Origin of the sequence: Pseudomonas alkylphenolica (genome assembly GCF_004025535.1) — a bacterium.
Lineage (GTDB): Bacteria > Pseudomonadota > Gammaproteobacteria > Pseudomonadales > Pseudomonadaceae > Aquipseudomonas > Aquipseudomonas alkylphenolica_A.
Genome location: NZ_QJRG01000049.1, coordinates 115,344 through 170,740, shown reverse-complemented (window position 1 = coordinate 170,740; position 55,397 = coordinate 115,344). Strand labels below are relative to the sequence as shown.

Here is a 55,397-nt window from a genome sequence, read left to right as displayed (position 1 = left end):
GCCTGAAGGCGCCGGCCTGAAAATTGGCCAGGGTGAGCAGCTGGTGACGGTCATCACTCCGCGCTCGCCGCTGGGGCAGAGTTTGCTCGGCAAGGTTGAAGATGAAGACGTGAGCCTGGTGCTCGGTGGTGTGCGCCAGGAATACCGGGTGGTGCAGGTCTGCTGATGCGCTGTAAAGCTTCGCGGGTAAACCCGCTCCCACAGTTTTGAGACTGCACCTTACCTGTGGGAGCGGGTTTACCCGCGAAGGAGGCCGGCATTGCCGCGCTACTAGCCATCACCAGGTCCTACGACCTATCCTACGCGGTCTGTCGACCTCAGTAGTTTGCCCGGGGAAAGCCTGCACTTTAGGCTCGTTCGTTCACTGGATTTTTCAGTGGGCGGATTTGGCGATCCGGGAAAATGAGACTGACAGAATGGCTCCATTTCTTAATGGCGGCTATGTGCGGGAGGGTTTCGGCCCTGCCGGGTGTCTCCAGTGTCTTCCCGGTTCGCCAACCTGCACATCGCTGCCACCCATTCGTTTGGCGACGATGGTGGTAGCTCCCCTCTCAAGACCTGGAACTGACCATGAAAAAATCGTCCCCGCCCCACCAGAACTCTACTTCGTTCAAACCAGCGAAACTCGAGCAACGGATCTACGTGGATTAGACCCGCTGCATCACACCGCACTGAACCGCTGCGCCAAGCCCTGCCGGGCAAACTGCTCGATGATGAATTCAACGAAGGCCCGCGTTTTGCCCGGCATCAGTTTGTGCTCGGCGTAGTACAGCGAAATGCTGCCGTCATCCACGTACCAGTCCGGCAGCACCCGCACCAGGCTGCCGGCCTGCAAATAGGGAACGGCGAACGGCAGGCTCACCAAGGCCACCCCCAGGCCCTGCTCTGCCGCTGCGCACGCCGCCTCCGAATCGCTCATGGTCATGCGCACCCTCAGGTTCAGCGGGCTTTGCGACTGATCACGGTGGGTCAGCGGCCAGGCACGCACACGCCCGGTCTGTGGCGAACGAATCAAAATCCCGTCCATTTCCTGCAGGTCTGCCGGCGTGCCGATCAGCGGGTGACGCGCCAAAAAACCCGGCGCGGCCACCAGCACCCGGTGCGCCGGGGTAAGTTTGCGCGCCACTACTCCTTGCGGCAGCTCGAAACCGCCTCCGATGGCCGCATCGAAACCCTGGCCAATCAGATCAACCTGGCGGTTATCAAAATGCCAATCCGGAACGATCGCCGGGTAGCGCTGCAGAAACTCGGCCAGTAGCGGCACGATGTAGAGGCGCCCGAACACCGTGCCCATGCTCACCTTCAAGGTGCCGGCCGGCTGCCCCTGGGCACTGGCGAGGTTGGCCAGTGCGTGCTGGATGGTCTGAAAGCTGCCGGCCACCTCATCGAGAAAACGCTGGCCGGCCTCCGTCAGGGTCAGCCGACGGGTGCTACGCTGGAACAGTCTTACGCCCAGCCGCGCCTCCAGGCCGGCGACGTTCTTGCCCACCGCCGCAGGCGTCAGGCTCAGGCGCCGGGCGGCCTCGGCAAAGCTGCCGACTTCGGCACTGCGCACAAAGCATTCGATACTGCTGAAGGTTTCCACAGATCCGATTCCCAACTGCTGGTTTACACAGACTATAGCGATTACCGGCTACTCAGAGGGTAATCGGCCATCGATACTGAGCCTCATCCAGGGCATTCAGCCTTGATCTTTCGGGAGCACATCATGTCGACTCAAACCCGCCTCACCGGCAAAATAGCCTTGGTCCAGGGTGGATCACGCGGTATCGGCGCCGCCATCGTCAAGCGCCTGGCCGCTGAAGGCGCGCAGGTCGCGTTCACTTATGCCAACGCCACCGAGCAGGCCCAGGCGCTGCAGAACAGCATTATCGAAAGCGGCGGCAAAGCCCTGGCGATCAAGGCCGACAGCGCCGATGCCAAGGCAGTACAAGGCGCCGTGCAACGCACCGTCGAGGCCTTTGGCGGCCTGGACATCCTGGTGAACAACGCAGGCGTCCTGGCCGTCGCACCGCTGCTTGAGTTCGACCTCGACGACTTCGACCGTACCCTGGCCGTTAACGTGCGCTCGGTGTTCGTCGCGAGCCAGGCGGCGGCCCGGCACATGGGCCAAGGTGGACGCATCATCAACATCGGCAGCACCAACGCCGAGCGCATGCCCTTCGCCGGTGGCGGCCCGTATGCCATGAGCAAGTCCGCGCTGGTGGGCCTGACCCGCGGCCTGGCGCGAGACCTCGGCCCCTTGGGCATCACCATCAACAATGTGCAGCCGGGCCCGGTGGACACCGAAATGAACCCGGCAAAGGGTGATTTCGCCGAGAGCCTGATGGGCTACATGGCGGTAGGGCGCTATGGCGAAGTGGAAGAAATCGCCGGCTTTGTCGCCTACCTTGCCAGCCCTGAAGCCGCCTATATCACTGGCGCCAGCCTGACCATCGACGGTGGCTTCGCGGCCTGAGGCCCTCAGCTACCGTCCCGGCTGGCCAGGTATTGTTCGATCATGCGAACAAACGCCTTGGCCGCCGGCGTCGGGCTCTTCGACCAGATGACGTAGAGGTGCCGCCGCGGCGCATCACCCAGGGTCGCCGTGGCCACCGCGCTGAAGCTGCCGGCAATACGCGCGGGTACCAGCCCCACTGCCAGCGCGCGCTGGACGAATTTTTCCACCAGGCGGATGTTGCTTACCTCGAACTGTACGCGGTGGCGTACTCCGGCAGCAGCAAAGGCTTCATCGGTTTGACGTCGGGCGCCAGTGCCGGCTGGGAAGTCCACCAACGGCTGGCCTTCCAGATCTGCCAGGGTCAGCCCGTCAACCCGGGTCAGCGGGTGTTCGGGCGGCAATACCGCCACCAGCTCCTCTTCGGCGAGCAAGCGATAGTCGACGCCTGCCAGTTGCTCCCCCGGCCACACACCAATAAAGCCCACGTCCAGCCTTCGCTCCCGCACGTCGGCGATCAGCAGCTCGCTCTTGGCCATCATCCAGCGGATGTCTACCTGCGGATGCTGGCGATGAAACCCGGCCAAAAGATCAACCAGGTCCAGCTCAGTCAGCGAGGTAATTTCGCCGATGGACAATTGACCACGCACCACGCCACAGGCCGCAGCTACATCATCGGCAATACGCCGGGTGGCCTCCAGCGCCGGCACGGCACTCTGCACAAAAGCTTCCCCGGCTGGCGTCAGGCGTACCCGTCGCGAGCTACGCTCGAACAGGCTGGCGCCGAGCGTCTCTTCGAGCTTGGCAATCTGGTGACTCAACGCCGACTGCACCACGTGGCAACGCTCGGCGGCCCGGGTAAAGCTGCCGGTGTCTGCCACGGCCAGGGCGTATTCGATCTGTTTGAGGTTCATGGATTGATCTATTTTCAAGATGGATAAAATGAAAACGATACATTGGCGTCATACTAGCGCATTTCCGATACTGCTACTTCCAACTGCCATTGATCGAGACGGCCCATGAACTCCTCCACTTCACCCTTAAGCCGCGGCCTGATCCTGCTGATGGCCACAGCTACGGGGCTGGCCGTTGCCAGTAACTATTACGCCCAGCCGTTGCTGCACAGCATCGCCGAGCATTTTGGCCTGAGCACCGCCAGCGCCGGGGCCATCGTCATTGCTGCGCAGCTCAGTTACGGCGCCGGGCTGTTGCTGCTGGCGCCGCTGGGCGACCTGTTCGAGCAACGCCGGTTGATCGTCAGCATGATTGGCATCAGCACCCTGGGCCTGTTGATAAGTGCCTTTTCCCCCAGCCTGCATTGGCTGTTACTGGGTACCACCCTGACCGGGCTGTTCTCGGTGGTGGCGCAGATTCTGGTGCCCATGGCCGCCGGCCTGAGCGATCCGGGCCAGCGCGGGCGCGTGGTCGGCACACTGATGAGCGGGCTGCTGCTGGGTATTTTGCTGGCGCGCACCGCCGCCGGTTTCATGGCCGAGCTGGGTGGCTGGCGCAGCATCTATTTGCTGGCGGCCGCGCTGATGGCGGTGTGCGCCATCGCCCTGGCACGCGCCCTGCCAGAGCGTCATCAACATGCAGGACTGCGATATCCAGCGTTGATCGGCTCGGTGTTTCGCCTGTTTGTCGATGAGCCGGTACTGCGCCTGCGTTCGCTGCTCGGCTTGCTGTCGTTCTGTTTGTTCGCCTTGTTCTGGACACCGCTGGCATTCCTTCTAACCGCTGAACCCTACCAGTACTCAGACGCGATCATCGGCCTGTTTGGCCTGGCAGGTGCCGCGGGTGCGCTGTCGGCGAACTGGGCCGGTCGCCTGGCCGACCGCGGCAAAGGCGCCATGGGCACCACCGTCGGCCTGCTGGCGCTGCTGTTGTCCTGGGTGCCGCTGGGCTTTGCCCAGTCGTCGCTGGTGGCACTGTTGATCGGCGTGTTGCTGCTGGATCTGGCCGTGCAACTGGTGCATGTGAGTAACCAGAATGCAGTGATTGCCCTGCGCCCCGAAGCACGCAATCGCCTTAATGCCGGCTACATCACCTGCTACTTCATCGGTGGTGCGCTTGGTTCGTTGCTGGGCACGCAGCTGTTTCAGGCGTATGGCTGGGAGGGGATCGTCATTGCCGGCTTTGCCATCGGCAGCCTGGCCCTGCTGGTCTGGGGACTGGCCGAGCACCAGCGCAGCGTACGTGCGCGCACGGCCTGACCCTCCGTCGCCCGACAATTGACTTGTAACGGTACCTGGCCTTCAGTAGCGGATGGACAACGCCCCTTCAATCTGGATGACGCTATGACAAGACTCACCGTTCAGTCCGGCGATTTTTTGCAAGGTGAAGCCGAGTATCGCAATGGATCGCTTATTCTCAAGACCGCTCGAAGCCCCTCCCCGGGGGAAAAAATCGCCCTGTCGCGCATCAGCGAACTGATTGTCGCCAACCAGGAGTCCTACCGCAGCTTTGGCAGCACGCTGGGCTGGGGCATGGCCGGTGCGTTGGTGGCAGGCCCCGTCGGCCTGATTGCCGGGCTGTGGCTTGGTGGCAAAGAGGAAGAAATCACCTTCCTGGCCACCTTCGAAGATGGACGCAAGCTGATGGCCATCACCGACAGCAGAACCTGGACCAAGCTCAACGGCCACTGGCGCCGCCATGCACCGCCTGCTGCCAATCGCTGAACAGGCACCAGACTGATTCGCGTCACGCATTGAAACCGCACAGGTAGTAACAGGGGCACCGTGAACCGGCCACCCCTGCTACTATGCGCGCCCTCTTGCCTGGCGCAACGCCGGCAAGCTTCCCTCCCGCACTTTACTGGACGACCGCCCCGGACAGCGCCCGGTCGCTGACGGCGTGTCTGCTGCATGCTTTCAAGGAGCTTTTGCATGACCCTGCCCCGCCCGCGCCTTCCCTTGAGCCTGCTTGGCTTGAGCCTGGCCTTGCCCGCTCCGCACAGCCTGGCCGAGAACAGCATCACCTTGGCGCCGGTCACTGTGTCGCAGGTTTATACCGAGGGCTATCAGGTACAGGAGGCGTCTGTGGCAGGGTTTGCGCCTGCGCCTTTGCTGAACACGCCTGCATCGGTGGCGGTGTTCAGCGATCAACTGCTGGCCGACCGGCAGGTGCGCAAGCTCAGCGAGGTACTGCAAAGCGATGCCTCGGTAGGCGAAAGCTACGCCCCCATCGGCTATTACGAAAACTTCAACGTGCGCGGCTTCGAACTCAATGCCGCCAGCAGTTACAAGATCAACGGCCAGACGATTGCCGGCGAGCAGAACGTTGCATTGGAGAACAAGCAGCAGCTCGAACTGCTCAAGGGCCTGTCCGGGTTGCAGAGCGGCGTTGCCGAACCGGGTGGCTTGATCAACTACGTGACCAAACGCCCCGAGGAAGTACGTTCGGTTACGGTTTCGAGCAATGAACAGGGCGAGCGCTACATAGCCACCGACCTCGGGGGCTGGTTCGGCAGCGAGCGCCAGTTCGGTCTGCGCGCCAACCTGGCGCACGAAGACATCCGCTCTTACGTCGACCACGCCGACGGCAAGCGCGACTTCGCCGCCCTGGCCTTCGACTGGCAGATCAACCCCGACGCGGTGCTGCAACTGGATGCCGAATACCAGCAACGCGAGCAGCGCTCGGTACCGGGCTATCAATTGCTTGGCGGCAACAGCCTGCCCCACGGCATCGACCCGCACGACCGCCTGGCTTACCAGCAGTGGGCAAAGCCTGTGACCATCGATTCGCTGAACCTTGGCGGGCGCTTCGAGTACCGCTTCAACGACACCTGGACCGGTACGCTCAGTGCGTCGCGCAGCAAGGTGATCATCGACGACTACAGCGCCTTTGCCTGGGGTTCAAGTGAAGGCGCCTACTTCAGCCAGGCGGGTGACTACGACATCTACGACTACCGCAGCCCCGACGACACCCGCCGTACCGATGAAGCACAGGCCACGCTCAATGGCCGCTTCTATGCGCTGGGCGTGGGCCATGAACTGACCCTGGGCAGCAGTGCGCAGCGGCGCACACTGGATCAGCGCCCTTACTTCAATGAATGGATTGGCAGCGGCAATATCTACCAGCCAACGCCGGGCCTGGAGCCGTCCGACAAAATTGTCGGCCACAGCACCCGCCGCCTTGATAGCCGCCAGTACGGCGTGTTTGCCAGCGACCGCATCAGCTTCAACGAACACTGGCAGACTGTGCTCGGCGCACGCCTGGTGCGCCTGGACGAAAAGACCTTCGATGAACAGGGCACACCCGGCCGCCATACCCGCGACTATCAATTGCTGCCCAACGCCGCCTTGATCTACAAACCGCGTGCGGATATTTCCCTGTACACCAGTTACAGCAAGGGCATCTCGTCGGGCGGTACTGCACCGTGGTTCACCGGCAATGCCGCCGAGATCCTGGCGCCGACGCTCTCCCATCAACTGGAAGTCGGGATCAAGCGCGACTGGCAGCGCCTGAGCCTGAGTGCGGCGCTGTTTCAATTGCGCCAGGCGTATCAGTATTCGCAACCTGACGGTGCAGGCGGCTTTACCTACGTGCAGCAAGGCCAGCAGAAAAACATCGGCCTTGAGTTGGGTGCCAGCGGCTGGCTTACCGAGCGCCTGCAGATCAATGCCAGTGCGGCGGCCATACGCGCGCGGGTGAAGCACAGTGGTACGGCCGACTATGAAGATCATCAGGCGATCAACGTGCCCGACTTTCGTGCAGCCATTCAGGCTGACTACAGCCTGCCGATCGAGGGCCTGGCCCTGCTCGGCGGCGCACGCTACAGCGCGAGCAAATACGCCAATCAGGCCGGCACGGTGGAGGTGGGCAGCTATGCCGTGTTTGACCTGGGCACCCGCTACAGCACAACCATCGGCGGCTACGACACAACGCTGCGGTTGATGGTGGATAACGTCTTCGACAAACGCTACTGGCGTGATGCCGGGGAATACCTGGGCGATGCCTACCTGTTCCAGGGTGCACCGAGGACGGCACGGGTGTCGGCTTCCGTAAGCTTCTAGAAAGCATTCGCGGATAAATCCGCTCCTACAGGTCCTCGGTGCACCTGTAGGAGCGGATTTATCCGCGAAGGTCGAAAGCACAACACCGAACCACCCCGAAGACACCAGCCCGAAAACACAGGGCCTGGAAATGCAAAAAGCCCCTGGTCTTCGCAGACCAGGGGCTTTTCTAAATGTGGCGGTGAAGAAGGGATTCGAACCCTTGATACAGTTTCCTGTATACACACTTTCCAGGCGTGCTCCTTCAGCCACTCGGACACTTCACCGTTTCTCTTCAAGCTGTTCAGCCTGTCGAGGCGCGCTAATGTAGTCGAAACAGGTTCTGATGGCAAAGGTTTTTTTCAGAATTTTCATGCGCTTAAGCCAATCGCGCAAAAAACCCGGCCGCACAGGGCAAAGCCGCCAATCTCTGGAGTGCTTCGGCAGCCCGTAATCACCTCCCCCCACATTGCACGGCAAAGCGGCCAAGGCCTGACTGATCAGTCAGTCACAGTGCTTTACCTCGCTGCCCTGGCTGAGTAACGTCTGCTCCACTCCCCCTTTAGGAACCCTGTCATGAGTGAGCTGATTTCCTACCACCTTGAAGACGGTATCGCGACCCTGACCCTGAACAACGGCAAGGTCAACGCCATCTCCCCAGACGTGATTGCGGCTTTCAATGCCGCGCTCGATCAAGCGGTGCAGGACCGTGCGGTCGTGATCATCACCGGCCAGCCGGGCATCCTTTCCGGTGGCTATGACCTCAAAGTGATGACCGCAGGCCCGAAAGAAGCGGTGAGCCTGGTTACCGCCGGCTCCACCCTGGCCCGGCGCATGCTCTCGCACCCGTTCCCGATCATTGTCGCCTGCCCGGGCCATGCCGTGGCCAAGGGTGCGTTCCTGCTGCTGTCGGCCGATTACCGCATCGGTGTGGAAGGCCCGTTCAGCATCGGCCTGAACGAAGTGCAGATCGGCATGACCATGCACCACGCCGGCATCGAACTGGCCCGTGACCGCCTGCGTCGTTCGGCCTTCCACCGCTCGGTGATCAACGCCGAGATGTTCGACCCGGTCAGCGCCGTGGAAGCCGGTTTCCTCGACAAGGTAGTGCCGGTCGAGCAATTGCAGGAAGCCGCCCTGAGCGCCGCCCGGCAGTTGAAGAAGATCAACATGAACGCGCACAAGCACACCAAACTGAAAGTGCGCAAAGCCCTGCTCGACACCCTCGACGACGCGATCATTCGCGATCAGGAACACCTGGGCTGACCCCTACCAAGGCCTGATTGCGATTATTTACGCAATCAGGCTGTTGCAACTGCATTGAGCGTTTGCCCGCACAAGTGCACACCCGTACACTGCGCCGCGTTTGCCTGGTGTGAGTCGTACGATGCTTTTCCTTATCCGCATGCTCCTGTTGGGGCTGCACTTTGTTGTGGTCGGTGTTCTCGGTGTACTGGTCGGCCTGTGCCGCCCCTTCAACCCCGACAACAGCCGTATTTGTGCGCGTCTGTACGGGCTGCCGGCGACCTGGCTGATGCGTATGGATATCAAGGCCGAGGTCGGCCCGCTGTTCGACCAGCCGCCAGGTTGTGTGATCGTCGCCAACCATCAATCCAACCACGACCTGTTCGTGCTCGGCCACGTGGTGCCGCCGCGCACTGTGTGCATCGGCAAAAAGAGCCTCAAGTGGGTGCCTCTGTTCGGCCAGCTGTTCTGGCTCAGCGGCAACGTGCTGATTGACCGTGGCAACGCCTACCAGGCGCGCCGCGCGATGCAGACCACCACGCGCACCTTGTGCGAAGACGACACCTCGATCTGGGTGTTCCCCGAAGGTACGCGCAATGCCGGCGAGCAGTTGGTGCCGTTCAAGAAAGGCGCCTTTCACATGGCAGTTGAAGCCGGCGTGCCGATCGTGCCGGTGTGTGTCAGCCGTTACACCGGGCGCATGCGCCTGAACAGCTGGCGACGCAGCAAGGTCATCATCCGTTCGCTGCCACCGATTGCCACCAGCGGCCTGACCCAACAGGACGTACCCGCCCTGGCCGCGCAGTGCCAGGCGCAGATGCAGCGCTGCATCGACCTGATGGAGGCGGAACTGCAACAGGCCTGAAGGTTGCCGAATGCTGTGTGGCAGCCCAAGCTGTTGGCACGGTAATCAGAAGAAGCGAACCACCATGGGACGAGTTGTTGCAGCGGCGGTGTACAGCGCCGGCAGAAAAGTCACCAATATCAATATCGATGAAGGCAGCCAGTGGGCCAGTAAACCCGGGCATTTTGTCTGGATCGGCCTGGAAGAACCCAACGCCCAGGAACTGGCCAACCTTCAGCGCCAGTTCAACCTGCACGAACTGGCCATCGAAGACGCCCTGGAAAAGCACAGCCGACCGAAGCTGGAAACCTTCGGCGACGCGCTGTTCATCGTGACTTACTCGCCGGTGCGCCACGAAGGCAAGCTGGAGTTCATCGAAACCCACATCTTTGCCGGCAACGGCTACATCATCACCTGCCGCAATGGCCACTCCAAGTCCTACGCCCTGGTGCGCCAGCGCTGCGAAGCGCGGCCGCTGCTGCTGGAGCACGGCGAAGATTTCGTGCTGTACGCCCTGCTCGACTTCGTCACGGAAAACTACCAGCCCATCGGCGAAGCCATTCATGGCGAGATCGAAGAGCTTGAACAGACAGTGCTGAGCAGCTCGCTCCAGGAAGACGACATCCGCCGCCTGCACAGCCTGCGCCGTGACATTCTGCGTCTGCGCCGCTACGTGGCGCCAATGGTCGAGGTCAGCGAAGAATTGCAGCGCCTGACCTTCCCGTTTATCGACAAGAACATGCGCCCGTACTTTCGTGATGTGCAGATTCACGTGACCCGGCAGATGGAAGACCTGGCCGGGATTCGCGATATCGCCAGCCAGACCATCGAGATCGGCATGCTGCTGGAATCATCCCGGCAAAGCATCGTGCAACGCAAGTTCGCCGCCTGGGCGGCGATTCTGGCGTTTCCCACGGCGATTGCCGGTATCTACGGCATGAACTTTCAGAACATGCCGGAGCTGAGCTGGCATTACGGCTACTTCGCCGTGCTAGGCGGCATTGTGCTCGGCTGCACGGCGCTTTTCGCCAGTTTCAAGCGCTCCGGATGGCTTTAGCTTCGGGTTGCTGCGCGACAAAACGCATCATCCACTCACCGACCATGCCGCCCTGGTGCTCTTCGACCAGGCTGGCCACGGCTTTCTGGTAGACCTCCTGGCCGAGGCTCTGCTGACGCAGCTCCAGCAGCGCCCGGGAATAGTCGTGGACGAACTCGGGGTGGCCCTGGAAGCACAGCACCTGGTCGGCGATGTGATAGGCGGCATACGGGCAAAAATCGCTGGAAGCGATCACCGTGGCGTTTTCGGGCAATGCCGTGACCTGATCCTGATGGCTGATCAACAGGGTCAGCTCGGACACGGTCGGGTCCATCCACGGCGCCTTGGCGGCCAGCTGGTAGCGATGGATGCCCACGCCCCACCCTTGTGACGAACGTTCAGTCTTGCCGCCAAGCACCAGCGCCAGCACCTGATGGCCGAAGCACACACCCAGCAACTTGTCGCCACGGTTGTAGCGATCGAGCAAAAACGCCTTGAGCGTCTCGATCCACGGATCGGTGCCAAAAGAGTCGGCTTTGCTGCCGGTTACGAGGTAGGCGTCGAATTTTTTGCCATCATCGGGGTACTCGCCATTCATCACGTTGTACACGTCGAATTGCGCGGCGATGGGTTGACTGGCGAACAGCTGCTCGAACATCCGTCCGTAGCCCTGATACTGCCCGATCAGCTCGGGTCGCAGGACGTCGGTTTCCAGGATGCAGATGCGTAACGACATAAAAATAGTCCTGAACGACAAAGGCGGGATTGCCCCCTAGAGCCTGCCCCGAATAAGGCTTGCAAGCAAGTAGGATGCACTGACGAACGGTCAATGGCACAACTGCCTTCATCAACGGGTGCACAGGTGTCTAGCAAGGGAAAAATTTAGCTGATGGCACAAGGCCTCATAGCGAAAAAACACATTTTGTAATATCCAAAGATGAAAGCGTTCTAAAACAACGCTGACATTGACCCTAAGGTTAGCTGTATATCAATTCGTAAAGGTTCACGTCTGGACGTCAAACCGCGTTACCCATGTTTGCCGGATCGACGACAAGGAAGCCATAAGGCACTCAGGAATAACAACAAGAAGGCGGTCAGCCATGTTCAAACAATCCAAAGTACGTCAAGCCGGGCTCATTCTCTTTGCCACGACACTGCTGTTGATCCTGCCGAATCTGTCACGGCTGTTCGGCTAGCGGCTGTTTGCCTGAATAACCCTATGGTCCGATTCAGTCCTGCGCAGGTAATCTGCCAGCCTTGAACTGCTGGAGATTGCCTGTGCGCCCTTACCTCGTCCTGCTGTTATCGCTGCTGTGTCCGTCGCTGCACGCGGCGCAATTGACCCTGGAGCTGGGAAACACCAGCCGGAATTGGCAAAGCGCCGAACTGCTCAGCCATCCGGCAGCGCAGGATATCCGCATTGACGACGATGTCTCCTACAAGAAAACCATGCAGTACCGGGCGGTGCCGTTGGCCGCACTGCTGGCCGGGGTTAAGCCCGATGATCACCTCCAGGCGGTCGCCGAAGATGGTTTTGCAGCCGAAATGCCGGCCGCGCCGCTGCTCGCCAGCGGCCCCGCAAAGGCCTGGCTGGCCATCGAGGACCCAAATAAGCCCTGGCCACCCCTGAGTAACGGCAAACCCAGCGCAGGCCCGTTCTATCTGGTCTGGACAAACCCACAGGCCGGACGCATCAGACCGGAGCAATGGCCGTTCCAGGTGGCCAGCATCCGCCGCTTGCCCCCGGTTGCCGAGCGTTTCCCGGCGCTGCTGCCGGCCGCGACACTGCCCAGCGATGACCCGGCCAGGCTGGGCTTTGCCCTGTTCCAGAAAAACTGCCTGGCCTGTCACCGGCTCAATGGTGCGGGCGATGCGCAGTTCGGCCCTGACCTGAACCTGCCGTACAACCCCACCGAGTACTTCCAGCCCGCCTTTCTGCGCCGCTTGATCCGTGACCCGCAAAGCCTGCGGCAATGGCCACAGGCGAAAATGCCCGGGTTCAGCAGTGCAGTGCTCAGCGATCCGGAGCTTGATGCCCTGCTCGCCTACCTCGGGCACATGGCCACGCGCAAACACCCCTGAGCCTCATTGTTGCTGGGCGGTGACGCTCGGCAATACCAGGACTTTGGCATGCATCTGTTCGAAACCGCCGCCACGGCGCATGCCCCGCACCGGGCATGCATCCAGGTAGTCCAGGCCCACCGCCAGCTTGAGATGGCGCTCGGGCCGGGCCAGTTGATTGGTCACATCGAAGCTGTACCAGGCATCGTCGAGCCAGGCTTCAGCCCAGGCATGGCTGGCCATCTGCTGGCTTTGATTGTCGAACAGGTACCCTGACACATAGCGCGCCGGCACCCCCAGGCTGCGTGCGCAAGCCAGAAACGCGTGCGTATGGTCCTGACAAACGCCCGCTGCGCCGGCAAAGGCTTGCGCGGCACTGGTGTCGACCGCCGTACTGCCGGGCTGGTAAGTCATGCGCTGGTTAAGGGCGTTCATCAATTCAATCAGCGCTGAACGGTCGCGGCGATGGCGGCATTGTTCGCTGGCGAACGCGCGCAAGGCCTCATCGGCTTCGGTCAGGCGGGTAAAGCGTAGGAATGGCAGTGGCGACTGCGCCTCGTGTTCGGCTTCACGGGTTTCGTCGATCTCCACCAGGCCACGGGCAGCGATGACCAGATCCGAATGCGGCTCTTCCAGGCTCAATACATGCAGGATATTGCCGAACGGGTCCAGCTGCGCCCGCGCCGGACGCGGCAGTTCCAGCTGCCAGGCCAGTATCTGCTGACGTTCACTGTCATGGGGTGTCAGGCGCAAGTACTGGATACTGGCGCGCACCTGGTCTTCATAGTGGTAGGCAGTTTCATGGCTAATGGTCAGTCTCATACGGCCTCCAGGTAAGCACTGTGGATGGCGTTGCCCAACTGGCGCACCAGCGGGATGTAGTGGGTCAGCCAGGGGTGCAGGCCTTCGGCAAGGATTTCGTCGATGGCCGTGTAGCGCAGCCGGGCATCCACTTCGGCGGCCAAGCGCTGTGCAGCCCGGCCGTTGGCGCCTGGCAGGCTGGCGAGGATCTGGTCGATTTCTTCGGTGCAGGCACGCAGCGAGCGCGGCACATCGGCCCGCAGCAACAGCAGCTCGGCGACATGGCGGGCGGCGGGAGCATCACGGTAGATCTCGGTGTAGGCCTCGAACGAGGACAACGCCCGCAACAAGGCACTCCACTGGTAGTAACCACGGGCCGAACTGTCACTCACGGCCTCGGCCTCCTCGCCGAGCATCTCGTAGCGGGCATCGAGCAGGCGCAGCGTGTTGTCGGCACGTTCGATAAAGGTACCCAGGCGGATAAAACGGAAGGCGTCGTTGCGCATGATGGTGCCGTAGGTGGCGCCACGGAACAGGTGAGAGCGCTCCTTGATCCACTCACAAAAGCGGCTCATGCCGTAACGGCCCAGGCCCTGTTCGGCAATGCCACGGATTTCCAGCCAAGTAGCATTGATGTTTTCCCACATGTCGGCGGTAATCCGCCCACGTACCGCATGGGCACTGGCCCGCGCGGCGCCCAGGCAGCTGTAGATGCTCGCCGGGTTTTCCGGGTCCAGGGCGAAAAAGTGCAGCAGGCGTTCGGCATGCAACTGGCCGTGACGCTCCAGGTAGTCATCCAGGGTGCCGGTGATCAACAACGGCATGGCCATTTCATCCAGGCCATCACCGCGACCATCCTGAGGCATCAGCGACAGCGAGTAACTCACATCCAGCATCCGCGCGAGGTTTTCCGCACGCTCCAGATAACGCGACATCCAGTACAAATCTGAGGCTGTTCTACTCAACATGACTTAATCCTCGACCACCCAGGTGTCCTTGGTACCGCCGCCCTGGGACGAGTTGACCACCAGCGAACCTTCGCGCAGCGCCACCCGGGTCAGGCCGCCGGGTACGACCCGGGTTTCCCGCCCGGACAGCACAAAGGGGCGCAAATCGATGTGACGCGGGGCAATGCCGTTTTCCACAAAGGTCGGGCATGTCGACAGGCACAGGGTCGGCTGGGCGATATAGGCTGCAGGCCGGGCCTTGATCCGGGCAGCAAAGGCATCGATTTCGGCGCGGGTCGCGGCCGGGCCCACCAGCATCCCGTAGCCGCCCGAACCCTGGGTTTCCTTCACCACCAGCTCTGGCAGGTGAGCCAGTACATGTGAAAGCTCTTCCGGCTTGCGGCACTGCCAGGTCGGCACATTCTTGAGGATCGGCTCCTCATCCAGGTAAAAACGGATCATGTCGGTGACGTAGGGGTAGATCGACTTGTCGTCGGCCACCCCGGTGCCGATGGCATTGGCCAGCACCACGTTGCCACAGCGGTAAGCCGAGAGCAGCCCGGGCACGCCGAGCATGGACTCGGGGTTGAAGGCCAATGGGTCGAGAAAAGCATCGTCCAGACGCCGGTAGATCACATCCACAGGCTTGGGGCCGCCCGTGGTGCGCATGAACACCCGTTCGTCACGCACGAACAGGTCCGCCCCTTCGACCAGCTCGACGCCCATCTCCCGCGCCAGGAAGGCATGTTCAAAGAAGGCACTGTTGAAGCGACCCGGGGTCAGCACCACGACGCTGGGGTCATCCAGAGGGCTGGAGCTTTTCAGGGTGTCGAGCAACAGGTTGGGATAATGATCGATCGGCGCAATACGCTGGGCTGCGAACAGTTCGGGGAACAGGCGCATCATCATCTTGCGGTCTTCGAGCATGTAGCTGACGCCGCTGGGGGTGCGCAGGTTGTCTTCAAGCACGTAGTAGCTGCCATCGCCGTCACGCACCAGGTCAACACCGGACACATGCGAGTAGATATCGCGGTGCAGGTCCAGCCCCTGCATTGCCAGTTGATACTGCTCGTTGGCCAGCACCTGTTCGGCCGGAATGATCCCGGCGCGAATGATCCGTTGCTCATGGTAGAGGTCGGCCAGAAACAGGTTCAGCGCCTTGACCCGCTGAATACAGCCGCGCTCGACCATTCGCCATTCACTGGCCGGAATGCTGCGCGGAATGGTGTCGAACGGGATCAGGCGTTCAGTGCCCTGTTCGTCGCCATACAGGGTGAAGGTGATACCGGCGCGATGAAACAGCAGATCGGCTTCGCGCCGACGCTGGGCCAGCAATTCCGGCGGGGTGTCAGCCAACCAGCGGGCAAACTCCCGGTAATGCGGACGGACCTGGCCGTCTGCGCTGTACATCTCGTCATAAAAGGTGCGGATCATGCCGAACTCCTTGTCACCCGTGCACCTGAGCCATCGCAAGCCTCGTGCCAGCGGCATAATTCCTTTGATTTCAATAGGTTGTATTTAGCAAAAAGAACGCTCGCACCAGATGTGTGCAATGCTTCGGGCTGGCGTGTGGCCAACGCTTCATTGCGAAGCGTTGGCCCGGGTTACAGCATTCAGGCCAACTGGCGTTCGTGTTTCACGCCCCAGCCTTCGATTTCTCCGCCCAAGGGGGCAATCACCGCTTCAAAATCCTGCTCGAACTCTCCGATGCCGCCGTAGGTGGCGTACATCACCTTGCTCAATTCCAGATTCCAGGCGCCATCGTCGCGCTCATGCACCTGGGCACTGAGTGACTCCCCGCGAAACTGCCCTGCTGCCCGTCGTGCCCGTGCCTCATCGGGGAAAACCGCATAGAACTCAATGGGATGAATCTGGGCAAAGTTGAAGCCGCCCTCTTTCATCTGGCGCAGCACAGTGCTGCTGATATCCTCGTATTGGCTGCTCATGAATCGTCCTCCTCATTACCGATGGATAGACTTTCAGTGCAAAACGCACCTGCCCGCCACACAGAGCGTGCGGGGGCAATTCGAGCTGATGCATGACGTGGATCGACAAGACCGGGCGTTCGGAAAAAACCGACCGACCTCGATTGCAGCGTAGCGCCTAGTTGGCCGGCGCGCCAATGGGCAGGTTCAAGGCGCCTCGGTGATGGCGGTGATTTCCACGCCACTCTGCTCTTTCAGCCATTTGGCCGTCGGCATGGAGGCGCGATCCTGGTAGTCGGTGAGATCCAGTTCGTCCATGACCGGATACAGGTGCGCGCGAATGCGCCGTGCAGCCTCTTCGATACTGGGCATTTGATCGCCGCTGTAGGGCAGCGACGTGCACTCGCCTTTCTGATCAACAAAGGTAATGACCCACGCTTTCATTGGACTCTCCTTTGTATTGATACTCAGGGTCGTTTGGCCCTACTCCCGTTGACCACACGGCCGGGGCGATGTTCAGTGCCGCCACGGGCGTGCGCATAAAAAAAGAGGCCCGAAGGCCTCTTTTTTTGCGGTTCAACACAACGCCGCGCGGTGCTTACTCCGGCGTGCCGTGGACAACGCCAGCGGTGTTATCCAGCAAGCTCTTGGTTGCGGTCTGGATAAACGACTCAAGCTTGTGGGTCAGCTCGGTCTGGTCCGGGCTTTCGATCAGCTCGGCCTTGAACTTGGCGCCCAGCTCGTAACGGTACATGCGTGGCGACATGTCCTTGGACTCGATCAGGATGCGATCACCCTTGACCAGGCCAACGATCTGCTCGCTGCCCGACGGTTTGATCATGCCAAAGCCCTGGTCGCCAGCCGGCAGGTTGAGCAGGTCGCGTCCCCAGCACTGGTGACGGGTTTCGCCGCCCAGGCGGCCCATGATGGTCGGCACGATATCGATCTGGGTGCCCACGGTATGGCTCACCGCACCGAACTTCTCCTGGATACCCGGGGCGATCAGCAACAGTGGCACGTTGAAACGACCCAGGTCGAGTTCGGTGACCTGCTCATGGTTGCCAAAACCATGGTCGCCAACGATGACGAACAGGGTTTCCTTGAAGTACGGCTCTTTACGCGCCTTCTCGAAGAACTGCCCCAACGCCCAGTCGGAATAGCGCATGGCCGTCAGGTGCTGATCCAGGCGGCCTTGACCGGTGACCGGCTCAACCGGCAGGTTGGCAGGCAAGGCATACGGGGTGTGGTTGGACAGGGTCTGCAGCAGGGCATAGAACGGCTTCTTGCCGTAGTTCTTGGCCAGCTCTTCGGCGCCGCGGTCGAACATGTCCTGGTCAGACACGCCCCAGGTCGGATCAGAGAACACCGGGTTGACGAAGTCATTGCGGCCAATGAAGGTGGTCATGCCCTGGTTGCCGAAGAAGCCCGACTGGTTGTCCCAGGCAAAGTCGCCGTTGTAGACATAGACGTCGTCATAGTCACGGGCGCTGAGCAGCGCTGGCAAGCCAGACAGCTTGTGGCCGCCTTCCGGGGTCTGCATCAGGTATTCGAAGCCCGGCAGGTTCGGGAAGCAGGCCATGGTGGCGAACATGCCCTGGTGGGTATGGGTGCCGTTGGAGAAGAAACGGTCGAACAGCAGACCTTCTTTGGCCAGCTTGTCAAAGTACGGGGTGATGTTGTTCGGGCTTCCCAGGGCACCCACCGAGTGACCGGCGAAGCTCTCCATCAGGATCACCACGACGTTCTTGATCGGCAGGGTGTTGGCGGCCGGCGGGGTGAAATCACGGCGCACGGCGGCGCTGTCGGCATCGACCAGCTTGTCGTTGTCGGTCAACAGCATGTCGCGCACGGTCTGGGTCGCCAGGGTTTGCTCGATGGTCGACTTCCAGATGTTGGCGCGGTCTTCACCGAAACGGCTCTTGGCGGCATCGATCAGGGTCAGGGTGCCGTTGAGGCCCAGCTGGTTGACGAAATTCGAGTCGGTGGTAAAGGCATCGCCCCAACGCATCGGCGGGCCCTGACGCAGGGTGCCACGGGCGGCAACCACGGCCACCAGCAGGATCATGAAGAACACCACGCCACGCACGTACCACGGGGCCACGGCACGAGTGCCGGCCGTCTGGTTCTGGTAGGCCCCACGTGGGCGGGTCAGGCGGTCAATGCCTTTGAAAATCAGGCTCAGCAACCAGGTGCCAATAATCCACGCCAGCAGGTAGCGCACTACCGGGAAGCCGTACCAGAGCATGCTCAGGACAGTCTTGGGATCTTCCTTGACGTACTGGAACACCAGGCCGTTGAGGCGCTGGTGGAACTCGCGGTAAAAGTCCATCTCCATCAGGCCGAGGAACATCACCACACTGGAGGCCAGGGTCAACCACACCCGGAACAGGCCGCGAGCAGCCATTGCGCGTGCGCTCAGGGTCGCCAGCAGCAGTGGAATGCTCAGGTAGACAACGACGCGCAAGTCGAAGCGCAGCCCATTGAGGAAGCCCTCGGCCACGGTCGACATCGGCGTGTCGCCGATCATGTCGCTGTTGTAGACCAGCAGTGCCAGGCGCACCAGGCTGAGCATCAGCATGATCACCAGGCCACACAAGAAAGTGTAGGCCAGGTGCGATTTTAGCGTTGGTTGCAGCGGGCGCGACGCAGCCCGCTGATCACTCAAGGCGTCCGTGTTAGCCATGGATTGGAAGATCCCTAGAATGCTGGTTCAAGAAGGCGGAAAAATCGAGTCGGCAAATGTGCACTAAACCCGAGGGCAATGCACGGCCATTCTGCTAACGAATAATTGCGCGCGCGGATTTTCCATAATCGAATGTGAAAATTTCGTTTAGAAGGGGCGATAGTCAGACCCGCTGTAGCAGCGAGAAACAATTCCATCGCTGGCCCAGGCACCTGCGGTATCGTTTACTTTCATTCTTTGCCCAGGCGATGTCCATGTACTACCGCTACCTGCCCAGCCCGCTCGGCCCGCTGCTACTGGCGGGCGATGAACAGGGCCTGCACCTGCTGCACATGGACGCCGCCCAGCCGTGGGAATTGCCGCAAGCCTGGCAACCCGCCGGCAATCAACTGGACGAGGTGGCGCGCCAGCTGGACGAGTACTTTGCCGGCAAGCGCGAACAGTTCCAGCTGTCACTGGCGGCGCAGGGCACAGCATTTCAGCAGGAGGTCTGGCAGGCGTTGCAGCGCATCCCCTACGGGACCACCTGCAGCTACGGCGACCTGGCCCAGAGCATCGGCCGCCCTCGCGCCGTTCGCGCCGTCGGCACCGCCAACGGCGCCAACCCGATCGCGATCATCGTGCCCTGCCACCGGGTGATCGGCAGCAACGGCACACTGACCGGCTACGCCGGCGGGGTGGAGCGCAAGCAACTGTTGCTGGAGCTTGAAGGCTCGTGGTTGCTCTGAGCCCTCCCCTACATCCGTACGTTCCCTCGTGGGCCGGCGATGGCCCAGATGATCAAGCCGAGTACCGGCAGCAGCAGGATCAATAAAATCCAGACGATCTTGATGCCAACGCTCGCGCCACTTTTGAGCACATTGATGATCGCCCAGATGTCCAGCGCCAGGATGATCAGGCCCACCAGGCCGTTGAATGTAGAACCCATGGTGTTTCCCTCGTATGCAGTGTGCCCAAAGGATAGTTGCCTATAACGCTGATAGAGGTGAATCGTTGGCCGGGCCGGCAACGCACTGGTTACACTCGAGGCATCCACTGCTTATAGAAAGAGATGATCATGCCCAGCGCCGAAAGCTCCAGCAGCCCCGTGCCCGAGTCATTACGCAGTGCCTGGCTGCAACAGGTGCAGTCCACACCGTGGCTAAGCGCCGGCTTGGCGTTGAGCCTGCTGACGGTATGCGGCCTGTTGATCGCCAGCGCCTGGAACGCAGTGAACGGCGACCATCAGGAAAATCTGCACATGGCCATGCTCGGCGGGCTGGCCGGCTTCGCTGCGACCGCGCTGGGGGCGATCATGGCGGTGCTGTTACGTGAAGTCAGCTCGCGAAGCCAGGACGTGATGCTCGGCTTCGCCGCCGGGATGATGCTCGCCGCCAGTTCGTTCTCGTTGATTCTGCCGGGCCTGGACGCCGCCCGGGAAATCACCGGCAACGGCCCCTACGCCGCACTCACGGTGGTAGTCGGCATGGGCCTGGGCGTGCTGCTGATGCTCGGCCTCGACCGCTTCACCCCGCACGAACACGAGAGCACAGGGCCTTGCGGCCCCCAGGCGGACCGGATCAACCGGGTGTGGTTGTTCGTATTGGCCATCACCCTGCACAACCTGCCTGAAGGCATGGCCATCGGCGTCAGCTTCGCCAACGGCGACCTCAATGTCGGCTTGCCGTTGACCAGTGCCATTGCCATCCAGGACATTCCCGAAGGCCTGGCCGTGGCGCTGGCATTGCGCGCTACCGGTCTATCCGCCTTGAAAGCGGCTTTGGTTGCGATTGGATCGGGCTTGATGGAGCCGATCGGGGCAGTGATCGGCCTGGGCATCTCCACCGGCTTTGCCATCGCCTACCCGGTGAGCATGGGCCTGGCTGCCGGGGCTATGATCTTTGTGGTGTCCCACGAGGTGATCCCGGAAACCCACCGCAACGGTCATCAAACCTCTGCCACCCTGGGATTGATGGGTGGCTTTGCGGTCATGATGTTCCTCGATACCGCCCTCGGTTAAACGTGCAGGGCCACCCGCAGCGCTTCGAGAGACGGCGCCGCGGCAATACCGACCTCGGCAGACAACGCCAGCACGCGTTCGAGGTCGTTGTTGCCAACCAGTACCACCTGCAGCTCGTCATCGAGCAACTGGCTGAAGTTCATCAGTACATACCCCCCGGCCTCCTTGTTCATCGCCCCCATCTGTACCTGGATACGGTTCAGCGCGGTCAACGGCTCGACTTTGGCCAGTTGCTTGGCCTTGAGAGTGAAGGCCACGCTCTTGTCGAACGAATCGACGATCTGGGCGAACAGGTCCTGATAGGTGTCGGCCTGGAACAGCACGGTGTCGGGCAGGCTGCCCACGACGATCCACTCCCACAAGGGGATCGGGAAGGTATCGTCGTAGTTGATATCCGGGTTGGCGGCAAGGAAGGCCTGCGGGTCGGCAGCGGCCTGGGCGGCTTCGTCGGCGATGCGCTCGATGTCGTCTTCGCGCATGCAGCCAGCGCTGATTTTGCCGATGAGTTCGACCAGTTGGGATTTCATGAAGGGGCCCTGCGACGGTAAAAAAGTCGCCAAGGATAGCCGCAAAAGGCCCTTTTGGGTTAACCGCGCAGCGCTTGCAGTTGCGCGGCCGTGTCGCTCGCGCCCATTGCGAGCGCAGCATCGAGGGCACTCATGCCCTTGGCATCCTGGTGAAGCGGATCGGCGCCCTTGGCAAGCAGGTAGTCGACGATGGCGGTGCGGTTGAACATGGCGGCCATCATCAGGGCGGTACGTCCGTCAGCGGCGCTGGCATCCACCGGCACGCCGTGTTCGATCAGCACTTGCACCATCGCCAGGTCGCCTTTGAAGGCCGAGCCCGCTAACGGCAACTGGCCATTGTCATTGGCGATCAGCGGATCAGCGCCCTTTTCCAGCAGCGTCTGCACGGCCTCTACATGCCCGTGATAGGCCGCGAGCATAAGCAAGCTGTCACCCTTGTGGTTGCGCAGGTTGGCGGGCAGGCCCTTGTCCAGCAAGCGCCCGAGCATAACCGCATCACCCTGGCGCGCCCGGTCGAACACTTCTTCTGCGAAAGCGGCTGCTTCGTCGTCGTTCATGCTCACGGGACTACGTTGGTCGGACATGGGGAACCTCCTGGCTAGTGGAAAGCCTCAAGTCTTGGTCAGTAAGCCAATGCGGTCAATTGTGGATAAGTCATCGCCACGACATAAGAAATCTATTGGCCGGGGCGCTGTGCAAAATGCACGATGCAAATTGCACGGCCATGCACAATGCACGGCCAGACTTACAAGGAAATTCTGCAAGCTATTGTTTTTAAACGACTTTAATTAACTGCATAGCCTGGCACAGTCGCTGCACTTCTCACTCCATGTCTGCCACTCACAGTCAGGAGCTGATATGGACCTCATCCAGGAAAAATTCGCCTCGGTATTCTCCGCCTACGCCGTCACCACTCAGGCGCGTCCCGATGGCGGCATTTTGCTGACCTTGCGGGCTGCCGATGGCAAAGTGACAAGACGGTCTATTTCTTATGGCCAGCTGCACAGCGCCGAACAGATGACCTGGGCGATCAGTGCCCTGCGCCGTGACCTGGCCGAACAAGCCAGTGAGCTGCCGGTAATTTCCCGGTTGCAGAGCCAGCAGCGGTTTGCGCTACCGACTTATCGCTGAATACTTCGTTCCACAGGCAGGTTGCAGACTGTAGGAGCGGATTTATCCGCGAAAGCTTGATGCGAGACGTCAAACCGGCCTGCTCGCAGCCTTTCACGGATAAATCCGCTCCTACAGGTCCGTGGTGTTCTGGAGCGGCGCAAGCCGGTCAGTCGTCGAGCCGCGGGAATGACTCGGCAACCTTGTCGCCGGTGAACCTGGCCGCTTGCCCTTCCACCGTATTGAACACGCGAAGGGCGACAAAACGGGGATCATCACCCATATCGACCCACAGCCGCGTGCCTGCCGGCACGCTGATCATGTCGCCCTTCTCGCACAACACGGCGTACACGTAATCCTCGATACGCAGGCTGAACAGCCCGCGCCCTGCCGCGAAAAAACGCAGCAGCTCTTCTGTGCAGGTGTGCTCGTCGCGCAAGCTTGCATCAGCCTCGCGGCTCACATCGACATGGCTGTACCCCTTTTCAGTCATCAGCCTGTCGAGATCTTGCCGATAAGCTGCAATGATCTCTTGCTCACTCGCACCCGGCTGCAGGGGCACACTGGCCTGCCAGCGCTCGAAGCGCACGCCCTGTTCGGCCAGGGTCGCGGCAATGTCCTCAAGGTGAGTAAGCACCTTGTTCGGAATGTCCGCAGTGGACTGGTGGTAGACGGTCAGACTGCTCATGGGCAATTCCTATAGCTGGGCATCTTTCATTCGGGTCGCAATGATAACGGCTGCAGCCATGGCTGCGACGCTGGCAATACTAAAGGTGGTAGCGGCGCCCAGCAGGTTCCAGCTGTAACCGGAGTACAGGGCCCCGAGCGCGCCTCCGGTACCCGCCAATGCAGCGTACAGGGCTTGCCCCTGCCCCTGCTGACGGGCAGCGAAACTGCGTTGTACAAAGGCGATGGAAGCCGCATGAAAACTGCCGAAGGTGGCCGCATGCAGCACTTGCGCGAACAACAGCACACCCACGTATTCGGCGAAATTACCCAGCAACAGCCAACGCAGTGCCGCCAGGATAAAACTGGCCATCAGCACCCGGCGCAGCGAGAAGCGCGCCAGGATCCGGCTCATTCCCAGAAACATCAATACTTCGGCCACCACCCCCAGGGCCCAGAGCAAGCCGATGGTGCCGCGGCTGTAGCCCAGTTGCTCCAGGTGCAGGGTCAGGAAGGTGTAGTAAGGCCCGTGACTGAGCTGCATCAACGCAACGCAGGCATAAAACGCAGCCACGCCAGGGCTCGCCAGCTGCTTGAGAAAACCGCCTGGGATGCGCTCGTTCGACCCCGGTGGCTGGGCATTGGGCACCCAGAAACTGGCCAGCACGATACCCGCCAGGATTATCACCAGCGCCTGTGGATAAACGTCCAGGCTCAACGCATCAAACAGGCGGCCCAGGCCGACAACGGTGAGAATGAAACCGATGGAGCCCCACAAGCGGATCTGGCTGTAACGAGTGGTCTGCCCCTGCAGGTGCGCCAGGGTGATGACTTCGAATTGAGGCAATACCGCGTGCCAGAAGAAGGCATGCAGGGCCATGACCAGCGCGAGCCAGGCGTAACTCTTATCGAAGAAAATCAGCGAAAAGCTTGCCAGGGTAGCCATCGCCCCCAGCCGCACGATCAATAAACGCTGACCACTGCGGTCACCGAGCCAGCCCCACACATTGGGCGCGATGCAGCGCATCAACATGGGGATGGCAACCAGCTCACCGATACGCGCGCTGGAAAACCCCAGGTGATGAAAATACAGCGCCAGGAAAGGCGCTGTAGCGCCGAGCAGGGCGAAATAGAACAGGTAAAAGCTGGACAACCGCCAATAGGGAATCGGTGCCACGGCTCAACACGCCGCGGCACAGGGGCCGAATGCGGGCATTACAGCTGACCCAGCACCGGGGTGTTCACCCGTACATCGGCATTCTGACCGCGATGGCGCAACAGGTGGTCCATCAGCACGATGGCCATCATCGCCTCGGCGATGGGCGTGGCGCGGATGCCCACGCACGGGTCGTGACGGCCCTTGGTGATCACCTCGACCGGGTTGCCATCGACATCGATCGAACGGCCCGGAGTGGTGATGCTGGAGGTCGGTTTCAACGCCAGATGGGCGACGATCGGCTGGCCGGACGAGATCCCGCCGAGAATGCCACCGGCGTTGTTGCTGAGGAAACCTTCCGGGGTCATTTCGTCGCGGTGCTCGGTACCACGCTGGGCGACGCTGGCAAACCCAGCACCGATCTCCACACCCTTGACCGCATTAATGCTCATCAGCGCATGGGCCAGCTCGGCATCGAGGCGATCGAAAATCGGCTCACCCAGCCCAGGCATAACGCCCTCGGCGACCACGGTGATTTTTGCCCCGACCGAATCCTGGTCGCGGCGCAGTTGGTCCATGTACGCCTCAAGCTCCGGCACTTTGTCCGGGTCGGGGCTGAAAAAGGCGTTCTGCTCCACCGATTCCCAGGTTTTGAACGGAATCTCGATCGGCCCCAGCTGGCTCATGTAGCCACGAATACGGATGCCCTGGCTGGCCAGGTATTTCTTGGCGATGGCGCCTGCCGCTACGCGCATGGCGGTTTCGCGTGCCGAGCTGCGGCCACCGCCACGGTAATCGCGCTCACCGTACTTGTGGTGGTAGGTGTAGTCGGCATGCGCCGGGCGGAACAGATCCTTGATCGCCGAGTAGTCCTTGGACTTCTGGTCGGTGTTGCGGATCAGCAGGCCAATGGCACAGCCGGTGGTACGCCCTTCGAATACGCCCGAGAGGATTTCGACCTCGTCGGCTTCCTGACGCTGGGTGGTGTGCCGGCTGGTGCCAGGCTTGCGCCGGTCGAGATCGTGCTGCAGGTCGGCCAGGGAAATCTCCAGGCCTGGCGGACAGCCGTCGACAATGGCGACCAACGCCGGACCATGGCTTTCGCCAGCGGTGGTGACAGTGAACAGCTTGCCGTAGGTATTGCCGGACATGCAGGACGCTCCGCGAATCAGCCTGATTTGAACAAGGCCGCCAGTATACGCAGGCTAACCAATCAGTTCATCCCTGACAGCGAACCTTCTGCTTGAGCACCGGTCAAACTGCCATCTCCTCGATAGTGGCCTCATGATGTTGCGCGTTCTCGCGGTAATCGTCCTGCTGTTCAGCAGCCTGGCCCAGGCCGCTGCACCCACGGTGCTCCAACGCCCGATCAGTCTCGATACCGGCAGCGGCGTGCTCTACGGCAGCCTTTTGCTGCCGCGTACCGAGCAACCGCCACCCGTGGTGCTGATCATCCCCGGCTCCGGCCCCACCGACCGCAACGGCAACAACCCCGATGGCGCCCACACCGACAACCTCAGGCAACTGGCCCTGGTGCTGGCGAAAAACCGCATTGCCAGCGTGCGTTACGACAAACGCGGTGTGGCGGCCAGTCGGGCAGCAACGCCCAACGAGCGCAATCTCAGCGTCGAACGCTATGTCGCCGATGTCGTGGCCTGGAGCCAACAGCTCAACGCCGACCCGCGCTTCGGCCCGCTGATTTTGCTCGGGCACAGCGAGGGCGCCCTGATCGCCAGCCTCGCGGCGCCTTCCAGTGGCGCCAGCGCGGTAATCAGCGTGGCAGGTACGGGCCGGCCGATTGATGAGGTGTTTCGCGCACAATTGGCAGGCCAGTTACCCAGCCGCTACAACCAGCAGGTCACGCAAATACTCGACACGCTCAAGGCCGGTCGCCCCGCAACCGATATCCCTCGCCCCTTGCAGGACGCGTTTCGCCCGTCGGTACAGCCATACCTGATTTCCTTGTTGCGCCAGGACCCGGCCGCAGCCTTTGCAAAGATTAAAGTCCCGGCGCTGATCATTCAGGGCACCCATGACATCCAGGTTGACGTCAGCAACGCCGAGCGGCTCAAGGCGGCCAAACCCGATGCCGAACTCGCGCTGATCCAGGGCATGAACCACATGCTGCGCATTGCCCCCACCGCTGCCAACCAGCAACGCGAGAGCTACCTGAACCCGAAATTGCCGCAAGCCAGCGAACTGGGTGAGCGCGTGGTCGACTTTATCCACAGGCTTCCCGCCGCTTGAACGAATTTCGCGTACATTCGGCCTCCAGTCCCGGACGATTCTGCCGATAAGCCGGTGCTGGCATCGTGATTGTGTCCAGCTTGCTGTGCACAAGAGGATTGCCGTGATGACTGAAGCCGCCCACCAGGACGCCCCCGAAACCCCAGACGCCGCGCCGGAACCTGCGCCCCTGCCTTGGGCCGATGTAGCGCCGGAACATTTCCAGATGCTGCGCCTGGCGCCGCTGCCTACCGACCGCAACAGTGGTGCACGACCACTGCGCTTCGTCCAGTACGGTTATGCCGAGCGGCACAGCAAGGACACCAGCCTGTTGCGCATGGCCATCCAGCTGCCGGGGCAGAAAGTACGCAAGGAACAGAATCACCTGGATATCTGGGTCGACCACCAGGAAAAGCGCGTGCACATCGGACCCGACAGCGGCCTGCAGATAGAGCCGCTGAACCGCGGCATCGGCCGCTTCATGCTGGCGCAGGCAGTGAGCTGGGCCCAGCGCAAATGGTCGCACTACCGCGTCGAAGGCGCTGCCCTGGCCAACAAGGACGCCCTCAACGAAGACACCCGCCTGCGCCGCGATCATGTGCTGCACAGCCATGGTCTGGAAGTCGAGTATGCCGATGCGCAGCACCTCAAGGGGCGCTACGTCGAAGTCCAGGTCGGAGAGCTCAAGGCTGGCTGGAGCACCGACAAACTGCAGCGCGTGGAGATACTCGATGCCGCGCAGATGCTCCAGCAGGCCGAGCAGAACCTGCAGGAAAAAGAAGCGCAGTTGCGCGAGCGCGATGAGCGCGTGAGCAAGTACCGCCGTGAAGACAGCGGCCTGCGATTCACCATCACCTGCCTGGTGGCCTTCGCCGTGTTCCAGGCCGGCTTGCTGATCTGGATCGCCACACACCGCTAAGATGGTGGCGATCCTGCTGAATCAGACCAGGCCGCTACGCGGCCCGGCGCCGGGCGTTACACCTTCGAAGCAAATAGCGCCTGGTGCTGACGGCATTGCTCGGCGGTGAGCATAAATACGCCGTGCCCGCCGCGCTCGAACTCCAGCCAGGCAAAATCCACTTCCGGGTACAGCGCTTCGACGTGCACCTGGCTGTTGCCGACTTCAACGATCAGCAAGCCCTTCTCGGTCAGGTGATCCGCCGCTTCGGCCAACATGCGCCGCACCAGGTCAAGGCCGTCGTTGCCACAGGCCAGGCCCAGCTCCGGTTCATGGTGGTATTCATCCGGCATGTCGGCGAAATCTTCGGCATCGACATACGGCGGGTTGGACAGGATCAGGTCAAAGCGCTGGCCCGGCAAGCCATCGAAACCGTCGCCCTGCACGGTGTACACGCGCTCTTCCAGGCCATGGCGCTCAATGTTCTGGTTAGCCACTTCCAGCGCTTCGAACGATAGGTCGGCCAGCACCACTTCGGCCTCCGGGAACACTTCGGCACTGACAATACCGATACAGCCCGAGCCGGTGCACAGGTCGAGAATGCGCGCCGGCTCAGCGGCCAGCCACGGCTCAAAACGCTTTTCGATCAGCTCACCGATGGGGGAGCGCGGAATCAGCACGCGTTCATCGACGATGAAGGCCAGACCGCAGAACCACGCCTCACCCAGCAGGTAGGCGGTTGGCACGCGGTCTTCGATGCGGCGCTTGAGCAGGCGCTGCAGGTGCACCAGCTCGTCGTCTTCCAGTTGGCAGTCCAGGTAGCTGTCGGCAACTTCCCAGGGCAGGTGGACCGAACCCAGTACCAGCAATCGTGCTTCATCCCAGGCGTTGTCGGCACCGTGTCCGAAAAACAGGCCATGTTCGTGGAAACGGCTGACAGCCCAACGGATATGATCGCGCAGGGTGCGCAGGCGAGAAGTGATCACAACAGACTCCTTGAAAGACGAGGCGCAATTCTAACAGCCCGACTCGAGAAAAGGTCGGCGAAAACGCCGTGTAAGCATTTTGCCGACATGGCTGCAGGCCACTAACCACGCCGCTTGTACGCGAAGCGATTCACATAAGTGCTCAGGCAGGGGAGAATAGGTGAAAAGCCCCCTCCAAAGGAGCCCTTGATGTCTGTTCCAATGACGATGTTCCACCTCAGCGGTCGTGGTTATCCACCGGCCAAGCTGAACAACGCCAGTCTGGTCATTATCGACGCGCAAAAAGAGTACCTCAGCGGTCCACTGGCGTTGTCAGGCATGGACGAAGCGGTCAAGAACATCGCGAAAATGCTCGACGCGGCCCGCAAGGCCGGCCGGCCGATCATCCACGTGCGCCATCTGGGCACCGTGGGTGGCATGTTCGACCCCCAGGGGCCGCGCGGTGAGTTCATTCCCGGGCTTGAGCCCCAGGGCGACGAGGTGATCATCGAAAAGCGCATGCCCAATGCCTTCAAGAACACCACCTTGCACGAAACCCTGCAGAAGTACGGCCACCTGGACCTGATCGTCTGCGGTTTCATGAGCCATTCGAGCGTGAGCACCACCGTACGCCGGGCCAAGGACTATGGTTACCGTTGCACCCTGATCGAAGACGCCTGCGCCACCCGTGACCTGCCGTTCAAGGACGGGGTGATTCCCGCAGCACAGATCCAGCAGAGTGAAATGGCAATCATGGCTGACAACTTTGCATGTGTGGCGCCGACCAGCAGCCTGATCTGACGTACCATCCGACGGGCTGGCGGAACCACCTTGCGGGTTTTCGGTCTTAAACCGGATATCCATAGAGGAAATCGGCATGAAATTGTCCGATGGTTTCGATGCCAAACGCTTGCGCCAGCGTGAGCCACGCAATTGGGGCGCGCGCTTGGCGGCAGCCTTCTCGGCGCTGCTGGCGACCCTGGGCGTGCTATTGGCCATGGCCGGCGCCGCCAGCCTGCTGGGCAACCCCGAGGCATTGGCCGAGCTCAATGCCAACCGGGCCGGTGCCGTAGTCATTCTGGTAGTCGGCTTGCTGTTGCTGTACTTCGGCATCTGGTTCTGGCGACGCAGCCGTTTGCGCTTGCGCCGCAGCCGCGAACTGAACCTTTCACCGCACCTGATGAAAAAACACGATTGACTGCAACCTGCGGGGGAGTCGCGTAAACTACGCCGCCCAGGCGGAGGCTTACATGCAAGACGACGATTTTTCCCTGTTCAAAAGCGAAATGCGCGGCGTCAAGCCGATCACGCACGATCGCGCCGAAGTTGGCAAACCCAAAGCCGACCGCAAGAAGCTGGCAAGCCTGCGCCAGGCCGCCACTGTGCGTAGCGATCAGACGGTAGTCGATGGCCTGTCGGATCAGTTTGTCATCGATGTAGGCCCGGAAGACGACCTGCACTGGAGCCGTGACGGTGTCCAGGAAAGCCAGATGCGCAAGCTCAAGCTCGGCCAGATCGGTTTCGAAGGCAGCCTCGACCTGCACGGCATGAACGTGGAAAAAGCCCGCGAAACGCTGTGGGCCTTCCTCGCCGAGGCAACCCGCTTCGAAGTACGTTGTGTGCGGGTTACCCATGGCAAGGCAGTACGCCTGGACGGCAAGAAGCCAATGATCAAAAGCCACGTCAACACCTGGCTGCGCCAACACCCGCAAGTACTGGGGTTTACCTCGTGCCAGGCCCGCCACGGCGGCACCGGCGCGGTATACGTGATGCTCAAACGAACCATGCTCGAAGGCCGCGACGAGTAACGCCGCGCTTGCAGCGCCGCCACAGCCGCCGTACCCTTCGCGTTTGCGATAATTCCCCACAGGTAGATCCATGTCCCTGGAACAGAACTACACCGCTATCCTCGGCCAGATTGGCGAGGACGTCTCCCGCGAAGGCCTGCTCGACACGCCCAAGCGGGCTGCGAAGGCCATGCAGTACCTTTGCCGCGGTTATGAACAAACCCTGGAAGAAGTGACCAACGGCGCACTGTTCAGCTCCGACAACAGCGAAATGGTCCTGGTCAAGGACATCGAGCTGTACTCGTTGTGCGAACACCACATGCTGCCATTCATCGGCAAGGCCCATGTTGCCTACATTCCCGATGGCAAGGTCCTGGGCCTGTCCAAGGTTGCACGGATCGTCGACATGTACGCACGTCGCCTGCAGATCCAGGAAAACCTCAGCCGTCAGGTTGCCGAGGCGATCCAGAAAGTTACCGGCGCCCTGGGCGTCGCGGTGGTTATCGAAGCCAAGCACATGTGCATGATGATGCGCGGCGTCGAGAAGCAGAACTCCACCATGATCACCTCGGTGATGCTTGGCGAGTTCCGCGAAAATGCCGCCACCCGCAGCGAGTTTCTCAGCCTGATCAAGTAAACAGGCCCGTCTGCAAGCCGACCTTCCGTGGTCGGCTTTTTTATTCCGAGGAGTTGCCATGATCGTCAAAGCACTGCGTGTGGGCCTGGGCCAATTGATTGTTTTCGGTGACTGGATCAGCCGCCCGGCCAAGCTCAAGCGCGACCCTGCCGACCAGGCCAAGGTCGAACAACAGGCCAAGGGCCTGAGCCTGTATCAATTCCACGCCTGCCCGTTCTGCGTGAAAACCCGCCGCACCCTGCACCGCCTGAACGTACCGGTGGCCTTGCGCGACGCGAAGAACAACGAACAGGACCGTCAGACCCTGCTCACCGAGGGTGGCAAGATCAAAGTACCGTGCCTGCGCATCGACGAAGACGGCAAGACCACCTGGATGTACGAGTCCAAGGTGATCATCGACTACCTCAACAAGCGTTTTGCTGCCTGATCGCTCAGCCGGTCATGGTCACATGACGGGGATGGCTGGCCACGCGTTCCAGCCATGCCTGGATTGCCGGGTACGCCTCCAGGTCAAACCCGCCCTGATGGGCAACATGGGTATAGGCGTACAATGCGACGTCGGCGATCGAGTAACTGTCCCCCACCAGGTACGGGGTTAGCTGCAGCTGCTTCTCCATTACCCGCAGGGCTTTGTAGCCGCCCTTGTGCAGGGTTTTGTACTCCTCCAGGCGCTCTTGCGGCAGCCCCAGGTAAAACTGGATGAAGCGTGCCACGGCAATGTACGGCTCATGGCTGTATTGCTCGAAAAACTGCCACTGCAGCACTTGCGTGCGCAACCGCGGTTCGGTGGGCAAAAACGCACTGCCGTCGGCGAGGAAGTTGAGGATCGCGTTGGACTCCCACAGGTACGTGCCATCTTCAAGCGCCAGCACCGGCACTTTGCCGTTGGGGTTCATGGCCAGAAACTCCGGCGTTTCTGTTTCGCCATTGAGGATATCCACTGACTGCCATTCGTACGGCAGATCCAGCAGATGCAGCATCAGCTTGACCTTGTAGCAGTTGCCCGACTGGTAATCACCGTAAACCTTGTACATCACCCCTCCCCCCCGTTCATTGCGCAAACCTGCCTGCACTCATAGTTGGCGACTGTACGGCTAAATGCAATGCCTGCTGTATGGCATGAATCAAGGTCCTGCGCGTTAGTCTGAAAAAACTGCTTACACCTTGAACAAGGATTGCCCCATGCCCGACGCCACGTCCGCGCACTTGCGCCCTTTGGCCGACTCTTCGCCCTCTGCCGTGGTCGCCGGCTTTATTGCCATGCTGACTGGCTATACCAGTTCGCTGGTACTGATGTTTCAGGCTGGCCAGGCTGCCGGCCTGACCACAGCGCAGATTTCTTCGTGGATCTGGGCGCTGTCGATTGGCATGGCGGTGTGCAGCATCGGCTTGTCGCTACGCTATCGCACGCCGGTGACGGTGGCCTGGTCAACGCCGGGGGCCGCCCTGCTGATCACCAGCCTTGGCGGGGTCAGCTACGGCGAGGCCATTGGCGCCTACATCACCTGTGCCGTGCTGGTGGTGATCTGCGGGATGACCGGCAGCTTCGAGCGCCTGGTCAAACGCATTCCGGCCTCCCTGGCGTCCGCCCTGTTGGCGGGCATCCTGTTCAAGATCGGTAGCGAGATTTTCATCGCCGCCCAACACCGCACAGCACTGGTGCTGGGTATGTTCTTCAGCTACCTGGTGATCAAACGCCTGTCGCCACGTTATGCGGTGCTCGCCGCCTTGCTGGTGGGCACCGCCCTGTCCGGCGCCATGGGTTTACTGGACTTCAGCGGCTTCAGCCTGGAGGTGGCAACGCCGGTGTGGACCACGCCGAGCTTTTCCCTGGCCGCCACCATCAGCATCGGCATTCCACTGTTTGTCGTGGCCATGACCTCGCAGAACATGCCGGGTGTCGCCGTGCTGCGTGCCGATGGCTATCAGGTGCCGGCCTCGCCCCTGATCTCGGTGACCGGCCTGGCCTCGCTGGTGCTGGCGCCCTTTGGCTCGCACGGTATCAACCTTGCAGCCATCAGCGCGGCGATCTGCACCGGGCCGCATGCCCATGAAGACCCGAACAAGCGCTACACAGCAGCGGTCTGGTGCGGAATCTTCTACGGTATCGCCGGCGTTTTTGGCGCCACCCTGGCCGCCCTCTTCGCCGCACTGCCCAAAGAACTGGTGCTGTCGATTGCCGCCCTGGCCCTGTTTGGCTCGATCATGAACGGCCTGACCGTGGCCATGAGTGAATCCAGAGAACGGGAAGCGGCATTGATCACCTTCATGGTCACCGCCTCAGGTTTCACCCTGTTCTCGATCGGCTCGGCGTTCTGGGGAATCGTCGCCGGCGTGCTAACCCTGATGATCCTCAACTGGCGCAACGCCTGAGTCTCGCATCGTACGCTGGAAGAACGCCTGGGCCCGCTGGTCCTGGGCATAGGCGACGTTGATGCGTAGCCAGTCGCTCGCACGGCCCTGTGGGTCAAACGCACTGCCCGGTGCCAACAGCACCGAGCAGGCCAGCGCCTGACGATTGAGCGAAGCAAAATCCCGTCCCGGGCACCGTGCCCAAACAAACATGCCGCCGTAGGGTTCGGTAAACACCTGCCACCCGCAAGCCTCCAGTTGTCCCAGTGCCTTGGCCATATGCTGCGCCAGGCGCGGGCGCAGGCGCGCGACGCTTTTGCGATACGCCCCCGTCGCCAGCAACTGTGCGACCACCTGCTCGGTAAAACGCGAATTACCCAGACCGGTGACCATCTTCAGCTCGGCCAGGCGCGCAATCAACGCAGGTGCCGCCACCAGGTAGCCGATGCGCAACGAGCTGCTCAGGGTCTTCGAAAAGCTCGCGAGGTAGATGACCCGCTGCTCGGCATCCAGCGTTGCCAGACGAGTGACCGCACCGTCCTGGAAATCGGCATAGATATCGTCTTCGATGATCTGCACGTCATATTCGCGGGCAAGCTCGAGCAACCGATAAGCAACCTTGGGGGTGAGGCTGCTACCCGTGGGGTTGTGGTACAGGCTGTTGATGTACAGGCAGCGCGGCCGATGCTGCCTGAGCAACGCCTCAAGTACATCCAGGTCGGGACCGCTGGCGGTGCGCGGTACATGTAACATCTCGACGCCATGCTGGCGCAGCAGGCTGTACAGGTTGTAGTACCCGGGGCTTTCCACCAGCACCTTGTCGCCTGGCTTGAGCAGTGCGCGCACCAGCAGATCGAGGGCGTGGCTGGCGCCCTGGGTGGTAAGTATCTGTTGCGGGCTGACCTGAACGCCGATTTGCCCCAACCCCTTGTGCAGCTGGCTGCGCAAGCTGGCCAGCCCCATGGGCGGGCTGTAGTCGATCAGATCCTGGACCGGCCCTCGGCTGACCTGACGCACCGCCTGGGCGATAGCCTCGCTGGGGCGCCAACCGGAGGGTACCCAGCCGCAACAGAGATTGAGCAAGTCGTTCTGGTCGTCAGCGAACTGTTGCCAGCGATTGTCAAAGGATTCATCGCGAACAGGCAGGTCCTGCAGCGGCTCGCTGAAACGTTGTTCGGCGACGAAAAAGCCCGCGCCATGCCGCGCCTCCAGCACACCTGATGCGACCAGGCGATCGTAAGCTTCTATAACGCACGAGCGACTGACGGCCTGCTCCTGCGCCAATTGGCGAATCGAGGGCAAGCGGCTACCAGGCCGCAAACGCCGGAGTTCGATCCAGGCCTGCAACTGGGCTGCCAACTGTTTTACCAGCGGTGTGGGAGATTGGCGGTCAAGAATCAGGTTCATGGTCAAAGTGTTCGAAGATTACGTTCGAACAGTTAATCATAAATCCCACTGCAGTGTGCCTTGTGAGCCCTGAGTGATCGCCGGATAGTCATGGCACTCTCAAGGATGCCCCCATGACTTTTCAGCGTTCTCCTGCCCGACTGGCCTTCGCCCTGTGCCTGATTACCTTCGCGGTTAATTTGCAGGCGCCCCTGTACACCGCCTATGCCGAATTGTCCGGCAAAGGCGTCGCCGCCACAGCGGTGGCGTTTTCTGCCTACGTGGTGGGCGTCGTACCGGTGCTGTTGCTATTGGGCGGGCTGGCGGACCGAATCGGGCGACGGCCGCTGATCATTATCGCCCTGGTCCTGTCGATGCTGGCCACCACGCTGATGCTGGTTGCGCCGGGCCTGGAAACACTCGGGTTCGCACGCCTGTTATTGGGTGCTGGCACGGCGCTGGCCTCGGCAACCGGCACCGCCTACATGAGCGAATTGATGCATGAGCACGACAGCCGCCACGCCGCCACCTGGGTGACTGCCAGTACGTCGCTGGGCTTCGGCCTGGGTGCGGCGATGACCAGCCTGTACCTGATGCGTGAATCAACGCTGATCCCCGGCAGCTTCTACCTGCACCTGCTGCTGGCCAGCCTGGCCCTGCTGGCCGTCTGGAGACTCCCCGACCCGCATGACAATACGCAAAATCCGTGGCTACGCCTGCCCTGCTACCCCACTGGCAGCCTGGTCTATGGCCTAGCGATCCTGCTGGCCTGGGCCTGCGTCGGCCTGGTCATTGCTCTGCTGCCATCGATCCTCAAACAACATGGCATGGCCCACTGGTCGGGGTTCTCGACCTTCTGCGTTATCAGTTGCGGGTTGTTGTTCCAGCCCCTGGCACGGCGCATGGCGCCCGCCCGATCAACCCTGCTGGGCTTGATCGTGCTGCCCTGCAGCTATGCCCTGCTCACCTGGGGGGCCAACAGTGGTCAATTGTTTGCCGTACTGCTGGGTACCGTAGCAGCCAGCAGTGCCTGCTACGGGTTCATTTATCTGGGGGGGTTGTCGGCCGTCACTGCACTGGCTGGTGCTGAAAAAGCACGCGCCCATGCCGGCTTCTTCCTGCTGGCCTATACCGGCTTCAGCTTGCCCGTGATCTTTACAGGCCTGCTGGTCGACCGGCTGGGTGCCAGCCAGTCGCTGTGGGTATTTGGCCTGGCATTGCTGGCCGGTTGCTTGATCGCGGGCCAGGCTCTGTTGCGCAGCAACAAGCCCCTGGCGGCTCCCGACACCGCGCCAGTCAAATTGCCGTAGCACCACCGTCAACGGCCAACGCCTGCCCCGTGGTAAACGCCGCACCATCGCTGCACAGGTACAACACCGCGCTGGCGATTTCTTCAACCTTGCCAATCCGCCCTACCGGATGCATAGCTGCAGCGAACTCGGCCTTGCGCGGATCAGCCTCGTAGGCACGACGGAACATGTCGGTATCGATGACTGCCGGGCACACGGCGTTGATGCGAATCTTCTTCTTGGCGTACTCGATGGCGGCCGACTTGGTCAGCCCGATCACCGCATGCTTGGACGCACTGTAGATACTCATCTTCGGCGCCGCGCCCAAGCCTGCTACCGAAGCGGTGTTGACGATGGCACCACCACCCTGGGCCAGAAGCAGCGGCAACTGGTGCTTCATGCACAGCCACACGCCTTTGACATTGACGCCCATGATCGCATCGAACTCGGCCTCGCTGCCCTCAGCCAGGCGCCCTTGTTCGATCTCGATGCCGGCATTGTTGAATGCGTAATCGAGGCGACCGTAGGCCTCGACCGTAGCCGCCAACAGTTGCTGTACTTCGGCCTCGCGAGTCACATTGCAGGCCACAAACAGTGCCTCGCCACCCGCAGCGCGGATCAGCGCAGCGGTTGCTTCGCCACCGGCGGCATCCAGGTCGGCTACCACCACCTTCAAGCCTTCGGCAGCAAAGGCCAACGCCGTCGCCCGACCAATACCCGCCGCACCGCCAGTGACCAGGGCTACCTGGCCGGAAAAAGTCATCGTCATCATGGGCTCCTGCAACAAAGTGAGGGTTGTGCCTTGGAGTCTAGGCAGCAGAACACAACGATTGGCAGCATCATCAAGGGGCCGGTTGAAGGGTTATCGGCGCGGGTGATTGTTGGCCAAGCGCGAGATCACCGCCATCGATTGCACTGCATTCGCCGCAACCGAGAACCTTGCCGGATGGCCCGGGAGGGTCTATCAACAGTCTTTGTCCTACTTCCGAGAGCCTGCCATGACCGCCCAGACCAACCGCCGCTTTCTGCTCGCCAAACGACCGATCGGTGCTGTCAGCCGAGACGACTTCACTTTTGAACAGGTGCCGGTTGGCGAGCCCGGCGAAGGCCAGGTGCTGGTGAAAAACCTCTACCTGTCCCTCGACCCTGCCATGCGTGGCTGGATGAACGAAGGCAAATCCTATATTCCGCCGGTCGCGCTCGGTCAGGTCATGCGTGCCTTGGGCGTGGGCGAAGTGATCGCTTCAAAACACCCGGGCTTTGCCGTCGGTGATCACGTCAACGGCCCCCTGGGCGTGCAGGACTACTTTCTCGGTGAGCCGCAGGGCTTCTACAAGATCGACCCGAAACTGGCGCCGCTGCCACGCTATCTGTCCGCCCTGGGCATGACCGGCATGACCGCCTACTTCGCCTTGCTTGAGGTCGGTACGCCGAAAGCCGGTGAGACGGTGGTGATCTCCGGTGCCGCTGGTGCAGTAGGAAGCATCGCTGGACAGATTGCCAAGATCAAAGGCTGCCGGGTGGTGGGTATCGCCGGTGGCACAGAGAAATGCCAATACTTGAAGGACGAACTGGGCTTTGACGGCGTCATCGACTACAAGGCTGAAGACGTGCTTGAAGGCCTCAAGCGTGAATGCCCGAAAGGTGTGGACGTTTACTTCGACAACGTCGGTGGTGACATCCTCGATGCCGTGCTCAGCCGCCTGAACTTCAAGGCGCGGGTAGTGATCTGTGGCGCGATCAGTCAATACAACAACAAGCAGGCGGTCAAAGGCCCGGCCAACTACCTGTCATTGCTGGTGAACCGCGCGAGGATGGAAGGCTTTGTGGTGATGGACCATTCCGCCAACTATGGCAAGGCGGCACAGGAAATTGCCGGCTGGCTGGCAACCGGCAACGTGCAGAGCAAGGAAGATGTAGTCGAGGGGCTGGAAACCTTCCCCGAGACGCTGTTGAAGCTGTTCAGCGGGGAAAATTTCGGCAAGCTGGTGCTTAAGCCCTGATTTCGGCAACCACTGCCGCCAGCGCCTGGGCAGGATCGGCGGCCTGGCTGATCGGGCGACCAATTACCAGATAGTCGGAGCCTGCATCCAGTGCCTGGCGCGGCGTCAGAATCCGGCGCTGGTCATCCTGGGCGCTGCCTGCAGGGCGGATACCCGGGGTTACCAGTTGCAGTGACGGATGCGCCGCCTTCAGTGCCGGCGCCTCCAGCGCAGAGCACACCAAACCGTCCATACCGGCCTTCTCGGCCAGTGCAGCCAGGCGCAGCACCTGCTCCTGCGGCTCGATATCCAGGCCGATACCGGCAAGGTCTTCACGCTCCATGCTGGTCAGCACGGTCACACCGATCAGCAGTGGCTGCAGGCCGCTGCGCTTGGCCAGCACCTCACGGCAGGCGGACATCATGCGCAGGCCACCGGAGCAGTGCACGTTGACCATCCACACGCCCATTTCTGCAGCGGCTTTTACCGCCATGGCGGTGGTGTTGGGGATGTCGTGGAATTTCAGGTCGAGGAACACCTCGAAGCCCTTCTCCACCAGGGTTTCGACAATACCCGATGCGCTGCTGGTGAACAGCTCCTTGCCGACCTTGACCCGGCACAAGGCGGGATCGAGCTGATCGGCCAGCTTCAGGGCGGCGTCACGGGTAGGGAAATCCAGGGCGACGATGATGGGCGTCTGGCAGGCGGACATGGGCTGGTCTCTTGGCAAGTCTTGAACGGCGCGCATTGTAAACGAAGCGGCGGCCCGTGGGGGCCCGGTGATCGTGAATTGGCTCTTGTTGCGGCCCCTTCCTATAATTTGAACTAACGAATGATGTATTCGATCCACATTCTAGAAGCAGCGCCATTCGCCGCTCAAAGGAGAACACCATGCCCTGGTATGCCTGGTTGATATTGGTGATAGCGCTCGGCTCGATTGTCGGGGGCCTGATGTTGCTGCGTGATACGGCCAAAAAGCTGCCGTTGACAGAGGAGCAGCTCAAGCGTGTGCATGAGCGCAATGCGGAAATGGATGCCAAGGATGCGCAGGATCGCTAAGACACATGTTGAATGCCCCCAGGAAGGCCGGTCATCGACCGGCCTTTTGCAGCACTAGTTGACAGTGAGCTTGTCACGATTGCGATCGAGTAGCGCCTTGCCGATGCCTTTGATCTCCAGCAGCTCGTCCACGGACGCAAATGCACCATGTTCTTCACGATAGGCGACGATGGATTCGGCCTTGGTTTTGCCGATGCCAGCCAGCGTGGACTGCAGGGTTAGCGCGTCTGCCGTGTTGAGGTCCAGTTGTGCAGTGGGCTGTTGCGCAGTAACGATAGCGACCGGGGGTGCTACAGGTTGAGTTGCGGGCGCTGCGCTGAGCGTAAAGGACGCACTGGCGAACAAAGGGAGTAACAGGTAGGACAGGACGGTGTTGCGCATGGTGAGGACTCCTTCGGTGATTGCAAAGGCAGCTTTTCCTTGGCTGCCATCCAAACGTAGAACGGCAGGGGAAAGAGTCAAACAACTGAACTACTAGTAATTTTTACCAAATCAGACAAAGCCATGCATTTCGCATCCCGTAGCGTTCAAAACTGAAGAAAACTCTTACAGGCTTAATTCCACGTGCTCACCCCCATCACTTCCACTACACACGCTAATTAATGGAGCCCGCTATAAAAGCCGCACTACAATCAGCACGCAACGGCTTCAACCCACCCTTACCCAAGGCGGCTTTATTGAAGCGGACAATCAACTACCCCGCATTTACCCTTGGCGATTAACGGTTAATCGCAACAGTGATCATACTGGCCTCCAAGTACCTTTAACGGGGTGCGCATTGCCGCAGTTCCGAGACACTACCGTGGCCGACCCCATACAGCCTGTGTCGACCGTTCGCGCCATTGGCACGCCCGAGACCCGCGACAAGTGATGCGAAAAACCGGGATCTAGGATATCCTCCCGCCCTTTGAAGGCGTAAAGCTCAATTCTCTGGCGGCGCTACTTCTAACCCGACATGGATGTGAGCTTTGAGCATGGATATTGGATGTCATCAAGAGACTCTGGGGGCTGCCCATGCAGCAGCAGTCTTTTGCCCCGTTGTTGAACGAGCGCAAAAAGTAACGCCAGAGATGCCGCCAAGGAGCAATTGCGCAGACAATAGCCCTCTGGTTGCACGCCTATCGGGTCACTATGGGCAACCTTCGCCCGTCACCCCTATCGCGTCGCTTAGCAACTCCTGCCCTGTGCCCACTGCCTGCTCACGCCCCACCTTGCCCCATGCTGTTCCTCGTCTAAATTAGGCCGTGGTCTTTTTATAGTCCTGGAATCTACAGACCTGGAGCAAGGAGACGGCAACCTTTACTGCCCGAATAGAATATTAAAAACCGGTAAACACTATGGCTTCAGTAAAACTTCACAACGGGAAAACCTTCAGTTCCGAGGCTGGCATATCAATGCTCGACAGTGCCAGGCAGGCTGGCATCACCCTCGAGTACAGCTGCAGGACCGGGCGCTGTGGGGTTTGCAAGACCAAAGTGCTCTACGGTGAAACAGAAATACTCAAGGACGAAACCTCGCTGACTCCCGATGAGCACGCAGAAGGGCTGATCCTGACGTGCTGCCGGCGCGCCGTTAGCGATGTGGAGATCGATGCCGAAGACATCGGCGCCCTCGGCGACATAATCGTAAAGACTCTTCCCTGCAGAGTCGACACAATCAAAAAGCTTGCCGACAATGTCGTGGAAGTCATCCTCAGGGTTCCCCCTAACAGCAAGTTCGTTTATCTGCCCGGACAGTATCTCGACATAATCGGTGAGGCTGGCCTGCGTCGCAGCTACTCAATCGCCAATGCCCAGCGTGATGACGGAAAACTCGAGCTGCAAATTCGCGAAGTCGAAAACGGCATGATGTCGGCGTACTGGTTCGACCGTGCAAAAACCAACGATCTGCTACGACTTGAAGGCCCGCTGGGCACCTTCAGCCTGCGCGAAAAAGACGCTGGCAACATCATTTTCCTCGCCACCGGTACCGGCATCGCCCCGGTCAAGGCCATGCTCGAACAATTGCTTGGCAACCCTTCGATGGCCGCAGGGAAAAAGGTCTTCATTTATTGGGGAGGCCGTACAAGCAGCGACATCTACTGGACGCCACAACTCCAGGGACTGGACGCCACATTCATACCGGTATTGTCGCGGGCAGACAGCCATTGGACAGGGCGAACCGGCTATGTTCAGTCAGCACTGATCAATGATGACATCGACCTCACCCGGTCGGTCGTCTACGCCTGCGGCTCGGAAGACATGATTCATTCCGCTCGCGATGTACTGACTGCTGCGGGACTGCCTGCCAAACACTTTTATTCAGATGCATTTGTAAGTTCAAATTGATAAGGAGCAATCATGAAAGCGGTCATTCTGGCAGGCGGTTTAGGGACACGCCTGAGTGAGGAAACCAGTGTGCGGCCAAAGCCTATGGTCGAGATCGGTGGAAAACCAATCCTCTGGCACATCATGAAGATGTACTCCTCGCACGGCATCAATGACTTCATCATCTGCTGTGGCTACAAAGGCTATCTGATCAAAGAGTACTTCGCTAACTACTTCCTGCACACGTCGGATGTAACTTTCAACATGCGTGAAAACACCATGAAAGTTCACGACAAGCGCGCCGAAGACTGGAATGTCACCCTGGTCGACACCGGCGACTCGTCGATGACCGGTGGCCGCCTGCGCCGCGTGGCAGATTACGTCCGAAATGAAGAAGCCTTCTGTTTCACCTACGGTGACGGCGTCGGCGACATGGACATCAGCGCCACCATCGCCTTCCACAAGCGCCATGGCAAGGCAGCGACACTTACTGCCACCTATCCCCCAGGCCGCTTTGGCGCGCTGGACATCAAGCAGGGCCAGGTTCTCAACTTCAAGGAAAAGCCCAAAGGCGACGGCGCCATGATCAACGGCGGCTTCTTTGTATTGTCCCCTCAGGTACTTGAATACCTGACCGACGACAGCACCGTCTGGGAACAAGAGCCGTTGATGGGCTTGGCAGCAGCCGGTCAGCTGATGGCTCACGAGCACCCTGGATTCTGGCAGCCAATGGACACCCTGCACGATAAAAACCTGCTGGAAAAACTGTGGCTCAATGGCAAGGCACCTTGGAAAACCTGGGATTAATATGAAAGCGACTGTTTCAGCTGCCTTCTGGAAAGGAAAGAAGGTATTCGTCACAGGCCATACCGGGTTCAAGGGCAGCTGGTTGTCCCTGTGGCTGCAAGGCATGGGCGCGCAGGTCAAAGGGTTCGCCCTGGCACCACCGACAACGCCATCGCTTTTTGAACAGGCGCGCGTTGAAGACGGCATGGTGGCCTCCCAAATCGGGGACATCCGCGATCTGCACGCCATTACTGAGAGCATGTCGGCTTTTGATCCGGATATTCTGATCCACATGGCCGCTCAGCCCTTGGTCAGGTTGTCCTATCGAGAGCCGGTCGAGACCTATGCCACCAATGTCATGGGCACTGTCCATGTGCTGGAAGCCGCACGTCAGTGCCCGAGCCTGCGCGCAATCGTCAATGTCACGACAGACAAGTGCTACGAAAACCAGGAATGGGAATGGGGCTATCGTGAAAACGAACCCATGGGTGGCCACGACCCTTACAGCAACAGCAAGGGCTGTGTAGAGCTGATCACCTCCGCCTACCGCAATTCCTTTTTCAACACCAAAAACGCCGCAGCACTGGCCTCGGCGCGTGCCGGCAACGTGATCGGTGGTGGCGACTGGGCCGAAGATCGCCTCATTCCCGACATTTTGCGCGCCGTCGAGAAAGGGCAGCCCGTCATTGTTCGCAACCCGAAAGCGACGCGCCCCTGGCAGCACGCCCTTGAGCCGCTCAGTGGATACCTTGTCCTCGCCCAGCACCTCTGGGACCAGGGCCACACCTTTGCGCAAGGCTGGAACTTCGGCCCTCGGGATGAAGACGCACGCCCTGTCGAATGGATACTCGACCACATGGTGGAGGCGTGGGGTGCCGGTGCGAGCTGGCAACTGGATAACGACCCTCAACCCCATGAGGCGCGCTACCTGAAGCTGGATATCTCCAAAGCCCGATCCCACTTGAAGTGGGAGCCGACCTGGAACCTGGAAACCACACTGACCCGCATCGTCACCTGGCACCACGCCTGGTTGCGAGGTGAGGATATGCACGCCCATTGCGTGGACGAAATCAACAGCTACATGGCAGCCATGGCTGCTGACGCCTAAACAACCAAAAGCTTTAAGCAGGAAATACTATGACTCCCGATATGCTCCGCCAGGAAATCAGCCAGCTCGTCGAGCGCTACGCTCAGACGGCCTTGGCAGCCAAACCTTTTGTAGGTGGCGAGACTGTCATTCCACCTTCGGGCAAGGTGATTGGCGCGCGCGAACTGCAACTGATGGTCGAAGCATCCCTTGATGGCTGGCTGACCACCGGCCGTTTCAATGCCGAGTTCGAAAAGAAGCTGGCGGAGTTTCTTGGCGTCAAATACCTCATCACCGTCAACTCCGGCTCCTCGGCCAACCTGGTGGCGTTCAGCACCCTGACCTCCCCCAAGCTGGGCGACCGCGCCATCAAGAAAGGCGACGAAGTCATTGGTGTGGCGGCCGGCTTCCCCACCACCGTCAACCCTATCGTCCAGTTCGGAGCGATCCCGGTCTTTGTCGATGTCGACATGGCCACCCACAACATTGACCCCGAGCTGATTGAAGCGGCCATCACGCCCAAGACCAAGGCGATCATGCTCGCCCACACCCTTGGCAACCCATTCAACCTGGGCAAGGTCAAAGCACTGTGTGAAAAGTACAACCTCTGGCTGGTCGAAGATTGCTGTGACGCACTCGGTGCGACCTATGACGGCAAGCTGGTCGGCACTTTTGGTGACATCGCCACCTTGAGCTTCTACCCCGCTCACCACATCACCATGGGTGAAGGCGGCGCGGTGTTCACCAACAACGCCCAGCTGAAACTGATTGCCGAATCGTTCCGTGACTGGGGGCGTGATTGCTACTGCGCACCGGGTTGCGATGACACCTGCGGCAACCGCTTCGGCCAGCAATTCGGCAGTCTGCCACAAGGTTACGATCACAAGTACGTGTATGCCCACCTGGGTTACAACCTGAAGATCACCGACATGCAGGCAGCGTGCGGGCTGGCGCAGCTCGACCGCGCGCCTGAGTTCATCGAAACCCGTAAACGCAACTTCAAGCTGCTCAAAGAGCGCCTGTCCAGCCTGAACGACTTCCTTGAAATTGCCGAAGCCACGCCTAACAGCGACCCGTCGTGGTTTGGTTTCCCGGTCACCCTGAAAGAAAGTGCCGGGGTCAAGCGTGTCGACCTGCTCAAGTTCCTGGATCAGAACAAGATCGGTACCCGCCTGCTGTTTGCCGGCAACCTGATCCGTCAGCCGTACTTCCATAACGTGGAATACCGCGTCGTTGGCGAACTGACCAACACTGACCGGACCATGAACCAGACTTTCTGGCTGGGCGTTCAGCCTTCGCTGGGCCAAGAGCACTTTGACTACGTCGGTGAAAAACTGGAAGAGTTCTTCGGGATCGGTTTCTAACTTATGAAAGCTTCAGATGCAGTAGCAAAAGTACTTGCAGACACAAACGTCCTGTATGGTTTTGAGCTCATCGGTGGAATGATTACCCATCTGGTGGACAGCATTAACTTGCTCGGTAAAACCAAGTTGGTATCCATGCACCATGAGCAAGGCGCTGCCTTTGCTGCATCTGCTGTCGCACGTGCGACACATCACAAGATCATGGGGGTGGCACTGGGTACCAGCGGACCGGGCGCCACCAACCTGATCACCGGAATCGCTGACTGCTGGCTGGACAGCCACCCGTGCCTGTTCCTGACCGGCCAGGTCAATACGTATGAACTCAAAGGCGACAGGCCGATTCGCCAGCAAGGCTTCCAGGAGCTCGACAGTGTTGCCCTGGTCAGCAGCATCACCAAGTATGCCTACCAGGTAACGCATGTCGATGAGCTGATCCCCTGCCTCCTGAAAGCGATTGCCATTGCCCGGGAAGGACGCCCGGGGCCTGTACTCCTGGATATCCCCATGGACATCCAGCGCGCCGAAATCGACGATACCGTCGTCGCCGAACTGCTGAGTGGCTGGGCGGGCAAAACAGTACCTGCAGCACAGCAACACGACGAATTCAGCAACATTTGGGCATTGCTGGAAAAGGCCCAAAAACCGGTGTTCCTGATTGGCGGCGGCGCGGTCAACACCCCTGGTTTTTCCCAGTGGCTAGCACGGGTCGAGCAACTGGGGATTCCTCACGTTGCAAGCCTGAAAGGGGCAGAGAAGCTCACTGCTGGCGACAACTACCTCGGCATGCTTGGGGCCTATGGCACCCGCGCAGCAAATTACGCTGTACAGCATTGCGACCTGCTACTGGTGTTTGGCAGCCGGATGGACGTCCGGCAGACCGGCGCCAAACCAGAATCATTTGCACCACACGCAGAAATCGTCCAGTTCGATCTGGATCCTGCACAACTGAACAATCGCGTCACCACCCAGCACGCCTTCACTACCGAGCTGGCCCCGGTGTTTTCCGATTTTATCGAGCATGCGCAACAGCTGAGCCCGGCACCTGCAGCCTGGCGCAAACAGCTTGCGCAGATTTTCGAACAGACATTTGTTGATGAATATGCAGGTTGGGGCGTCAGCCCTTTCGACCTGATGAGCACGCTGAACGAGCTTTGCAGTACGCGAGCACTCGACTACGTCGCCGACGTCGGCAATAACCAGATGTGGGCAGCGCACACCCTGCGGCTGGGCGCGGAACAATCCATGCACCATTCTGGCGGCCTGGGCACCATGGGCTTTGCCATCCCGGCAGCCGTCGGGGTGTGCTACGCCGGCAACAAGCCGGTCATTGTCATCACCGGTGACGGCGGTGCCCAGCTAAACATTCAAGAACTGGACATCATTGCCCGGGATCAGTTGCCAATCCTGACCATCGTGATGAACAACCACTCACTCGGTATGGTCCGTGGTTTTCAGGAAATGTATTTCGAAGGGCGCAACTCTTCGACCTACTGGAATGGCTACACCTCGCAGTTCCAGGCGATTGGCACTGCCTATGGCGTTGCGTCACGCAGCACAAGCGACCTGCGCCAGTTCAAGGCAGCAGTCGACGAGTTCCTCAAAGACGGCAAGCCGATGCTCATCGAGGTGCTCATGCCCGACGCTCGGGAGTGCCGACCGCGGCTGGAGTTCGGTCGTCCGATCCACGAGCAGTCCCCCCTGCTGGACCTGAACCCATGAAGATTGCATTGCTGGGGGCAACCAGCCATATCGCGAAAGACCTGGTTGCCAGCATCGCCGAACACACTGCATACCACTGCTCCCTGTTCATGAGGGAACCCGGTAGGCTAGACGCCGGCATTCAGGCAATTGCCGAGCAAAAGTCCTTTCCGGTACTGGACTATGCCAGCTTCGATTGCACCCTCCACTTTGATGCAATCATCAATTTTGTCGGTGTGGGCGATCCGGCACGCGCCATCCAGATGGGCGAGGCGATATTTTCCATCACCGAGCAGTACGACAAGCTCGCCCTGTCGTACCTGGAGCAAAAACCGGACTGCAAGTACATCTACCTGAGCAGCGGTGCAGCCTATGGGTCCAACTTCGAGGCCCCCATCACCGAAGCCTCGAAGTCCGCCTTTGCCATCAATGCGTCACAGCCGCAGGACTGGTATGGCACGGCCAAGCTCCTGGCTGAGTGTCGCCATCGGACACTGCCTGGCTCGGCGATCGTCGACGTCAGGGTGTTCAGTTACTTCAGCCATCGCCAGGCAACCGGTGCACGTTTCTTCCTGAGCGACATCCTCCGCGCACTGCAGTCCGGTACGGTGCTTGAGGTATCACCAGACGACATGATCAGGGACTATCTGGTACCCGCTGACTTCCTGCAGTTGATAGACAAGATCCTGCAAGCACCCGCCGTCAACGATGTCGTCGACTGCTACACACTGGCACCTGTCAACAAGTTCGACTTGCTATCGGCGCTCCACGACGAGTTTGGCCTGAAATACACCATCGTGGGTGACCAGGCGAAAGTTAACGCAACGGGTCCAAAGGCCAATTATTACTCGCTGAACCGCAAGGCCGAGCGCCTGTTTGACTATGCCCCCGGCAACACATCGTCCAGCGGCATAGTGAGTGAAATCAAACGGTACTTGAACCCAATACAATAAAAGGTCTCTTCGATGCTGCACACGCTATTGAAGGTGAAGCTTGTCAGATTTTTGTTGGTCGGCTTGATGAACGCCGCGTTCGGCTATGGCTGTTTTGCTGCCTTTCTCTACCTTGGCCTGCACTACAGCGCGGCGCTGTTTCTGGCCACGCTGCTGGGTATCGCATTCAACTTCAAGAGCACAGGCGCTCTGGTTTTTGGCTCCAGAAACAACAAGCTGATTTTTAGATTCATTGCCGGGTACGGCATTGTCTATTGCGCCAACGTTGCAGGCATCGCCGCCCTGAAATCGGTTGGCATGGACCCTTACCTCGCCGGTATCGCGCTGATATTGCCCATGGCGCTACTTTCTTTTTTTATTAATAACAGGTTCGTTTTTAATTATGCGTAAGCTTATAAGCATCGTGACGCCCTGCTACAACGAAGAAGCCAACATTGATGAGCTTTACCAGCGCATCGTCGAAGTCATGTCGCGCCTCGACTATGACTACGAACACATTTTTATCGATAACTGCTCGACCGACGGCAGTATCGCAAAACTGCGTGGCCTCGCAGCTCAAGACTCGCGGGTCAAACTCATTCTCAATGCCCGCAACTTCGGCCATATCCGCTCGCCTTATCACGCCTTGCTCCAAGCCAAGGGCGATGCGTGCGTCTTGATTGCCTCCGACCTTCAAGATCCGCCAGAAATGATTGAAGAGTTCATCAAGAAGTGGGAAGCAGGGTTCAAGACCGTCCTCGCGGTCAAACCCGAAAGCGAAGAGTCAGCGCTGATGTTCCTCGTCAGAAAGGCCTACTACCGCTTCATCACCCGTATATCGGAAGTGCCCCTGGTAAAAAATGCCACCGGCGCCGGGCTGTTCGACCGGGTTGTGCTGGAGATCCTCAGAAAGATCGACGACCCCTACCCTTACTTCCGCGGCCTGCTGTGTGAGATCGGCTTCCCGATTGCCACCGTTCCCTTCAAGCAACCCCGGCGTCAACGCGGTATTACCAAAAACAACTTCTACACCCTTTACGACATTGCCATGCTGGGCATTACCAACCACTCCAAGGTGCCACTGCGCCTGATGGTAATGGGCGGCGGGCTGCTGGCGATGCTCAGCCTGCTGATCGCCTTTGGCTTCCTCGTGGCAAAACTGGTGTTCTGGAACTCCTTCCAGCTCGGCGTCGCTCCCCTGCTGATCTCTCTTTTCTTCTTTAGTTCGGTGCAAATACTGTTTCTCGGGATGCTTGGGGAATACCTCGGCTCGGTGCACACCCAAATGCGTAATATGCCGCTGGTTGTTGAGGCGGAACGCGTCAACTTTGACGCATCCTGAACCGTCTCGACCAAACTACAGCGTTGAGCACCGACGGCCACATCTTTCGGCAGGCAGTAGAAAAAGCAAAAAGCCGCCCTTGGCGGCTTTTTGCTATCTAGCAGTAGCGCTTTCCGAAAATATGCCGATACATCAGAGTTTATGGAACGGCAACCAACGTAAGCGTATGCAAACCGATGCCAAGCACGCGAGTATCTGCTGATTGGCCAATCTGTGCAGGAGAAACAGAACCGGGTGCCTTCAAGACAATTCGCAACGAGCCATCCTTAATCAAATCCTTCGGAATTTCTGCTGTTCGCGTACCGCTCGACTCATTCAAATCAAACGACCAAGTCGCGACTTCGGTGCCGTTTACTTCTGCGACAACGATCTGCTTCGGATGCTGCTGGGTCACATAGGCCCTGCCGTTAATTTGCAACTGGTACGAACTAGATGGCACACGCAAAACTACTGATGCTTCTGCATTACCAAACGCCCAAGCTCCCCAAGCCTCCGCCACACTCCATCCACCTGAAGCATATGACCAACCATTCCCTCCAGAAGCGAAGTTCAGCTTTTCACCAGCTGCGTATTTACCCATGCACGCGGGATCAATAACCACAAAATTTGCAGTTTCAATAAAACGTGAATCACATACTGTATTGATATGCGGAGTACGTCTTACGATTGCATATTTCACCCCCTCAGTCATTGACGCCCCGCGCTGCCACGATATTGCGCGTGGATTGAATGGGTGCTGAAGTGCCGTCAGCGTGACCATCAAGTTACCCATTAGCGGCAGCCCACTATCAAGGAACACCGTATTACCAGGGATAAAACCAGGCATTTGATAGTCTGCAGTGTTAGCTGCATATGTCATTGCATTAAGAATAGGCGCTACTGGCTTATTGTAGCCATCAAACACAAACATTGAAGCAACGCCAGCCAGAACTGGAGCAACCCATCCCGGATTTAAACCCTTTTCGCCGAAAGGAAAATAAGCTGCGGCTACACGAACAGCATTCACAATACCGAGAGTAAAGACAATGAACATGTGCTTCTTGATTGCATAGTTCGACCCATCACCAAACAGCTTCAACATGGCGAACTGGATGACAACCAGACCAACTGCTCCAACGACAGCGGAACCTAGGACTGCATCGGTATATTCAGCCCTGCCGCGCCAGTATTGCCGCAAATTCCAAACGCCTATTGCTGCGCACAAGAACGCAACCAGCATAAACGAATCGTATCCAAGATAAAGACCACCGTCGTTAGCCGATATCATGCGCATTACTTTAAATGCGGGATTGGTAAAGATGATCAATACAGAACCGACGATCAATGCCGCAAGACACGCTGCATTTGAAATACGCTGAGAGGGCTGTTCACTCCAGAATTTCCATACCTGGAACGCCATTAAAGCGCATCCAGCAGCAAGCACATGAATTGCGACCAACGGCTGTATCCACATAGTGACTAAGCCGGCCAACAGGAACAGTATCGTTTGCTTCCATGTTCTCGCATCCCTTGACACCCACAAAAGAATGCCAAAATACATCACGTCCGCAACTATCTGAGGATAGAAAAAATTCTCAGCAACCTCCCATCCTATTTGAGAACTAGTTAACGTAAGCACCAAGAAGGCAAGAGAGAAAAGCAACACACGTTTTGGCGAAGAGGCATCGACAAGATTAATAATCAATACATAACAGAGATACACGGAAGCGATAGTAACTATCGTGATCCCGACGAGACCAGATCCGCCAACCCACCCAATGATCGTTGCCATCCAGTGAGATGCGGGCGGATACAGAGCCATCGGGCCTATACGATCAAAAGCATTCGCTTGAACACCAGCATTCCGAGTCAACTCGTCAACCAAAAGGAGATGCTGAACCAGGTCAAAACTGGTAGTTTGGATGAATCGGGAAAACCGAAAAATCAAAAAAGAAAGAATACACGCCCCAAGCAAAAAATAGCTCGCCTTGAGCCTAATAGGATTTTTCATTATTTAAACCCATAAAAACAGCAAAAATAAATTGAAAACACTTCATGCGCTAGCGATGAAGACGAGAAACCTGGCCGACAATTTCGCCGAAACACTTCGCCTACTCTTTTAATCCCCATAAACTTCCTTTGTCAAATTGAGCCCCATACTGCCATCCCCAAAGCACTCTACTGAAGACAGTTCGGTGCTGGCTATATCGACGCTCGGTGGCTTTACTGCGGGATGAGGGTATACAGTAACACCACGACTTAAGTAGCCTGGATACGCCTGCAAAAACAATCCGGCACCCTCAGAACAATCATCAGATCAGAGTCGTATACAAATCCCTGTACGCCTCACCCATCACTTGCGCCGTAAACACTTGTAAAAACCGTTGGCGCGCCGCTGCACCGAAACGCGCTGCCTCATCCGCATCCTCCCACAGTCGCAGCATTGCTGCCTTGAGTGCTTGCGCATCGGCAGGTGGAACCACCAGCCCTGTCACTTCGTGCTGATTGATAAAGCTGGTGCCAGTGCCGATCTCACTGCAGATCATCGGCTTGCCGAACATCGCCCCCTCAAGCAGGCTGATGCCAAAGGCCTCTGAGCGCAGATGCGACGGAAACACCACGGCATAACAGGCACTGAACAGGTCGACCTTTTCCTGCTCGGTTACCTGGCCAATGAAGTGGACATGGGTCAAGCCCAGGCGGGTGGCCTCCTCGCGCAGCTCGTTTTCAATCGGCCCGGCACCGACGATAACCAGGGGCAGTTCGGTGTTCTTGAGCGCTTGCAGGAGGAAATGCAGCCCCTTGTAATAGCGCAGTACGCCAACAAACAAGAAGAAACGCTCGCCGAATCGCGCCTTGAGCTCAGTAGTCGTCGATGCACGAGCTGCCGGATACAAAGACTCTTGCAAGCCAATCGGGATCGCCAACGACTTGTCTTGGAACTGTTTCAGCACACGAGAACTTTGCAGGTAATTTGGACTCGTTCCCGCAATGGCACTTACGCTGCGCAAGAACATGTTCATCAGTGGCCGGTAGATTGGCAACATCAAGCGTTGCCGGACAATATCGGAGTGATAGGTGACAACACTCGGTTTGCCGACGCGAGTGGCAAAGTGCACCAGGTCCATGAACGGCCAAGGGAAATGGTAATGAATGATATCTGCTTCGGCCGCCAGCTTCGAAAACGCCGAGAACGCGGACACGGACATCCCCGTAGAGGCAAAGTTGGCACTTTCCTTGACCTGAAAAAGCCGATATTCCTTGGTAACCAGAGGGGCACTTGGCTCGCGCGCCAACGACAGTATCGTATTTTCACAGCCCAACGACGAGGTGGCATGCGTCAGGTGCCTGATAAAATGCTCAACCCCGCCATGCTGATCGGCAGCAAAGGTTTTGTAAAAATGTAAGATCTTCAAATGAATTCTCTAGGGTTACATCCCTGTATAGGCCTCAACAGAACGCTCACCCCGATAGGCATACACACTTTTAATAACCCACCGACTTACAATGGCTATCACCCGATGGAGCGGTAAACGTCCAGCGTCTCGCGTGCACAGCGCTCCCAGGAGAACTTCTGCGCTTGCAGCAGACCTTTGTGAATATAGCCATCACGCAAGCCTTCATCTTCAAGCAGCGCACTCAATTGGAACGCAAGCGACTCACTGCTTCCAGGTTCATGCAGCGCCGCCGCGCCTTGCGCAAACTCCGCCATGGAGGTGCCACTCGTGCAAACCACCGGAACCCCGCTCGCCATCGCCTCCAGCACAGGAAGGCCAAACCCCTCATACACCGAGGGGTACGCAAACACTGCTGCGCCTGAATAAATCAACGGCAACTCTTCTGCACAAACAAACCGCAAGTATTTCACTTCGCCGCGAGCCTGCATGGCCTGAATGCGCTCAAGCAAATCCGAGTTACGCCACCCCGGAGCCCCGGCAATTACCAGCGGGAACGCCCGACGCAGCGCGTTGGGCAACTGCGACCAGGCATCCAGCAGCTGTGCCAATCCCTTTCGAGGCTCCAGAGTACCGACGAATGCGACATAGCGACCATGCTCAAGCCCGTGCTGGGTCAGCACGCTGGCCGTTTGCTGCGGGCCCCGCGGGATGAAACGCTTGTCTGCCCCCAGGTAAATCGCCCGAACCACATCGGCACTGAGGTTATAGCGCTCGATCAGTTCCTGGCGGACGATCTCTGAGTCGGTAATAAGGTAGTCCGCGCGCGCCAAAGTACGCGGCAGTTCCCGGTTCAACCACTCCACCCGTTCGGCAGGATGGAAGTGCGGGTAATGCACGAAAGAAAGGTCATGGATGGTCGCGACACACGGACCGGCATGAGGCTTCAAAATAAAATTGGGTTCGTGATAGATGTAACCCTTTCGCTTGCTTGCCTCCCGGCGGAAAACAGCGCTTCGAATAGCACTTCGCGCCCGATAGGCGAACGGCAGGCCACGCACGAAAGAGCGAAAACGCGTTGTCAGCTCGCGAGCGCCTGGTGCCTCACCCGGAGCAGGTGTATGGACCGAACCATGCCCATCGAGCACTTCAGTAGCCGATAGCCAGCGGGCACCGTCAAAGCAATCAATGGTTGAATCGGCTGCCTGCGCGTGCAGCTGGTCCAACAAATTCAGCGTGTAGTTTCCGATACCGGTTAGCGGCGGGCGTAGCGATTCAGTATTGAGTAACAGCCTCATTGCCCCAAACTCACCTGATCGCGCCAGTCTGTCAGCAGTTGTGCCAATGTGTCGCTCAATTCAAAGTGCGGTTGCCAACCCGTTACCTGCGTCATGTATTGACTATCGCCGACCGCAAATGGAATGTCCGAAGGGCGCAGGCGCTCGGGGTCCAATTGAACCTCAATGGCCACTGCGCTCTGTTGCAACATTACATCCAGGATGTCGCGGATCTTGCGTGCGCGCCCCGAGGCAATATTGAAAACGCGGCCTTCAATGGGCGTGTTGGCCAGCGCAAGCAACTGCACATACGCATCACACACATCACGCACGTCAAGAAAATCTCGACAGGCCTCAAGGTTGCCGACCTTCATCACCGGTGCTTGCTGGCCGGCTTCAATTTGCGCAATCTGCCGGGCGAAGGATGCCGTGACGAAATCGGGCGACTGCCCCGGACCGATGTGGTTGAAAGGGCGCGCAATGGCGCCGGCAAAGCCCTGACGGAAGTGCTGCTGGCAGGCCAACTCTGCAGCCAGCTTGCTCGCCGCGTAGGGGTTCATCGGCAGGCAGCGGCTTTCCTCATTGACCTTGGTCGCCGATTTAAACGCTTCGCCATACACTTCGGACGAACTGATGAATAATAAAAATGCCTGCGGCGCATGCTGTTTGATGGCCTCAAGCAGATTGAGGGTGCCCAGCACATTGGTATGCCAGGTCAATTGCGGTTCACGAAAGCTGGTCGGTACATGCGTCACCGCCGCCAGATGAACAATGGCATCGGGTTGTACCGCCTGAACCACTTCCGCCACAGCGCCTGCGTCACGAATATCCAGTTGAATGTCATCCGCCGAAGCAGCGTCCAGGCGATTCGAAGAAATGCCGGTTACCGACCATCCGGCAGCCACCAGCTGACTGCGCAAGATACGCCCGACGAAGCCATTGGCACCAGTCAACAAAACTTTTTTCATACGTGACATCCAGATCCAGTAAGGGAAGTTTCGATCAGGCACTCGCGATGCAGAACCCTCGTAAACAACAAAAACAAAGAGGGACACCTACCCTGCAGTTGGCAATGAGCACTGCGTGCAACGGCGCGCTGCCGGTCACACGAACAACATCCCTGCGTTGCAAGCAGCCCCGCAGGCATCCCTGAATAAAAGGATGCTGCGGTCTTGACTAACGCTGCTTAGCGCTGCGCATTGCCAGCGAACGAATTAGAACGAAAAGCCCTGGCCGTTTCGCTTCAGATCCGCCTCAACCATCATCCGGCACAGCTCTTCCAGTGTGGTTTTAGGTTCCCAACCCAGTTTTGCCTTGGCTTTGGCAGGGTCACCAATTAGAAGTTCAACTTCAGCCGGGCGGTAGAACTTCGGATTGATCGAGACCAGTACATTACCGGTAGCAGCATCAATGCCTTGTTCTTGCTCGGCCTGGCCCTTCCACTCCAGATCGATATCAACGGCTTTAAACGCCAGCGATACGAAGTCACGAACCGTTTCAGTGCGATTGGTGGCCAATACAAAAGTATCTGGCTCATCAACCTGAAGCATCCGCCACATCCCTTCGACGTATTCCTTGGCAAAGCCCCAATCACGCTTGGCATCAAGATTGCCGAGTTCAAGCACATCCAGTTTGCCCAGCTGAATTTTTGCAACCGAATCGGTGATCTTCCGGGTCACGAACTCGCGACCACGCAGTGGCGATTCATGGTTGAACAAAATGCCACTGGTACCGAAGATGTCATAAGACTCGCGGTAGTTGATGGTCATCCAGTGCGCATAAAGCTTGGCCACGCCATAGGGGCTGCGTGGGTAGAACGGCGTCGTCTCGACTTGTGGAATGGCCTGGACCTTGCCGAACATTTCGGAAGTAGAGGCCTGATAGAAGCGCACCTTGGGGTTAACGATGCGGATGGCTTCAAGCAGGTTCACCGCACCCAGGCCGGTGATATCGGCAGTGGCCAGCGGCTGATCGAACGAAACACCGACAAAGCTCTGGGCCGCCAGGTTGTATACCTCGGTGGCCTCAGTGGTTTGCAGCAAACGAATCGATGCGGAGAGGTCGGTGAGGTCATACTCGACCAGATGCAAATTTGGATGTTGAGCGACACCCAGCTCTTCAATTCGCCAGAAGTTTACCGAACTGGTACGCCGATAGGTGCCATACACGGAATACCCTTTCTCCAGCAGCAGCTGTGCCAGGTAGGCCCCATCTTGACC

Annotated in this window: 57 protein-coding genes and 1 tRNA gene (2 of these 58 cut by a window edge); 31 read left to right on the top strand and 27 right to left on the bottom strand. The window is 59.4% G+C overall.

The window, feature by feature from the left end:
• Nucleotides 1-166: the final stretch of a GreA/GreB family elongation factor gene (locus DM813_RS24310; protein WP_128325966.1), read on the top strand. Its footprint begins 317 nt before the window's first position; 166 of the gene's 483 nt are visible here — the last part of the coding sequence; the start codon falls outside the window, past its left edge; it ends in the stop codon at nucleotides 164-166.
• A gap of 495 nt (nucleotides 167-661) precedes the next feature.
• On the opposite strand, the gene DM813_RS24305 is transcribed toward DM813_RS24310, so the two are convergent.
• Nucleotides 662-1,585, bottom strand: coding sequence for a LysR family transcriptional regulator (locus DM813_RS24305; RefSeq protein ID WP_128325965.1), 924 nt, complete (start codon nucleotides 1,583-1,585; stop codon nucleotides 662-664).
• A 123-nt stretch (nucleotides 1,586-1,708) separates the two neighbouring features.
• Between DM813_RS24305 and DM813_RS24300 the strand changes: the two genes are divergently transcribed.
• Nucleotides 1,709-2,458, top strand: a complete 750-nt coding sequence (locus DM813_RS24300) for a 3-oxoacyl-ACP reductase family protein (RefSeq protein ID WP_128325964.1) — start codon at nucleotides 1,709-1,711, stop codon at nucleotides 2,456-2,458.
• A gap of 5 nt (nucleotides 2,459-2,463) precedes the next feature.
• Here DM813_RS24300 and DM813_RS24295 read toward each other — a convergent pair whose 3' ends face one another.
• A complete protein-coding gene (locus DM813_RS24295) occupies nucleotides 2,464-3,351 on the bottom strand; it encodes a LysR family transcriptional regulator (RefSeq protein WP_128325963.1) in 888 nt (295 codons plus the stop codon).
• A 105-nt stretch (nucleotides 3,352-3,456) separates the two neighbouring features.
• Here DM813_RS24295 and DM813_RS24290 point away from each other — a divergent pair, with 105 nt between their 5' ends.
• The 3 genes from DM813_RS24290 (at nucleotide 3,457) to DM813_RS24280 (ending at nucleotide 7,452) form a co-directional block, all read left to right on the top strand.
• The gene (locus DM813_RS24290) at nucleotides 3,457-4,650 is read left to right on the top strand and encodes an MFS transporter (protein WP_128325962.1); all 1,194 of its coding nucleotides are present in this window, start codon (nucleotides 3,457-3,459) and stop codon (nucleotides 4,648-4,650) included.
• Nucleotides 4,651-4,734: 84 nt separating this feature from the next.
• The gene (locus DM813_RS24285; protein ID WP_128325961.1) at nucleotides 4,735-5,115 is read left to right on the top strand and encodes a hypothetical protein; all 381 of its coding nucleotides are present in this window, start codon (nucleotides 4,735-4,737) and stop codon (nucleotides 5,113-5,115) included.
• Nucleotides 5,116-5,322: 207 nt separating this feature from the next.
• Nucleotides 5,323-7,452: a TonB-dependent siderophore receptor gene (locus DM813_RS24280; RefSeq protein WP_128325960.1), complete on the top strand. Its 2,130-nt coding sequence runs from the start codon at nucleotides 5,323-5,325 to the stop codon at nucleotides 7,450-7,452.
• A 176-nt stretch (nucleotides 7,453-7,628) separates the two neighbouring features.
• Here DM813_RS24280 and DM813_RS24275 read toward each other — a convergent pair.
• Nucleotides 7,629-7,718: transfer RNA gene (locus DM813_RS24275), tRNA-Ser, on the bottom strand.
• 289 nt (nucleotides 7,719-8,007) lie between these two features.
• On the opposite strand from DM813_RS24275, the gene DM813_RS24270 reads away from it, so the two are divergent.
• The 3 genes from DM813_RS24270 (at nucleotide 8,008) to DM813_RS24260 (ending at nucleotide 10,577) form a co-directional block, all read left to right on the top strand.
• Nucleotides 8,008-8,697, top strand: coding sequence for a crotonase/enoyl-CoA hydratase family protein (locus DM813_RS24270; protein WP_128325959.1), 690 nt, complete (start codon nucleotides 8,008-8,010; stop codon nucleotides 8,695-8,697).
• A 121-nt stretch (nucleotides 8,698-8,818) separates the two neighbouring features.
• Nucleotides 8,819-9,541, top strand: a complete 723-nt coding sequence (locus DM813_RS24265) for a lysophospholipid acyltransferase family protein (protein ID WP_128325958.1) — start codon at nucleotides 8,819-8,821, stop codon at nucleotides 9,539-9,541.
• Nucleotides 9,542-9,605: 64 nt separating this feature from the next.
• Entirely contained in the window at nucleotides 9,606-10,577 is a 972-nt protein-coding gene (locus tag DM813_RS24260; protein ID WP_128325957.1) for a magnesium and cobalt transport protein CorA, read from the top strand.
• Here the strand turns inward: DM813_RS24260 and DM813_RS24255 are convergent.
• The gene (locus DM813_RS24255) at nucleotides 10,555-11,292 is read right to left on the bottom strand and encodes an amidotransferase (protein WP_128325956.1); all 738 of its coding nucleotides are present in this window, start codon (nucleotides 11,290-11,292) and stop codon (nucleotides 10,555-10,557) included. The two genes, DM813_RS24260 and DM813_RS24255, sit on opposite strands and share 23 nt — an antisense overlap.
• Nucleotides 11,293-11,834: 542 nt before the next feature.
• Here DM813_RS24255 and DM813_RS24250 point away from each other — a divergent pair.
• A complete protein-coding gene (locus DM813_RS24250) occupies nucleotides 11,835-12,638 on the top strand; it encodes a c-type cytochrome (RefSeq protein WP_128325955.1) in 804 nt (267 codons plus the stop codon).
• Between the two features lie 3 nt (nucleotides 12,639-12,641).
• On the opposite strand, the gene DM813_RS24245 is transcribed toward DM813_RS24250, so the two are convergent.
• From DM813_RS24245 to DM813_RS24220, 6 genes are all read right to left on the bottom strand, one after another.
• Complete coding sequence (locus DM813_RS24245) at nucleotides 12,642-13,439, bottom strand: transglutaminase family protein (protein WP_128325954.1); 798 nt, start codon at nucleotides 13,437-13,439, stop codon at nucleotides 12,642-12,644.
• Nucleotides 13,436-14,386 (bottom strand): alpha-E domain-containing protein, encoded by a 951-nt coding sequence (locus DM813_RS24240; RefSeq protein WP_128325953.1) that lies wholly within the window; start codon nucleotides 14,384-14,386, stop codon nucleotides 13,436-13,438. Before DM813_RS24240 ends, DM813_RS24245 begins: the two co-directional genes overlap by 4 nt.
• A gap of 3 nt (nucleotides 14,387-14,389) precedes the next feature.
• On the bottom strand, nucleotides 14,390-15,799 hold the full coding sequence (locus DM813_RS24235) for a circularly permuted type 2 ATP-grasp protein (RefSeq protein ID WP_128325952.1): 1,410 nt from the start codon (nucleotides 15,797-15,799) through the stop codon (nucleotides 14,390-14,392).
• 179 nt (nucleotides 15,800-15,978) lie between these two features.
• Nucleotides 15,979-16,311 (bottom strand): ribonuclease E inhibitor RraB, encoded by a 333-nt coding sequence (locus DM813_RS24230; RefSeq protein WP_128325951.1) that lies wholly within the window; start codon nucleotides 16,309-16,311, stop codon nucleotides 15,979-15,981.
• A gap of 186 nt (nucleotides 16,312-16,497) precedes the next feature.
• The gene (locus tag DM813_RS24225) at nucleotides 16,498-16,734 is read right to left on the bottom strand and encodes a hypothetical protein (protein ID WP_128325950.1); all 237 of its coding nucleotides are present in this window, start codon (nucleotides 16,732-16,734) and stop codon (nucleotides 16,498-16,500) included.
• 154 nt (nucleotides 16,735-16,888) lie between these two features.
• A complete protein-coding gene (locus DM813_RS24220; protein ID WP_128325949.1) occupies nucleotides 16,889-18,973 on the bottom strand; it encodes an LTA synthase family protein in 2,085 nt (694 codons plus the stop codon).
• A gap of 254 nt (nucleotides 18,974-19,227) precedes the next feature.
• Here DM813_RS24220 and DM813_RS24215 point away from each other — a divergent pair, with 254 nt between their 5' ends.
• A complete protein-coding gene (locus tag DM813_RS24215; RefSeq protein ID WP_128325948.1) occupies nucleotides 19,228-19,701 on the top strand; it encodes a methylated-DNA--[protein]-cysteine S-methyltransferase in 474 nt (157 codons plus the stop codon).
• An 8-nt stretch (nucleotides 19,702-19,709) separates the two neighbouring features.
• On the opposite strand, the gene DM813_RS24210 is transcribed toward DM813_RS24215, so the two are convergent.
• Nucleotides 19,710-19,901, bottom strand: coding sequence for a PLDc N-terminal domain-containing protein (locus DM813_RS24210; RefSeq protein ID WP_128325947.1), 192 nt, complete (start codon nucleotides 19,899-19,901; stop codon nucleotides 19,710-19,712).
• A 129-nt stretch (nucleotides 19,902-20,030) separates the two neighbouring features.
• Here DM813_RS24210 and DM813_RS24205 point away from each other — a divergent pair, with 129 nt between their 5' ends.
• The gene (locus DM813_RS24205) at nucleotides 20,031-20,972 is read left to right on the top strand and encodes a ZIP family metal transporter (RefSeq protein WP_128325946.1); all 942 of its coding nucleotides are present in this window, start codon (nucleotides 20,031-20,033) and stop codon (nucleotides 20,970-20,972) included.
• On the opposite strand, the gene DM813_RS24200 is transcribed toward DM813_RS24205, so the two are convergent.
• Complete coding sequence (locus DM813_RS24200; RefSeq protein ID WP_128325945.1) at nucleotides 20,969-21,499, bottom strand: hypothetical protein; 531 nt, start codon at nucleotides 21,497-21,499, stop codon at nucleotides 20,969-20,971. The two genes, DM813_RS24205 and DM813_RS24200, sit on opposite strands and share 4 nt — an antisense overlap.
• A gap of 59 nt (nucleotides 21,500-21,558) precedes the next feature.
• Nucleotides 21,559-22,083: an ankyrin repeat domain-containing protein gene (locus tag DM813_RS24195; protein ID WP_128325944.1), complete on the bottom strand. Its 525-nt coding sequence runs from the start codon at nucleotides 22,081-22,083 to the stop codon at nucleotides 21,559-21,561.
• 274 nt (nucleotides 22,084-22,357) lie between these two features.
• Between DM813_RS24195 and DM813_RS24190 the strand changes: the two genes are divergently transcribed.
• Entirely contained in the window at nucleotides 22,358-22,630 is a 273-nt protein-coding gene (locus DM813_RS24190; RefSeq protein WP_128325943.1) for a DUF3509 domain-containing protein, read from the top strand.
• 148 nt (nucleotides 22,631-22,778) lie between these two features.
• On the opposite strand, the gene DM813_RS24185 is transcribed toward DM813_RS24190, so the two are convergent.
• The 3 genes from DM813_RS24185 to aroC are packed head-to-tail and all read right to left on the bottom strand — an operon-like array spanning nucleotide 22,779 to nucleotide 25,582.
• Nucleotides 22,779-23,297, bottom strand: a complete 519-nt coding sequence (locus DM813_RS24185) for a 1,2-dihydroxy-3-keto-5-methylthiopentene dioxygenase (protein WP_128325942.1) — start codon at nucleotides 23,295-23,297, stop codon at nucleotides 22,779-22,781.
• A 9-nt stretch (nucleotides 23,298-23,306) separates the two neighbouring features.
• Entirely contained in the window at nucleotides 23,307-24,452 is a 1,146-nt protein-coding gene (locus tag DM813_RS24180) for an MFS transporter (RefSeq protein WP_128325941.1), read from the bottom strand.
• 38 nt (nucleotides 24,453-24,490) lie between these two features.
• The gene (aroC, locus tag DM813_RS24175) at nucleotides 24,491-25,582 is read right to left on the bottom strand and encodes a chorismate synthase (RefSeq protein ID WP_128325940.1); all 1,092 of its coding nucleotides are present in this window, start codon (nucleotides 25,580-25,582) and stop codon (nucleotides 24,491-24,493) included.
• Between the two features lie 133 nt (nucleotides 25,583-25,715).
• Here aroC and DM813_RS24170 point away from each other — a divergent pair, with 133 nt between their 5' ends.
• Nucleotides 25,716-26,678: an alpha/beta hydrolase gene (locus DM813_RS24170; RefSeq protein ID WP_128325939.1), complete on the top strand. Its 963-nt coding sequence runs from the start codon at nucleotides 25,716-25,718 to the stop codon at nucleotides 26,676-26,678.
• Between the two features lie 106 nt (nucleotides 26,679-26,784).
• A complete protein-coding gene (locus DM813_RS24165; protein ID WP_128325938.1) occupies nucleotides 26,785-27,576 on the top strand; it encodes a hypothetical protein in 792 nt (263 codons plus the stop codon).
• A 56-nt stretch (nucleotides 27,577-27,632) separates the two neighbouring features.
• On the opposite strand, the gene prmB is transcribed toward DM813_RS24165, so the two are convergent.
• A complete protein-coding gene (gene prmB / locus DM813_RS24160) occupies nucleotides 27,633-28,541 on the bottom strand; it encodes a 50S ribosomal protein L3 N(5)-glutamine methyltransferase (protein ID WP_128325937.1) in 909 nt (302 codons plus the stop codon).
• 189 nt (nucleotides 28,542-28,730) lie between these two features.
• On the opposite strand from prmB, the gene DM813_RS24155 reads away from it, so the two are divergent.
• The 5 genes from DM813_RS24155 to DM813_RS24135 all read left to right on the top strand — a co-directional run bounded on the left by DM813_RS24155 (nucleotide 28,731) and on the right by DM813_RS24135 (nucleotide 31,371).
• Nucleotides 28,731-29,321, top strand: coding sequence for a cysteine hydrolase family protein (locus tag DM813_RS24155; RefSeq protein WP_128325936.1), 591 nt, complete (start codon nucleotides 28,731-28,733; stop codon nucleotides 29,319-29,321).
• 76 nt (nucleotides 29,322-29,397) lie between these two features.
• Complete coding sequence (locus DM813_RS24150; RefSeq protein ID WP_128325935.1) at nucleotides 29,398-29,718, top strand: hypothetical protein; 321 nt, start codon at nucleotides 29,398-29,400, stop codon at nucleotides 29,716-29,718.
• 52 nt (nucleotides 29,719-29,770) lie between these two features.
• Nucleotides 29,771-30,328, top strand: coding sequence for a Smr/MutS family protein (locus tag DM813_RS24145; protein WP_128325934.1), 558 nt, complete (start codon nucleotides 29,771-29,773; stop codon nucleotides 30,326-30,328).
• Between the two features lie 70 nt (nucleotides 30,329-30,398).
• Complete coding sequence (folE, locus tag DM813_RS24140) at nucleotides 30,399-30,944, top strand: GTP cyclohydrolase I FolE (protein WP_128325933.1); 546 nt, start codon at nucleotides 30,399-30,401, stop codon at nucleotides 30,942-30,944.
• A gap of 58 nt (nucleotides 30,945-31,002) precedes the next feature.
• Nucleotides 31,003-31,371: a glutathione S-transferase N-terminal domain-containing protein gene (locus tag DM813_RS24135; RefSeq protein WP_128325932.1), complete on the top strand. Its 369-nt coding sequence runs from the start codon at nucleotides 31,003-31,005 to the stop codon at nucleotides 31,369-31,371.
• Between the two features lie 4 nt (nucleotides 31,372-31,375).
• Here DM813_RS24135 and DM813_RS24130 read toward each other — a convergent pair whose 3' ends face one another.
• Nucleotides 31,376-31,978, bottom strand: coding sequence for a glutathione S-transferase family protein (locus DM813_RS24130; RefSeq protein WP_128325931.1), 603 nt, complete (start codon nucleotides 31,976-31,978; stop codon nucleotides 31,376-31,378).
• A gap of 148 nt (nucleotides 31,979-32,126) precedes the next feature.
• On the opposite strand from DM813_RS24130, the gene DM813_RS24125 reads away from it, so the two are divergent.
• Nucleotides 32,127-33,317, top strand: a complete 1,191-nt coding sequence (locus tag DM813_RS24125; protein WP_128325930.1) for a benzoate/H(+) symporter BenE family transporter — start codon at nucleotides 32,127-32,129, stop codon at nucleotides 33,315-33,317.
• Here the strand turns inward: DM813_RS24125 and DM813_RS24120 are convergent.
• On the bottom strand, nucleotides 33,282-34,703 hold the full coding sequence (locus DM813_RS24120) for a PLP-dependent aminotransferase family protein (protein ID WP_128325929.1): 1,422 nt from the start codon (nucleotides 34,701-34,703) through the stop codon (nucleotides 33,282-33,284). The genes DM813_RS24125 and DM813_RS24120 overlap by 36 nt on opposite strands.
• Before the next feature lie 113 nt (nucleotides 34,704-34,816).
• Between DM813_RS24120 and DM813_RS24115 the strand changes: the two genes are divergently transcribed.
• On the top strand, nucleotides 34,817-35,992 hold the full coding sequence (locus DM813_RS24115; RefSeq protein ID WP_128325928.1) for an MFS transporter: 1,176 nt from the start codon (nucleotides 34,817-34,819) through the stop codon (nucleotides 35,990-35,992).
• Here DM813_RS24115 and DM813_RS24110 read toward each other — a convergent pair.
• Nucleotides 35,979-36,740, bottom strand: coding sequence for an SDR family oxidoreductase (locus DM813_RS24110; protein WP_128325927.1), 762 nt, complete (start codon nucleotides 36,738-36,740; stop codon nucleotides 35,979-35,981). The two genes, DM813_RS24115 and DM813_RS24110, sit on opposite strands and share 14 nt — an antisense overlap.
• A 229-nt stretch (nucleotides 36,741-36,969) precedes the next feature.
• On the opposite strand from DM813_RS24110, the gene DM813_RS24105 reads away from it, so the two are divergent.
• Nucleotides 36,970-37,974, top strand: a complete 1,005-nt coding sequence (locus tag DM813_RS24105; RefSeq protein ID WP_128325926.1) for an NADP-dependent oxidoreductase — start codon at nucleotides 36,970-36,972, stop codon at nucleotides 37,972-37,974.
• Here DM813_RS24105 and pyrF read toward each other — a convergent pair.
• Nucleotides 37,964-38,665 carry an orotidine-5'-phosphate decarboxylase gene (gene pyrF, locus DM813_RS24100; protein WP_128325925.1) on the bottom strand — a complete coding sequence of 234 codons (702 nt, stop codon included), beginning with the start codon at nucleotides 38,663-38,665 and terminating at the stop codon, nucleotides 37,964-37,966. The two genes, DM813_RS24105 and pyrF, sit on opposite strands and share 11 nt — an antisense overlap.
• Before the next feature lie 179 nt (nucleotides 38,666-38,844).
• Between pyrF and DM813_RS24095 the strand changes: the two genes are divergently transcribed.
• Complete coding sequence (locus tag DM813_RS24095) at nucleotides 38,845-39,012, top strand: DUF2897 family protein (protein ID WP_128325924.1); 168 nt, start codon at nucleotides 38,845-38,847, stop codon at nucleotides 39,010-39,012.
• A 54-nt stretch (nucleotides 39,013-39,066) separates the two neighbouring features.
• On the opposite strand, the gene DM813_RS24090 is transcribed toward DM813_RS24095, so the two are convergent.
• Nucleotides 39,067-39,393 carry a ComEA family DNA-binding protein gene (locus tag DM813_RS24090; RefSeq protein ID WP_128325923.1) on the bottom strand — a complete coding sequence of 109 codons (327 nt, stop codon included), beginning with the start codon at nucleotides 39,391-39,393 and terminating at the stop codon, nucleotides 39,067-39,069.
• Between the two features lie 956 nt (nucleotides 39,394-40,349).
• Here DM813_RS24090 and DM813_RS24085 point away from each other — a divergent pair.
• The 8 genes from DM813_RS24085 to DM813_RS24050 are packed head-to-tail and all read left to right on the top strand — an operon-like array spanning nucleotide 40,350 to nucleotide 48,527.
• Complete coding sequence (locus DM813_RS24085; RefSeq protein WP_128325922.1) at nucleotides 40,350-41,339, top strand: FAD-binding oxidoreductase; 990 nt, start codon at nucleotides 40,350-40,352, stop codon at nucleotides 41,337-41,339.
• 12 nt (nucleotides 41,340-41,351) lie between these two features.
• A complete protein-coding gene (gene rfbF, locus DM813_RS24080; protein ID WP_128325921.1) occupies nucleotides 41,352-42,125 on the top strand; it encodes a glucose-1-phosphate cytidylyltransferase in 774 nt (257 codons plus the stop codon).
• A 1-nt stretch (nucleotide 42,126) separates the two neighbouring features.
• Nucleotides 42,127-43,212, top strand: coding sequence for a CDP-glucose 4,6-dehydratase (gene rfbG, locus DM813_RS24075; protein ID WP_128326427.1), 1,086 nt, complete (start codon nucleotides 42,127-42,129; stop codon nucleotides 43,210-43,212).
• Between the two features lie 29 nt (nucleotides 43,213-43,241).
• Nucleotides 43,242-44,555, top strand: coding sequence for a lipopolysaccharide biosynthesis protein RfbH (gene rfbH, locus DM813_RS24070; RefSeq protein ID WP_128325920.1), 1,314 nt, complete (start codon nucleotides 43,242-43,244; stop codon nucleotides 44,553-44,555).
• Nucleotides 44,556-44,558: 3 nt separating this feature from the next.
• A complete protein-coding gene (locus DM813_RS24065) occupies nucleotides 44,559-46,274 on the top strand; it encodes a thiamine pyrophosphate-binding protein (RefSeq protein ID WP_128325919.1) in 1,716 nt (571 codons plus the stop codon).
• Entirely contained in the window at nucleotides 46,271-47,206 is a 936-nt protein-coding gene (locus tag DM813_RS24060; protein WP_128325918.1) for an NAD-dependent epimerase/dehydratase family protein, read from the top strand. The genes DM813_RS24065 and DM813_RS24060 overlap by 4 nt, the downstream gene beginning before the upstream one ends.
• 12 nt (nucleotides 47,207-47,218) lie before the next feature.
• Nucleotides 47,219-47,596 carry a GtrA family protein gene (locus DM813_RS24055; RefSeq protein WP_128325917.1) on the top strand — a complete coding sequence of 126 codons (378 nt, stop codon included), beginning with the start codon at nucleotides 47,219-47,221 and terminating at the stop codon, nucleotides 47,594-47,596.
• A complete protein-coding gene (locus DM813_RS24050; protein ID WP_128325916.1) occupies nucleotides 47,589-48,527 on the top strand; it encodes a glycosyltransferase family 2 protein in 939 nt (312 codons plus the stop codon). The genes DM813_RS24055 and DM813_RS24050 overlap by 8 nt, the downstream gene beginning before the upstream one ends.
• 139 nt (nucleotides 48,528-48,666) lie before the next feature.
• On the opposite strand, the gene DM813_RS24045 is transcribed toward DM813_RS24050, so the two are convergent.
• The 5 genes from DM813_RS24045 to gmd all read right to left on the bottom strand — a co-directional run.
• A complete protein-coding gene (locus DM813_RS24045) occupies nucleotides 48,667-50,517 on the bottom strand; it encodes a DUF7024 domain-containing protein (protein WP_128325915.1) in 1,851 nt (616 codons plus the stop codon).
• Nucleotides 50,518-50,818: 301 nt separating this feature from the next.
• Complete coding sequence (locus tag DM813_RS24040) at nucleotides 50,819-51,922, bottom strand: glycosyltransferase (RefSeq protein ID WP_128325914.1); 1,104 nt, start codon at nucleotides 51,920-51,922, stop codon at nucleotides 50,819-50,821.
• Between the two features lie 98 nt (nucleotides 51,923-52,020).
• Nucleotides 52,021-53,199 carry a glycosyltransferase family 4 protein gene (locus DM813_RS24035; RefSeq protein WP_128325913.1) on the bottom strand — a complete coding sequence of 393 codons (1,179 nt, stop codon included), beginning with the start codon at nucleotides 53,197-53,199 and terminating at the stop codon, nucleotides 52,021-52,023.
• On the bottom strand, nucleotides 53,196-54,146 hold the full coding sequence (locus DM813_RS24030; RefSeq protein ID WP_128326426.1) for a GDP-mannose 4,6-dehydratase: 951 nt from the start codon (nucleotides 54,144-54,146) through the stop codon (nucleotides 53,196-53,198). Before DM813_RS24030 ends, DM813_RS24035 begins: the two co-directional genes overlap by 4 nt.
• A 246-nt stretch (nucleotides 54,147-54,392) precedes the next feature.
• Nucleotides 54,393-55,397, bottom strand: partial view of a GDP-mannose 4,6-dehydratase gene (gene gmd / locus DM813_RS24025; protein ID WP_128325912.1) — the 3' portion only. It continues 30 nt past the right edge of the window; 1,005 of the gene's 1,035 nt are visible here — the last part of the coding sequence; the start codon falls outside the window, past its right edge; it ends in the stop codon at nucleotides 54,393-54,395.

Bases quoted from the DNA above. Each gene is read 5' to 3' on its own strand.
- DM813_RS24300 (WP_128325964.1), top strand. From the start codon at position 1,709: ATGTCGACTCAAACCCGCCTCACCGGCAAAATAGCCTTGGTCCAGGGT.
- DM813_RS24295 (WP_128325963.1), bottom strand. From the start codon at position 3,351: ATGAACCTCAAACAGATCGAATACGCCCTGGCCGTGGCAGACACCGGC.
- DM813_RS24290 (WP_128325962.1), top strand. From the start codon at position 3,457: ATGAACTCCTCCACTTCACCCTTAAGCCGCGGCCTGATCCTGCTGATG.
- DM813_RS24285 (WP_128325961.1), top strand. From the start codon at position 4,735: ATGACAAGACTCACCGTTCAGTCCGGCGATTTTTTGCAAGGTGAAGCC.
- DM813_RS24280 (WP_128325960.1), top strand. From the start codon at position 5,323: ATGACCCTGCCCCGCCCGCGCCTTCCCTTGAGCCTGCTTGGCTTGAGC.
- DM813_RS24270 (WP_128325959.1), top strand. From the start codon at position 8,008: ATGAGTGAGCTGATTTCCTACCACCTTGAAGACGGTATCGCGACCCTG.
- DM813_RS24265 (WP_128325958.1), top strand. From the start codon at position 8,819: ATGCTTTTCCTTATCCGCATGCTCCTGTTGGGGCTGCACTTTGTTGTG.
- DM813_RS24260 (WP_128325957.1), top strand. From the start codon at position 9,606: ATGGGACGAGTTGTTGCAGCGGCGGTGTACAGCGCCGGCAGAAAAGTC.
- DM813_RS24255 (WP_128325956.1), bottom strand. From the start codon at position 11,292: ATGTCGTTACGCATCTGCATCCTGGAAACCGACGTCCTGCGACCCGAG.
- DM813_RS24245 (WP_128325954.1), bottom strand. From the start codon at position 13,439: ATGAGACTGACCATTAGCCATGAAACTGCCTACCACTATGAAGACCAG.
- DM813_RS24240 (WP_128325953.1), bottom strand. From the start codon at position 14,386: ATGTTGAGTAGAACAGCCTCAGATTTGTACTGGATGTCGCGTTATCTG.
- DM813_RS24235 (WP_128325952.1), bottom strand. From the start codon at position 15,799: ATGATCCGCACCTTTTATGACGAGATGTACAGCGCAGACGGCCAGGTC.
- DM813_RS24230 (WP_128325951.1), bottom strand. From the start codon at position 16,311: ATGAGCAGCCAATACGAGGATATCAGCAGCACTGTGCTGCGCCAGATG.
- DM813_RS24225 (WP_128325950.1), bottom strand. From the start codon at position 16,734: ATGAAAGCGTGGGTCATTACCTTTGTTGATCAGAAAGGCGAGTGCACG.
- DM813_RS24220 (WP_128325949.1), bottom strand. From the start codon at position 18,973: ATGGCTAACACGGACGCCTTGAGTGATCAGCGGGCTGCGTCGCGCCCG.
- DM813_RS24215 (WP_128325948.1), top strand. From the start codon at position 19,228: ATGTACTACCGCTACCTGCCCAGCCCGCTCGGCCCGCTGCTACTGGCG.
- DM813_RS24210 (WP_128325947.1), bottom strand. From the start codon at position 19,901: ATGGGTTCTACATTCAACGGCCTGGTGGGCCTGATCATCCTGGCGCTG.
- DM813_RS24205 (WP_128325946.1), top strand. From the start codon at position 20,031: ATGCCCAGCGCCGAAAGCTCCAGCAGCCCCGTGCCCGAGTCATTACGC.
- DM813_RS24200 (WP_128325945.1), bottom strand. From the start codon at position 21,499: ATGAAATCCCAACTGGTCGAACTCATCGGCAAAATCAGCGCTGGCTGC.
- DM813_RS24195 (WP_128325944.1), bottom strand. From the start codon at position 22,083: ATGTCCGACCAACGTAGTCCCGTGAGCATGAACGACGACGAAGCAGCC.
- DM813_RS24190 (WP_128325943.1), top strand. From the start codon at position 22,358: ATGGACCTCATCCAGGAAAAATTCGCCTCGGTATTCTCCGCCTACGCC.
- DM813_RS24185 (WP_128325942.1), bottom strand. From the start codon at position 23,297: ATGAGCAGTCTGACCGTCTACCACCAGTCCACTGCGGACATTCCGAAC.
- aroC (WP_128325940.1), bottom strand. From the start codon at position 25,582: ATGTCCGGCAATACCTACGGCAAGCTGTTCACTGTCACCACCGCTGGC.
- DM813_RS24170 (WP_128325939.1), top strand. From the start codon at position 25,716: ATGATGTTGCGCGTTCTCGCGGTAATCGTCCTGCTGTTCAGCAGCCTG.
- DM813_RS24165 (WP_128325938.1), top strand. From the start codon at position 26,785: ATGACTGAAGCCGCCCACCAGGACGCCCCCGAAACCCCAGACGCCGCG.
- DM813_RS24155 (WP_128325936.1), top strand. From the start codon at position 28,731: ATGTCTGTTCCAATGACGATGTTCCACCTCAGCGGTCGTGGTTATCCA.
- DM813_RS24150 (WP_128325935.1), top strand. From the start codon at position 29,398: ATGAAATTGTCCGATGGTTTCGATGCCAAACGCTTGCGCCAGCGTGAG.
- DM813_RS24145 (WP_128325934.1), top strand. From the start codon at position 29,771: ATGCAAGACGACGATTTTTCCCTGTTCAAAAGCGAAATGCGCGGCGTC.
- folE (WP_128325933.1), top strand. From the start codon at position 30,399: ATGTCCCTGGAACAGAACTACACCGCTATCCTCGGCCAGATTGGCGAG.
- DM813_RS24135 (WP_128325932.1), top strand. From the start codon at position 31,003: ATGATCGTCAAAGCACTGCGTGTGGGCCTGGGCCAATTGATTGTTTTC.
- DM813_RS24130 (WP_128325931.1), bottom strand. From the start codon at position 31,978: ATGTACAAGGTTTACGGTGATTACCAGTCGGGCAACTGCTACAAGGTC.
- DM813_RS24125 (WP_128325930.1), top strand. From the start codon at position 32,127: ATGCCCGACGCCACGTCCGCGCACTTGCGCCCTTTGGCCGACTCTTCG.
- DM813_RS24120 (WP_128325929.1), bottom strand. From the start codon at position 34,703: ATGAACCTGATTCTTGACCGCCAATCTCCCACACCGCTGGTAAAACAG.
- DM813_RS24115 (WP_128325928.1), top strand. From the start codon at position 34,817: ATGACTTTTCAGCGTTCTCCTGCCCGACTGGCCTTCGCCCTGTGCCTG.
- DM813_RS24110 (WP_128325927.1), bottom strand. From the start codon at position 36,740: ATGACGATGACTTTTTCCGGCCAGGTAGCCCTGGTCACTGGCGGTGCG.
- DM813_RS24105 (WP_128325926.1), top strand. From the start codon at position 36,970: ATGACCGCCCAGACCAACCGCCGCTTTCTGCTCGCCAAACGACCGATC.
- pyrF (WP_128325925.1), bottom strand. From the start codon at position 38,665: ATGTCCGCCTGCCAGACGCCCATCATCGTCGCCCTGGATTTCCCTACC.
- DM813_RS24095 (WP_128325924.1), top strand. From the start codon at position 38,845: ATGCCCTGGTATGCCTGGTTGATATTGGTGATAGCGCTCGGCTCGATT.
- DM813_RS24090 (WP_128325923.1), bottom strand. From the start codon at position 39,393: ATGCGCAACACCGTCCTGTCCTACCTGTTACTCCCTTTGTTCGCCAGT.
- DM813_RS24085 (WP_128325922.1), top strand. From the start codon at position 40,350: ATGGCTTCAGTAAAACTTCACAACGGGAAAACCTTCAGTTCCGAGGCT.
- rfbF (WP_128325921.1), top strand. From the start codon at position 41,352: ATGAAAGCGGTCATTCTGGCAGGCGGTTTAGGGACACGCCTGAGTGAG.
- rfbG (WP_128326427.1), top strand. From the start codon at position 42,127: ATGAAAGCGACTGTTTCAGCTGCCTTCTGGAAAGGAAAGAAGGTATTC.
- rfbH (WP_128325920.1), top strand. From the start codon at position 43,242: ATGACTCCCGATATGCTCCGCCAGGAAATCAGCCAGCTCGTCGAGCGC.
- DM813_RS24065 (WP_128325919.1), top strand. From the start codon at position 44,559: ATGAAAGCTTCAGATGCAGTAGCAAAAGTACTTGCAGACACAAACGTC.
- DM813_RS24060 (WP_128325918.1), top strand. From the start codon at position 46,271: ATGAAGATTGCATTGCTGGGGGCAACCAGCCATATCGCGAAAGACCTG.
- DM813_RS24055 (WP_128325917.1), top strand. From the start codon at position 47,219: ATGCTGCACACGCTATTGAAGGTGAAGCTTGTCAGATTTTTGTTGGTC.
- DM813_RS24050 (WP_128325916.1), top strand. From the start codon at position 47,589: ATGCGTAAGCTTATAAGCATCGTGACGCCCTGCTACAACGAAGAAGCC.
- DM813_RS24045 (WP_128325915.1), bottom strand. From the start codon at position 50,517: ATGAAAAATCCTATTAGGCTCAAGGCGAGCTATTTTTTGCTTGGGGCG.
- DM813_RS24035 (WP_128325913.1), bottom strand. From the start codon at position 53,199: ATGAGGCTGTTACTCAATACTGAATCGCTACGCCCGCCGCTAACCGGT.
- DM813_RS24030 (WP_128326426.1), bottom strand. From the start codon at position 54,146: ATGAAAAAAGTTTTGTTGACTGGTGCCAATGGCTTCGTCGGGCGTATC.